At 34.3% G+C, this 57,671-nt stretch carries 52 protein-coding genes, 1 tRNA gene and 1 pseudogene (1 of these 54 running past the window's edge); 35 read left to right on the forward strand and 19 right to left on the reverse strand.

All coding sequences use genetic code 11. The annotated features are described in order from the left end of the window. Positions 1-370: 370 nt before the first annotated feature. Positions 371-1,444 (reverse strand): lytic murein transglycosylase B, encoded by a 1,074-nt coding sequence (mltB, locus tag J3U16_RS04230; RefSeq protein WP_267330153.1) that lies wholly within the window; start codon positions 1,442-1,444, stop codon positions 371-373. A 54-nt stretch (positions 1,445-1,498) separates the two neighbouring features. Then, a complete protein-coding gene (locus J3U16_RS04235; RefSeq protein WP_065562123.1) occupies positions 1,499-2,500 on the reverse strand; it encodes a 2-hydroxyacid dehydrogenase in 1,002 nt (333 codons plus the stop codon). Positions 2,501-2,736: 236 nt separating this feature from the next. Here J3U16_RS04235 and J3U16_RS04240 point away from each other — a divergent pair, with 236 nt between their 5' ends. The 14 genes from J3U16_RS04240 to J3U16_RS04305 all read left to right on the forward strand — a co-directional run bounded on the left by J3U16_RS04240 (position 2,737) and on the right by J3U16_RS04305 (position 16,762). Beyond that, on the forward strand, positions 2,737-4,002 hold the full coding sequence (locus tag J3U16_RS04240; RefSeq protein ID WP_220224995.1) for an AmpG family muropeptide MFS transporter: 1,266 nt from the start codon (positions 2,737-2,739) through the stop codon (positions 4,000-4,002). A gap of 8 nt (positions 4,003-4,010) precedes the next feature. Next, on the forward strand, positions 4,011-4,664 hold the full coding sequence (locus J3U16_RS04245; protein WP_267342537.1) for an NAD(P)H-dependent oxidoreductase: 654 nt from the start codon (positions 4,011-4,013) through the stop codon (positions 4,662-4,664). Positions 4,665-5,183: 519 nt separating this feature from the next. Next, positions 5,184-6,143, forward strand: coding sequence for a thioredoxin-disulfide reductase (trxB, locus tag J3U16_RS04250; protein WP_065734348.1), 960 nt, complete (start codon positions 5,184-5,186; stop codon positions 6,141-6,143). After that, positions 6,134-7,867 carry a heme ABC transporter permease/ATP-binding protein CydD gene (cydD, locus tag J3U16_RS04255; protein ID WP_267342538.1) on the forward strand — a complete coding sequence of 578 codons (1,734 nt, stop codon included), beginning with the start codon at positions 6,134-6,136 and terminating at the stop codon, positions 7,865-7,867. Before trxB ends, cydD begins: the two co-directional genes overlap by 10 nt. Continuing rightward, entirely contained in the window at positions 7,861-9,486 is a 1,626-nt protein-coding gene (gene cydC, locus J3U16_RS04260; RefSeq protein WP_267342540.1) for a heme ABC transporter ATP-binding protein/permease CydC, read from the forward strand. The genes cydD and cydC overlap by 7 nt, the downstream gene beginning before the upstream one ends. 157 nt (positions 9,487-9,643) lie before the next feature. After that, positions 9,644-9,961 (forward strand): ribosome silencing factor, encoded by a 318-nt coding sequence (gene rsfS / locus J3U16_RS04265; protein WP_065734345.1) that lies wholly within the window; start codon positions 9,644-9,646, stop codon positions 9,959-9,961. Between the two features lie 4 nt (positions 9,962-9,965). After that, positions 9,966-10,436, forward strand: coding sequence for a 23S rRNA (pseudouridine(1915)-N(3))-methyltransferase RlmH (gene rlmH / locus J3U16_RS04270; protein ID WP_220225000.1), 471 nt, complete (start codon positions 9,966-9,968; stop codon positions 10,434-10,436). 13 nt (positions 10,437-10,449) lie between these two features. Then, on the forward strand, positions 10,450-10,908 hold the full coding sequence (gene ybeY / locus J3U16_RS04275; protein WP_065562131.1) for an rRNA maturation RNase YbeY: 459 nt from the start codon (positions 10,450-10,452) through the stop codon (positions 10,906-10,908). Positions 10,909-10,985: 77 nt separating this feature from the next. Further along, positions 10,986-11,852 (forward strand): CNNM family magnesium/cobalt transport protein CorC, encoded by an 867-nt coding sequence (gene corC / locus J3U16_RS04280; RefSeq protein ID WP_065734343.1) that lies wholly within the window; start codon positions 10,986-10,988, stop codon positions 11,850-11,852. Between the two features lie 10 nt (positions 11,853-11,862). Further along, positions 11,863-13,386, forward strand: coding sequence for an apolipoprotein N-acyltransferase (lnt, locus tag J3U16_RS04285; RefSeq protein ID WP_267330149.1), 1,524 nt, complete (start codon positions 11,863-11,865; stop codon positions 13,384-13,386). A 226-nt stretch (positions 13,387-13,612) separates the two neighbouring features. Then, positions 13,613-14,521, forward strand: a complete 909-nt coding sequence (locus tag J3U16_RS04290; RefSeq protein ID WP_065562134.1) for a glutamate/aspartate ABC transporter substrate-binding protein — start codon at positions 13,613-13,615, stop codon at positions 14,519-14,521. Between the two features lie 81 nt (positions 14,522-14,602). Continuing rightward, a complete protein-coding gene (locus J3U16_RS04295) occupies positions 14,603-15,337 on the forward strand; it encodes an amino acid ABC transporter permease (RefSeq protein ID WP_065734340.1) in 735 nt (244 codons plus the stop codon). Between the two features lies 1 nt (position 15,338). Next, positions 15,339-16,040 (forward strand): ABC transporter permease subunit, encoded by a 702-nt coding sequence (locus J3U16_RS04300; protein ID WP_065562136.1) that lies wholly within the window; start codon positions 15,339-15,341, stop codon positions 16,038-16,040. Beyond that, complete coding sequence (locus J3U16_RS04305; protein ID WP_065562137.1) at positions 16,037-16,762, forward strand: amino acid ABC transporter ATP-binding protein; 726 nt, start codon at positions 16,037-16,039, stop codon at positions 16,760-16,762. Before J3U16_RS04300 ends, J3U16_RS04305 begins: the two co-directional genes overlap by 4 nt. Before the next feature lie 49 nt (positions 16,763-16,811). Here the strand turns inward: J3U16_RS04305 and recD are convergent, their stop codons facing one another. Continuing rightward, the gene (gene recD / locus J3U16_RS04310) at positions 16,812-18,662 is read right to left on the reverse strand and encodes an exodeoxyribonuclease V subunit alpha (protein ID WP_267330148.1); all 1,851 of its coding nucleotides are present in this window, start codon (positions 18,660-18,662) and stop codon (positions 16,812-16,814) included. A gap of 24 nt (positions 18,663-18,686) precedes the next feature. Continuing rightward, positions 18,687-20,264 carry a mucoidy inhibitor MuiA family protein gene (locus J3U16_RS04315; protein WP_267330147.1) on the reverse strand — a complete coding sequence of 526 codons (1,578 nt, stop codon included), beginning with the start codon at positions 20,262-20,264 and terminating at the stop codon, positions 18,687-18,689. A 228-nt stretch (positions 20,265-20,492) separates the two neighbouring features. Between J3U16_RS04315 and nadR the strand changes: the two genes are divergently transcribed. After that, the gene (nadR, locus tag J3U16_RS04320; RefSeq protein WP_065562140.1) at positions 20,493-21,737 is read left to right on the forward strand and encodes a multifunctional transcriptional regulator/nicotinamide-nucleotide adenylyltransferase/ribosylnicotinamide kinase NadR; all 1,245 of its coding nucleotides are present in this window, start codon (positions 20,493-20,495) and stop codon (positions 21,735-21,737) included. Continuing rightward, positions 21,730-22,434: a nicotinamide riboside transporter PnuC gene (gene pnuC, locus J3U16_RS04325; protein WP_065562141.1), complete on the forward strand. Its 705-nt coding sequence runs from the start codon at positions 21,730-21,732 to the stop codon at positions 22,432-22,434. Before nadR ends, pnuC begins: the two co-directional genes overlap by 8 nt. Positions 22,435-22,488: 54 nt before the next feature. On the opposite strand, the gene J3U16_RS04330 is transcribed toward pnuC, so the two are convergent. The 6 genes from J3U16_RS04330 to J3U16_RS04355 are packed head-to-tail and all read right to left on the reverse strand — an operon-like array spanning position 22,489 to position 25,975. Continuing rightward, positions 22,489-23,115 carry a protein-L-isoaspartate(D-aspartate) O-methyltransferase gene (locus tag J3U16_RS04330; RefSeq protein ID WP_267342542.1) on the reverse strand — a complete coding sequence of 209 codons (627 nt, stop codon included), beginning with the start codon at positions 23,113-23,115 and terminating at the stop codon, positions 22,489-22,491. Beyond that, on the reverse strand, positions 23,115-24,131 hold the full coding sequence (gene truD, locus J3U16_RS04335) for a tRNA pseudouridine(13) synthase TruD (RefSeq protein ID WP_267330146.1): 1,017 nt from the start codon (positions 24,129-24,131) through the stop codon (positions 23,115-23,117). Before truD ends, J3U16_RS04330 begins: the two co-directional genes overlap by 1 nt. A gap of 9 nt (positions 24,132-24,140) precedes the next feature. Beyond that, a complete protein-coding gene (gene ispF, locus J3U16_RS04340; RefSeq protein WP_324169875.1) occupies positions 24,141-24,632 on the reverse strand; it encodes a 2-C-methyl-D-erythritol 2,4-cyclodiphosphate synthase in 492 nt (163 codons plus the stop codon). Positions 24,633-24,644: 12 nt separating this feature from the next. Further along, positions 24,645-25,346 (reverse strand): 2-C-methyl-D-erythritol 4-phosphate cytidylyltransferase, encoded by a 702-nt coding sequence (gene ispD, locus J3U16_RS04345; RefSeq protein ID WP_416379927.1) that lies wholly within the window; start codon positions 25,344-25,346, stop codon positions 24,645-24,647. Continuing rightward, entirely contained in the window at positions 25,343-25,636 is a 294-nt protein-coding gene (gene ftsB, locus J3U16_RS04350) for a cell division protein FtsB (RefSeq protein ID WP_065562145.1), read from the reverse strand. Before ftsB ends, ispD begins: the two co-directional genes overlap by 4 nt. A 21-nt stretch (positions 25,637-25,657) precedes the next feature. Continuing rightward, entirely contained in the window at positions 25,658-25,975 is a 318-nt protein-coding gene (locus J3U16_RS04355) for a TusE/DsrC/DsvC family sulfur relay protein (protein ID WP_065562146.1), read from the reverse strand. A 193-nt stretch (positions 25,976-26,168) separates the two neighbouring features. On the opposite strand from J3U16_RS04355, the gene J3U16_RS04360 reads away from it, so the two are divergent. Together J3U16_RS04360 and J3U16_RS04365 are read left to right on the forward strand one after the other, a co-directional pair. Further along, positions 26,169-26,256, forward strand: a tRNA-Ser gene (locus J3U16_RS04360). A gap of 897 nt (positions 26,257-27,153) precedes the next feature. Continuing rightward, entirely contained in the window at positions 27,154-31,257 is a 4,104-nt protein-coding gene (locus tag J3U16_RS04365; RefSeq protein WP_267330144.1) for a hypothetical protein, read from the forward strand. A 677-nt stretch (positions 31,258-31,934) separates the two neighbouring features. Here the strand turns inward: J3U16_RS04365 and J3U16_RS04370 are convergent. The 4 genes and pseudogenes from J3U16_RS04370 to J3U16_RS04385 all read right to left on the reverse strand — a co-directional run bounded on the left by J3U16_RS04370 (position 31,935) and on the right by J3U16_RS04385 (position 36,515). After that, positions 31,935-33,083, reverse strand: a complete 1,149-nt coding sequence (locus J3U16_RS04370; RefSeq protein ID WP_267330143.1) for a hypothetical protein — start codon at positions 33,081-33,083, stop codon at positions 31,935-31,937. 1,031 nt (positions 33,084-34,114) lie between these two features. After that, a complete protein-coding gene (locus tag J3U16_RS04375) occupies positions 34,115-35,281 on the reverse strand; it encodes a serine hydrolase domain-containing protein (protein WP_267330142.1) in 1,167 nt (388 codons plus the stop codon). 196 nt (positions 35,282-35,477) lie between these two features. Further along, positions 35,478-35,883, reverse strand: a pseudogene (locus J3U16_RS12100) (bifunctional aspartate transaminase/aspartate 4-decarboxylase); the annotation flags it as partial. 74 nt (positions 35,884-35,957) lie between these two features. Beyond that, a complete protein-coding gene (locus J3U16_RS04385) occupies positions 35,958-36,515 on the reverse strand; it encodes a TetR/AcrR family transcriptional regulator (protein WP_267330139.1) in 558 nt (185 codons plus the stop codon). A 114-nt stretch (positions 36,516-36,629) separates the two neighbouring features. Between J3U16_RS04385 and J3U16_RS04390 the strand changes: the two genes are divergently transcribed. After that, entirely contained in the window at positions 36,630-37,169 is a 540-nt protein-coding gene (locus J3U16_RS04390) for an HPP family protein (RefSeq protein WP_267330138.1), read from the forward strand. Between the two features lie 270 nt (positions 37,170-37,439). Here the strand turns inward: J3U16_RS04390 and J3U16_RS04395 are convergent, their stop codons facing one another. The 4 genes from J3U16_RS04395 to J3U16_RS04410 all read right to left on the reverse strand — a co-directional run bounded on the left by J3U16_RS04395 (position 37,440) and on the right by J3U16_RS04410 (position 42,562). Further along, positions 37,440-39,041, reverse strand: coding sequence for a bifunctional aspartate transaminase/aspartate 4-decarboxylase (locus tag J3U16_RS04395; protein WP_065562154.1), 1,602 nt, complete (start codon positions 39,039-39,041; stop codon positions 37,440-37,442). Positions 39,042-39,070: 29 nt separating this feature from the next. After that, complete coding sequence (aspT, locus tag J3U16_RS04400) at positions 39,071-40,771, reverse strand: aspartate-alanine antiporter (protein WP_065562155.1); 1,701 nt, start codon at positions 40,769-40,771, stop codon at positions 39,071-39,073. A gap of 298 nt (positions 40,772-41,069) precedes the next feature. Then, positions 41,070-41,468: a hypothetical protein gene (locus J3U16_RS04405; RefSeq protein WP_065562156.1), complete on the reverse strand. Its 399-nt coding sequence runs from the start codon at positions 41,466-41,468 to the stop codon at positions 41,070-41,072. A gap of 26 nt (positions 41,469-41,494) precedes the next feature. Then, positions 41,495-42,562: a methyltransferase gene (locus J3U16_RS04410; protein WP_416379926.1), complete on the reverse strand. Its 1,068-nt coding sequence runs from the start codon at positions 42,560-42,562 to the stop codon at positions 41,495-41,497. A 136-nt stretch (positions 42,563-42,698) separates the two neighbouring features. Here J3U16_RS04410 and J3U16_RS04415 point away from each other — a divergent pair, with 136 nt between their 5' ends. From J3U16_RS04415 to J3U16_RS04490, 16 genes are read left to right on the forward strand one after another with little or no spacing between them, the layout of a single operon-like run. Beyond that, on the forward strand, positions 42,699-43,418 hold the full coding sequence (locus tag J3U16_RS04415; protein ID WP_220225017.1) for a beta-ketoacyl synthase chain length factor: 720 nt from the start codon (positions 42,699-42,701) through the stop codon (positions 43,416-43,418). Beyond that, positions 43,400-44,188, forward strand: coding sequence for a lysophospholipid acyltransferase family protein (locus J3U16_RS04420; protein WP_267330136.1), 789 nt, complete (start codon positions 43,400-43,402; stop codon positions 44,186-44,188). The genes J3U16_RS04415 and J3U16_RS04420 overlap by 19 nt, the downstream gene beginning before the upstream one ends. Positions 44,189-44,217: 29 nt before the next feature. Next, positions 44,218-44,472 (forward strand): phosphopantetheine-binding protein, encoded by a 255-nt coding sequence (locus tag J3U16_RS04425; protein WP_065562159.1) that lies wholly within the window; start codon positions 44,218-44,220, stop codon positions 44,470-44,472. Between the two features lie 15 nt (positions 44,473-44,487). Next, on the forward strand, positions 44,488-44,736 hold the full coding sequence (locus J3U16_RS04430) for an acyl carrier protein (RefSeq protein WP_065562160.1): 249 nt from the start codon (positions 44,488-44,490) through the stop codon (positions 44,734-44,736). 4 nt (positions 44,737-44,740) lie between these two features. Further along, positions 44,741-45,304: a hypothetical protein gene (locus J3U16_RS04435; RefSeq protein WP_267330135.1), complete on the forward strand. Its 564-nt coding sequence runs from the start codon at positions 44,741-44,743 to the stop codon at positions 45,302-45,304. Further along, positions 45,274-46,650: an AMP-binding protein gene (locus tag J3U16_RS04440; RefSeq protein WP_267330134.1), complete on the forward strand. Its 1,377-nt coding sequence runs from the start codon at positions 45,274-45,276 to the stop codon at positions 46,648-46,650. Before J3U16_RS04435 ends, J3U16_RS04440 begins: the two co-directional genes overlap by 31 nt. Beyond that, positions 46,647-46,997 (forward strand): hypothetical protein, encoded by a 351-nt coding sequence (locus tag J3U16_RS04445; protein WP_065562163.1) that lies wholly within the window; start codon positions 46,647-46,649, stop codon positions 46,995-46,997. The genes J3U16_RS04440 and J3U16_RS04445 overlap by 4 nt, the downstream gene beginning before the upstream one ends. Continuing rightward, the gene (locus J3U16_RS04450; protein ID WP_267342543.1) at positions 46,988-48,721 is read left to right on the forward strand and encodes a glycosyltransferase family 2 protein; all 1,734 of its coding nucleotides are present in this window, start codon (positions 46,988-46,990) and stop codon (positions 48,719-48,721) included. The genes J3U16_RS04445 and J3U16_RS04450 overlap by 10 nt, the downstream gene beginning before the upstream one ends. Beyond that, positions 48,714-49,136 carry an acyl-CoA thioesterase gene (locus J3U16_RS04455; protein WP_065562165.1) on the forward strand — a complete coding sequence of 141 codons (423 nt, stop codon included), beginning with the start codon at positions 48,714-48,716 and terminating at the stop codon, positions 49,134-49,136. Before J3U16_RS04450 ends, J3U16_RS04455 begins: the two co-directional genes overlap by 8 nt. Next, a complete protein-coding gene (locus J3U16_RS04460; protein ID WP_267342544.1) occupies positions 49,133-49,738 on the forward strand; it encodes an outer membrane lipoprotein carrier protein LolA in 606 nt (201 codons plus the stop codon). Before J3U16_RS04455 ends, J3U16_RS04460 begins: the two co-directional genes overlap by 4 nt. Continuing rightward, positions 49,716-52,043 (forward strand): MMPL family transporter, encoded by a 2,328-nt coding sequence (locus J3U16_RS04465; RefSeq protein WP_267330132.1) that lies wholly within the window; start codon positions 49,716-49,718, stop codon positions 52,041-52,043. Before J3U16_RS04460 ends, J3U16_RS04465 begins: the two co-directional genes overlap by 23 nt. Next, positions 52,040-52,606 carry a DUF3261 domain-containing protein gene (locus J3U16_RS04470; protein WP_220225025.1) on the forward strand — a complete coding sequence of 189 codons (567 nt, stop codon included), beginning with the start codon at positions 52,040-52,042 and terminating at the stop codon, positions 52,604-52,606. Before J3U16_RS04465 ends, J3U16_RS04470 begins: the two co-directional genes overlap by 4 nt. Further along, positions 52,607-53,788, forward strand: a complete 1,182-nt coding sequence (locus J3U16_RS04475; RefSeq protein WP_267330131.1) for a beta-ketoacyl-[acyl-carrier-protein] synthase family protein — start codon at positions 52,607-52,609, stop codon at positions 53,786-53,788. After that, positions 53,788-54,261 carry a 3-hydroxy-fatty acyl-ACP dehydratase gene (locus J3U16_RS04480; RefSeq protein WP_267330130.1) on the forward strand — a complete coding sequence of 158 codons (474 nt, stop codon included), beginning with the start codon at positions 53,788-53,790 and terminating at the stop codon, positions 54,259-54,261. Before J3U16_RS04475 ends, J3U16_RS04480 begins: the two co-directional genes overlap by 1 nt. A gap of 5 nt (positions 54,262-54,266) precedes the next feature. Further along, positions 54,267-54,998 carry a 3-ketoacyl-ACP reductase FabG2 gene (locus tag J3U16_RS04485; RefSeq protein ID WP_065562171.1) on the forward strand — a complete coding sequence of 244 codons (732 nt, stop codon included), beginning with the start codon at positions 54,267-54,269 and terminating at the stop codon, positions 54,996-54,998. Further along, positions 54,995-56,221, forward strand: coding sequence for a beta-ketoacyl-ACP synthase (locus tag J3U16_RS04490; protein WP_267342546.1), 1,227 nt, complete (start codon positions 54,995-54,997; stop codon positions 56,219-56,221). The genes J3U16_RS04485 and J3U16_RS04490 overlap by 4 nt, the downstream gene beginning before the upstream one ends. A 170-nt stretch (positions 56,222-56,391) precedes the next feature. Here J3U16_RS04490 and purD read toward each other — a convergent pair whose 3' ends face one another. Then, positions 56,392-57,671, reverse strand: partial view of a phosphoribosylamine--glycine ligase gene (purD, locus tag J3U16_RS04495; RefSeq protein ID WP_065562173.1) — the 3' portion only. Its footprint extends 10 nt past the window's final position; 1,280 of the gene's 1,290 nt are visible here — the last part of the coding sequence; its start codon lies off the right edge, out of view; it ends in the stop codon at positions 56,392-56,394.

Consider the following 57,671-nt stretch of genomic DNA (forward strand, 5'->3'; position numbering starts at 1 on the left):
TCAAATTTTAGCCTTGTAGCTAAAACCGTGTAAAAAGTATAGTGATTGGAAAAACACGATGCAACACTTTTTTTCGCTCATTTACGTTAACTTTTGTAAATAGAATCTAAAAAGGATCTAAATTGTAATTGATTAAATATTGTTTTAATTCAATATATCATCTCATCATTACAAATCTTTAAATAAATGATTAAAGATCATCGGAAATTTTATTTTAGGGCTTTGAACTAGAAATTTAGTAAGTTTGATCATTTAAAACTTTTTAAGTGAAATTTTGAATCCCAAAAACCCCACTCCTCAACTTTTTAGAGAGTTTATTAGGATTAATAAAAAAGGTCGCAACTGCGACCTTTTGCTTTTAAGGTTAATTTTATCTAGCTTGTTTAACGGCTAATCCCAATTGCCATACTGCCATTGCATAATGTGTGCTATGGTTGTAGCGAGTGATGACGTAGAAGTTAGGTAGTCCATACCAAAATTGGTAATTATCACCCATGTCTAAACGTAATAAGCTGACTTCTTTATGACCGTCGATTGAGCTTTTTGGTTTTAATCCTGCTTTAGCTAGATGTTCAATCGTATATTTGGTGCTAAAGCCTGTATCGAGTTCGATCGCTTGACCATCAGCAACCACTGCGACTTTTTTGTTTCGTTGCCAGCCGTGTGCTTTGAAATAGTTTGCTACACTGCCGATTGCATCAACTGGATCCCATAAGTCGGTATGACCGTCATGGTTAAAGTCGATAGCATGATTTCTAAAGGCTGATGGCATAAATTGTCCGTAGCCCATTGCGCCAGCAAATGATCCATTTAAATCAAACGGATCAACACCTTCATCACGACACATAATTAAGAAGTCTTCAAGTTCCTTAGCAAAGTATTGTGATCGTCTTGGGTAATAAAATGCTAGGGTTGATAATGCGTCGATAATTTTGGTTTTGCCCATTACTCTTCCCCACCCGGTTTCAACGCCTATAATTCCGACGATAATTTCAGGTGGTACACCGTACTCTTTGTAAGCACGTTGTAGATCTTTGTCATATTTATTCCAAAATTCGACACCTTTAGGTAAGTTACCTGGGGTGATGAATTTATTTTTATAACGAATCCATGCGCCATTAGGTACGTTTGACGTTCCTGATTTTGGCGCTTGTTTGTCCATTAAACCAATAACCCAATCAAGTTTGTTGGTTTGTTCTAAAACATTGCGAAGTTGTTGGCGGTTAAAGCCATGTTTATTTACCATCATTGTGATGAATTTTTCTTTATCGACCGATAAAGGGGCACTATTGGCTTTTGGTTCTTCGTGTTGTTTTTCTAGATAAACGCCACCCTTTACATTCGAATGTCCTCGATGCTGCTGCATTGGCGATTTCGATGATCCCCCACTCGAACAAGCAGTGAGCCATAAAACCATCATGACACAAATAACGATACGTTGCATAAATCATCCATATTCATTTAGTTAAAAAACGGCGACATATTAAATTATTTATTGTTATTTAACAATATTTTGACACTCTTTTCCTGCAGCTATTTGCGCTATATTATTTAAGGTTGTGTCAGAGATATTTAATAGTGCTTCTTGGGTTAAAAACGCTTGATGACCAGTAAAAATCACGTTATGGCAGGCTGATAATCGACGGAATACGTCATCTAATATGACATCATTAGATTTATCTTCGAAAAATAGGTCTCGTTCGTTTTCATAAACATCCATACCTAGTGCACCGATTTTGGTCTGTTTTAACGCTTCAATTGCAGCGGTTGCATCCAATAAACCACCTCGGCTTGTGTTGATAATCATCACACCATTTTTCATTTTGTTGAATGACTCTTTATTTAGTAGATGATAATTTTCAGGAGACATTGGGCAATGTAAGGTGATAACATCTGATTTGGCATAGAGTTCGTCTAATTGAACATATTGTGCACCTAATTCAACAGCGATATCATTTGGATAAGGATCATAAGCAAGGATATTCATGCCAAATCCTTTTAAGATGCGGATCACTGCTTGACCAATTTTACCCGTTCCAATCACACCTGCTGTACGATTATGCATGTTAAAACCGGTTAAGCCGTCTAACGAGAAGTTAGCGTCGCGAGTACGTTGATAAGCTTTGTGGGTTCTGCGGTTTAGTGTCATCATCAATGCAACCGCATGTTCAGCCACCGCTTCTGGGGAATAAGCTGGCACACGAACAACGGTGATCCCTAATTTTTTTGCTTCATCGAGATCAACATTATCAAAACCCGCACAGCGTAATGCTAAGATTTTAATACCATAATGGGCTAATTTTTGTAGAACTAATTTATCAACTTCGTCGTTAACAAATACACAAACAGCATCATAACCTTGCGCGGTGACAACCGTTTTATGGCTTAATTTATGCTCATAATATTCGATATCAAAACCAAAGTGTTTGTTGGCGATTTCGAGATGTTCTTTGTCGTAATGCTTACTGCTAAAAACAGCGACTTTGACTGTTTCTTTCATACTGCAATCCCCCTTATAGGCGTTTAATTAATGCATCTTTTAAGTTTTAGTGATGATTGAAACGCATTGTTTACTTGATATTTTTTTGGCGAATGTTGATTAAATGCTTACTTTTGAAAGTTGAGTTAAAAATTAACCTGTATAGTAAAACGCTTTATGTTAGCTTTAGCAATTATTTTTTTTATTAATATGCTATGATAGCACTTTGCTATATAACTGACCGATAATGTTAACTAATGAATAAAAAACAAGTTTCTCTTCTTAGGACTATCTTTTCCACTAAAATGCTTATTTGTATTTTTACTGGTTTGGCTTCCGGTCTTCCTTTTTATTTGTTAATTCAACTTTTACCTGCTTGGTTAACCAGTGAAGGGCTGAATATAAAAGCTATTGGTGCATTTTCATTAACTCAACTGCCCTATATTTTTAAATTTGTTTGGGCGCCATTTATGGACAATATTTCACTGTTTGGGATGGGGCGTCGACGGGGATGGATGTTTCTGTCGCAAATAATATTGCTCTTTTTTATTGCTATATTGGGGTGTTTTTCACCTACTCTGAATATTTGGATTATTGCTACACTCTGTTTCATTATTGCGCTGTTTTCAGCCACGCAAGATATCGCTTTAGATGCATTTCGCCAAGAAATTCTTTCTGATACTGAACTTGGATTAGGGAACAGTATTCATATTAACGTTTATCGTCTTGCCAGTTTGGTGCCCGGTTCATTATCGCTAATCTTATCTCATTTTTTACCTTGGAGTAGCGTTTTTATGGTCACGGCGCTATTTATGTTGCCCGTGATAATTATTACCTTGTTGATAAAAGAGCCAATTAATAAACCAATACCAAAATCCCATAATTTTGAAGATATTATTATCAATCCTTTTTTAGAATTTATTAAAAGAAAAGGCGTTAAATCCGCGATGATCATTTTGGCCTTTATATTTTTATATAAGTTAGGCGATAGCATGGCGACATCGTTAGCGACTACTTTTTATATGAAAATGGGATTCAGCCTACCAGACATTGGTTTGATCGCTAAAAATGCGCAATTATGGCCAGGGATATTAGGCGGGATTATGGGCGGCATTTTGATGATAAAAATAGGGATTAATCGGGCTTTATGGTACTTTGGTTTTGTTCAAGTCTTTTCTATTTTAGGTTTTGCCTGGTTATCAATTGAAGGCCCTTTTAATGATATTGGTGTCAGTGAAAAAATAATGTTAGCCATAGTGATCAGTGTTGAATCCTTGGGGGTTGGTCTTGGTTCGGCAGCTTTTGTTGCTTTTATAGCCAAAACCACGAATCCATTATATACTGCAACACAGTTTGCGTTATTTAGCAGCATCGCTTCTATTCCTCGAACATTGATTAATTCAACAACAGGAATTATGGTTGAATATTTAGGATGGACCAACTTTTTTGGTTTATGTACGCTATTAGCAATACCCGGCATGGTGTTACTATTGAAAGTGGCACCATGGAATAAGAAATCTTAGGAGACATTATGGACAAACTATCGTTAGCTTTGGAGTTTAGACATGCTTGTAAACGGTTTGATGAATCAAAAAAGATTAGTCATAGCGATGTTGAAATTATTTTAGACGCGGGTCGTTTATCGCCTTCTTCGTTTGGTTTTGAGCCTTGGCATTTTGTCGTTGTCGATAATGCAGATATCAAAGCTGAATTGCGTGCTGCTTGTTATGACCAAGAACAAGTTACTAGCTGTTCACATTTTGTGATTTTACTTTACCGTAAAGCGAATAATTTTACTTTGCAAAGTCCATATTTACGTCAAGCTATAGGAAGAACATTGCCAGATCAGAACGATCAAACGGCAATTGATAAAGCTAGCCAAGATTTTCTTAACTATATTGCTTATGGTTTACGAGAAGGTTTAAATGCTGATAGCTGGTCAGAAATGCAAGGTTATATTGCTGCTGCAAATATGATGACTACAGCGGCTTATCATGGCATAGATTCTTGTGCGCTTGGCGGATTCCAATATGATAAGGTGATTAATATTTTAGAAAAACATATTCCAACATTTAGTCGTGAGGTATTTGGTGTTGGGCTGTGTTTAGCGTTAGGTTATCGTATTGATGAGCAACCACCTCATATTCGTTGGTCACTTGAAGATGTCACCACTTTCTTATCTTAATTGCTATTAGTCTTATGTCGCCAACTGGCGGCATTAACTCTTTTTTTAACAATTATTCAGACGTGTTATTAAGCGTTTGCGCATCTGCTAATAGTGAATCTAAAATAAATTCAACACCCAATAATATATTTGCGATTTTTGGATCGTTAATATTCTGCTGAGTTGAGTTTAAAATTTCTTTTACCCACGTAGTTTTAGCTGATAGCATTTCCATTTTTTAATGGTGGCTTGTCGTATTTCGAGTGAAGGCGTTATCGCCTAATGATTAAAACAGTAATAATTAATTATTAAAACTTATAAAAACTTTAAATAAATAAAATCAATTTGTTAAAAACATAAATTAATTTAACAATTTGAAAATATAAGGAAAATTAACGTTACTCCGTGTTATTTATCACCTTCACCTATTGCTGTAATAAACATTTTTTTTACAAGAAAATAGTTGATAATGTTAGACTTATCATCTATAAATTGCGCTAATCATATTTTATTTAGCCAGAATAATAGGAAGGATACAAAATGAAAACCAAACATGCCCGTTTATTAATTTTAGGGTCAGGCCCTGCTGGCTATACCGCAGCGGTTTATGCCGCGCGAGCAAATCTCTCTCCAGTATTAATAACTGGCACTCAACAAGGTGGACAACTTACCACCACGACCGAGATCGAAAACTGGCCAGCGGCAAATCCAGAATTAACGGGTCCTGAACTTATGGTAAAAATGCAACAACATGCCGAACGATTTGATACCGAAATTATTATCGATCATATCGATAGCGTTGATTTTAGCCAAAAGCCATTCAAACTATTTGGTAGCGATACGGAATATAGTTGTGATGCGTTAATCATTGCAACTGGTGCCTCCGCACAATATCTCGGGTTGCCTTCTGAAGAAGCTTTTAAAAGTAAAGGTGTGTCAGCCTGTGCTACATGTGACGGTTTCTTTTATCGTAATCAGAAAGTGGCTGTTGTTGGTGGCGGTAATACTGCGATTGAAGAGACCCTTTACTTGGCTAATATTGCCAGTGAAGTCCATTTAATCCACCGTCGCGATAGTTTTAGGGCTGAAAAAATCTTAATGAATCGTTTAGCTGAAAAAGTGCAAGAAGGTAAAGTCATTTTGCATACTCATCAAATCGTCGATGAAATTCTTGGCGATAATATGGGCGTAACGGGTGTAAGATTACGAAGTACTATCGATTCTGATCTAACCGAAGAGTTATCAGTAATGGGGGTATTTATTGCTATTGGTCATAAACCCAATACCGCAATTTTTGAAGGCCAACTTGAACTTGATAATGGTTATATCAAGGTGAAATCAGGTACTGAAGGTAATGCAACACAAACTAGCGTAGAAGGAATTTTTGCTGCGGGCGATGTTATGGATCATATTTATCGACAAGCCATTACCTCGGCAGGAACAGGCTGTATGGCTGCGTTAGATGCTGAACATTATTTAGATAAATTAAAATGTCACTAGATAAAAAACGTCAAAATTATTTACTTAGCTGGTTAAAACAGCACACAAAAATGCATAAACCAGATTTGCGTGCTTCAGTTTTATTCGGTTTTTTGTTGAGTCTATTAATGATCGGCCAAGCTGCTTTATTGGCGATTATTTTGCAGAAGTTGATCATCGATCAGACTCCTTTTACCACCGTTTTCCCTTATTTTTTATCTTTAGTTGTCATCCTATTGGCGCGTGGCTTGCTTATTTACTTCCGTGAAAAGATTAACTTTGCTTTAGGCCAAAAAATCCGCCAACAAATTCGGCAAAAAATTATCGATCAGTTTGAATTGTTCGGCCCTGCATATTTAAGTCAAAGTACTACAGGAGCTTGGAGTACCTTAGTTATTGAGCAGGTTGATAATTTGCATGATTTTTTTGCTCGCTATTTACCGCAAATGCGCCTGGCAAGTATGGTGCCGATATTAATTTGTATTGCTATTTTCCCTTTTAACTGGGCCGCGGCCGTGATTTTGCTTTGTACTGCTCCGCTAATTCCTATTTTTATGATTTTAGTGGGAATGGGAGCCGCGGATATTAATCGTCGTCATTTTAAAGCACTCTCTTATTTAAGTGGGCACTTTTTAGATCGCCTTAAAGGGCTGAGTACTATTCGCTTATTTAATCAAGGCAAACAGCAAACCGAGCAAATTGCCAAGGCGTCTGAAGATTTTCGAATTAAAACGATGCAAGTATTAAAGATGGCGTTTTTGTCATCAGCGGTTTTGGAATTTTTTACGTCGATTTCGATTGCAATTGTGGCGGTCTATTTTGGTTTTTCGTATTTAGGGGAGTTTGATTTTGGTGCTTATAATGGCACTGTCACGTTATTTGCTGGTTTTTTTGCCTTGATTTTAGCACCTGAATATTTTCAACCGCTACGTGATTTGGGCGTCTATTATCATGCCAAAGCAGAAGCCATTGCCGCAGCTGATAATATTGAAACTTTTTTAAATAAAAAATTGCCACTTGATAGCGTTGAGAAAAAAAACGAGTCTAATCAATCATCATCAACCATTCCTTCTGAAATAAATGTTTTAAAAACAATTGAAGCGAAAGATCTTATCGTGTTATCTAACGAAGGTTTGCCTATTGTTGGCCCACTTAGCTTTTCATTACAAGCGCCATTTAAATTAGCGCTAATTGGTACTAGTGGTGAAGGTAAAAGTTCTATTATGCAAGTATTGCTTGGCTTTTTACCTTATCAGGGTTCGCTAAAAATTAATGGGATTGAATTTAATCAGCTTGATTTAGTAAGTTGGCAACATCAAATCAGTTGGATTGGGCAAAATCCTTATTTGATTAATGGTTCGATTCGTGAAAATATTCTACTGGGTAAACCCATGGCGAGCGCCAATGAAATTGACGAGGTTATTGCAAAAGCGCAATTATCTGATGTTATCGATCAATTACCAGAAGGCGTCGATACCCAAGTTGGTGAAGATGCGGTTAGATTATCAGTCGGACAAGCTCAGCGCATCGCCCTTGCTAGAGCAATGCTGAAACCTTGTCAATTACTGATACTTGATGAACCGACCGCAAGTTTAGATAAGCAGACAGTTCAGCAGTTGGCACCCTATGATATTGCGACAAATAGTATCACTATCACTCATCAACATGATGATATGCATGAATTTGACCAAGTATGGAAATTGTCGAAAGGACAACTTAACGCCATCAAGGAGAGCTTATGCTAGCGCTATTACGTCCCTATATTGCACTTTATAAGCACTACTTTTGGCAAATTGTTATTGGATTAGGTTTAGCTATTCTTACATTATTTGCCAGTGTTTTTTTACTTTCTTTATCTGGATGGTTTTTAGCTTCTACCGCGGTAGTCGGTGTGGCGGGTTTATATACGTTTAATTATATGTTACCTGCTGCGGGCGTAAGAGCGGCTGCCATTATGCGAACGGCATCCCGTTATGCTGAGCGCTTGGTTGATCACAATACCACCTTTAAAATATTAGCGTATTTAAGAACATTAGCATTTAAAAAAATCCTTCCTTTAAGCGCTAACCAATTATCCCAATATCAAAAAGCCGATCTTCTTAATCGTTTTATTGTGGATATTGATGCCCTTGATCATCTCTATCTAAAACTCTTTTCACCTATTGTAACGGCACTGGTAATTATTGTGCTCTTGTTTGTCGGATTAAGTTATATCAACTTTCCTATTGCATTAATTATCAGCATGGTACTAACTACTACTCTACTTGCTATACCGGTGATCTTTTATTATGCAGGTAAACAATTAGGCGAAATACTGGCTAAACAGCAAAGTGAGTATCGCGCATTGTTGGTTAATTATCTACAAGGCCAAGCTGAACTGACTTTATTTAATGCGCAAGATCGTTATCGCTCAAAACTCGACAAACTTGAATCAGATTGGCTTTATCATCAACAAAAGCAGTCTACTTTAATGGCGCTCTCGAGCGCTCTTGTGGTATTAATTGCTGGCTTTTTGACTTTGTTAGTGCTTTGGCTTATCACTCAATATACATTATCGCCTTTAGTTGCCCTATTTGTGTTTGTCTGCCTTGCTAGTAGTGAAATTTTAGCGCCAATCCCTACTGCATTTATCTTTTTAGGGCAAGTATTAGCGTCAGCCAAACGAACAACCGCTTTATTTGATCAAACACCAGATATCCAGTTTGTCGAGCAAGGCAGTTCGATAGATTTGACTACCGCAAAACTGCGGTTTGAAGATGTTTGCTTTAGCTACCCAAATCAACCTTTTGCAGTTTTAAGCCATTTTTCATTAACAGTTGAAGCCGGCAAACATATTGGCTTAATTGGTAAAACCGGTTGTGGCAAATCCACATTACTTAATTTAGTCACGCGCGCGTGGGAACCCACTTCAGGTAATATCTTTATCAACGATATACCGATTAATCAACTTGACGAGCCAACTTTACGTCAGGCGATTGCTGTGGTTCCTCAAGTGATAACTATTTTTAGTGACTCGCTTAGACAAAATTTGTTAATCGGTAATCCAAACGCTTCTGATCAACAGTTAATGGATATTTTACATCAAGTTGGGCTTTCCAAATTGATCTCAACCAATCAGGGTTTAGATTTGCCATTAGGGCAAGGAGGACGATCATTATCAGGTGGTGAAACTCGACGTATCGGTATTGCTCGGGCATTACTACATAATTCACCATTAATGTTGATGGATGAGCCTACCGAAAGTCTTGACCAACAAACTGAACTGCAGATAATTGAACTTATCAAAAACTACGATAAAACTCTGCTGATGGTTACACATAGATTAACGGATAATCCATTGTTTGATCAGGTGGTTGAGTTGTAAGATTTGGGGTGTCAAAAACCCCGTTCCTCAACTTTTTTTATTTTAAAAAGTGCGCTCCTCACATTTTTTGATTTGTACTGATTGAGATGTGCTATTTTCAAGGCGATTTTGAAAAAATATGCTATACTAGCGCTTTATGTATATTAGTAGAGAGTATATTTTGCAACAATCATTACAAGACTTTATTATTGATAAAATTGATGATTTAAAAGGCAAGGATATTGTTACCCTTGATGTGCGTGGTAAGTCAAGTATCACCGACTATATGATTATTTGTACTGGAACTTCAAATCGTCATGTTTCGTCAATTGCAGGGCATCTACTTGATGAAGCTAAAAAGCAAGGACATGTGGTATTAGGCAGTGAAGGCCAAAATGATGCGGATTGGGTAGTCGTTGATATGGATTCGGTGATCGTTCATATAATGCAAGAAGAGAGCCGACAATTATACGAACTCGAGAAGCTTTGGAGTTAGTTACGTGAAACTACAGCTTATTGCTGTTGGCAACAAGATGCCAAATTGGGTAACCACCGCTTTTGATGATTACCAATCTCGATTCCCCAAAGATATGCCTTTAGAACTCATTGAAATCCCCGCAGGAAAACGGACTAAAAATGCCGATATTGCGCGTATTTTAGATAAAGAAGGTGAGCAGATGCTGGCTTCTTGTAGTAAAGGTAATCGCATTGTGACGCTAGATATTCCCGGTAAACCTTATACCACTCATGATTTAGCTAAGCAACTTGAACGTTGGAAAGCAGATGGGCGTGATGTTAGTTTGTTAATTGGTGGACCTGAGGGGCTGTCTCCCGCTTGTAAAGCTGCTGCTGAGCAAAGTTGGTCGCTATCACCTTTAACGCTACCACATCCACTAGTTAGAGTGATTGTATCTGAAAGCCTTTACCGTGCTTGGAGTTTAACGGCTAATCATCCTTATCATCGTGAATAGGTTGGATATTTGAATGAATATTTTAGATTTGCAAATTGCCACCGAGCAGCAAGATAATCTGCCAAGTGAGCAACAAATTATGCAGTGGTTAGAGGTAATTTTACCGCAGTTTGTGGAGAATGCTGAAATCACTATTCGGATTGTCGATAAGGAAGAGAGTCAACACCTTAATCATACTTATCGCAATAAAGATAAGCCAACCAATGTTTTGTCGTTTCCGTTTGAATCGCCAGTTGAAATTGATGTTCCATTACTTGGCGATTTGGTGATTTGTAAGCAAGTGGTTGAAGCTGAAGCAATTGAGCAACATAAGTCGTTAACATCACATTGGGCGCATATGATTGTTCATGGCTGTTTGCATTTATTAGGATATGATCATATCCTTGACGAAGAAGCCGAAGAAATGGAAAATATCGAAATCGATATAATGGCACAGTTAGGATTTGATAATCCTTATTTATTAATTGATTAGATGACTAATTTTTAATAGTCTGTTTAATATAAAATTATAACTCAAAATACATTTGATATATGAAAGGAAGAGAGCAAATGAGTGATGATAATCACCGGAGACCCAAAAAAGGGTTTACATTATGGTTAAGTCAATTATTCAATTCAGAACCAAAAGATAAAGATGAACTTATTGAAGTGATTCGTGAAGCAGAAGAAAACGAACTTATTGATCCAGATACCCTTGATATGATCGAAGGTGTAATGGATATAGCTGATCAGCGCGTTCGCGATATCATGATCCCCCGCTCTCAAATTGTAACAATCAAAGATAATTTTTCCCTTGATGAATGTTTAGATATTATTTCTGAACACGGCCATTCACGCTACCCGGTTATTAGTGAAGATAGAGACCATATTGAGGGAGTACTTTTAGCTAAGGATTTACTTATTTATATTCGACAAGGTGTTAATGATTTTGACTTGAAGAAGATCCTTAGACCGACTGTTGTTGTTCCTGAAAGTAAACGCGTTGATCATATGTTAAAAGAGTTTCGTATGCAGCGCTACCATATGGCGATGGCCATTGATGAGTTTGGTGGCGTTTCAGGTTTAGTGACTATCGAGGATATTTTAGAACTTATTGTTGGCGATATTGAGGATGAATACGATGAGGTTGAAGATCGAGATATTCGTCGTTTATCACCAACTATGTACTCCGTTCGTGCCCTTACGCCAGTTGAAGATTTTAATGAGATCTTTGGCACCTCATTTAGTGATGAGGAGATGGATACTATCGGCGGTTTGGTGATGCAACATTTTGGGCGTTTACCAATTCGAGGCGAGACGATTACTATTGATGGCTATCAATTTAAGGTAACCATTGTTGACCGTAGACGAATTATTCAATTGCATGTCACAATTCCTGAAGATGCAGTTGTTCCTAATTTAGAGCAAAATGCTTAAGCATATTCTATTGAGTCTTTTTTTAGGCGCCATTGCCGTATTTAGTTACGCGCCCTTCCATTTTTGGCCAATTGCCTTTGTGTCTTTTGCTGGGCTTTTATGGTTAGTTGCTGATAAAACAAAAAAGCAAGCTGTACTAGTTGGCTTTAGTTGGGGTGTAGGCTACTTTTTAGCTGGTGTTCACTGGGTTTATATCAGTATTAAACAATATGGTGAAGTGCCAACGTCAGTTGCGATTATTATTTTGGGGCTGTTAGTTAGCTATTTAGCGCTCTATCCAATGCTATTTGCTTGGTTATTGAGAGCCTGTGACCGTTTTGCAACTAAGTGTTCAATGAAACAATTGGTTTTACTGGCACCAATTTTGTGGCAAGTTACCGAATTTTTACGAGGCTATATTTTAACAGGATTCGCTTGGTTAGAATTAGGTTATAGTCAACTTGATAGCCCTTTACGAAATTATTTCCCAATCGTTGGAATTAATGGGGTAACGTTACTCTTTACTATATGCTGTGGATTGGGTGTTTATTATTTGTACCATTTCAAGCAATCAGCCTTTATAAAGCACACATTTGGTGCAATTGTCGCACTATTTGCGATCATTTTTGCACCAGTTTCACTCAATTCAATTAATTGGACAACCATTGATCATTCCCGGACAGCTAATTTCAGCTTAATTCAAGGAAATATTTTACAATCACTACGTTGGAGCAGAGAGCAGTTAGATAACACTTTACAAACCTACGCTTCATTAACCGAAAAGAATTTTGGTAAAGATAAAATTATTATTTGGTCAGAAGCCAGTATTACTGATTACGAGATAAATCAGCAACCTTATTTACAGTTTTTAGATAATGAAGCCAGAGCAAATGGCAGTGAAATTGCAGTTGGTATTATTGATTATCGTATTGGTAATAATGGTTATCAAGCAAATCCAGATATTTATAATACTTTACTCGTTTTAGGTGAACATACCCCATATCAATACCCTACCGCAAATCGATATCAAAAACATCATTTGGTACCTTTTGGCGAGTTTACACCACTCCAATCGTTGTTAGATCCTATTGCAGATATCCTTGATATCCCTATGTCGTCAATGCAAGCGGGAGCAGAAAAGCAACCTCAGCTTACAATGAAGGGATTTAAGTTTACTACTGCAATTTGTTATGAGGTGATTTTATCGAATTTGATGTGGAAGAATTTTGCACCTGATACAGATTTTTTATTGACCGTTTCAAATGATGCTTGGTTTGGTGATAGTATTGGGCCAAAACAACATTTGCAAATGGCACAAGCTAGAGCGTTAGAGTTTGGTCGACCAATGATTCGTAGTACCAATACCGGTATTACAGCAATTATTGACCATCATGGTTATATTATTGAGCAATTACCGCAATTTCAAACCAATGTTTTAAATTATACGTTATCTCCAACTGTTGGTTTGACTCCTTATGCTAGATTTGGCGATCTAGCTTATTATCTTATTCTTTCTTTGCTATTTATTTTGGTTTTTGTAAAAAAACGTCGATAATCAATTTTTTGGCATAAATATTGCTTGTATATTATTGAAATTCAAAAAATTGTCTGAGTTAAATTTTTGTGAAAATCTAGATAAACCTAGGTTGTAGCTTGTCCTTTTAATCGATAAATATACAGTAAAAAGTACTTTTATGATGAAAAATAAGTTATAATATACGCCCTTTGTAAAAATATTAAATTTATTTAATATGATACAAATTAAACAGTAGGAGATGAGTATGAACAAAAAGACAAAATTAACCAAATTAGTGTTATCATTAGCAATGCTTGGACTAATGAGTGGTGCCGCTGTTGCTGAAGAATTAAGTGGTACATTAGCCAAAATTAAAGATAGTGGTGTGATTGTTGTTGGTCATCGTGAATCTTCTATTCCATTTTCCTACTATGGTGAAAAACAAGAAGTTATTGGCTATTCACAAGATTATTCTAATTTAATTGTCGATGCAGTTAAAAAAGAGTTGAATATGCCAGATCTTAAAGTTAAATATTTACCGGTTACTTCTAAAACGCGTATTCAATTACTTAATAACTATACTTATGATTTTGAATGCGGTTCTACTACTAACAATCTTGAGCGCCAAAAGACAGTAAGCTTTTCTGATAGCATTTTTATTGTTGGTACTCGATTCTTAGTGAAAGCAGACAGCAATATTAATAGTATCGAAGATTTAAAAGGTAAAAATGTGGTAACTACTGCGGGTACTACCTCTGAAGTCCGATTAAATCAAATTAATAATAAAGATAATTTAGGTATTCGTATTATTACGCCTAAAGATCATGGTGATGCATTTAATGCCCTTGAAACAGGTCGTGCTGCTGCATTTTTAATGGATGATGCACTTTTAGCTGGTGAACGTTCACGCGCTATCAATCCAGCTGAATGGAAAATTGTTGGCGAGCCATTATCTTACGAATCCTATGGTTGTATGTTAAGAAAAGGCGATACCCAATTTAAACAATTGATGGATAAAGCTATTGCTGATGCACAAAAATCTGGTAAAGCATTAGAGTCTTATAACAAATGGTTTACTCAACCAGTTCCACCTAAAGGTGCGAATATGGCTCTTGAAATTTCACCTAAAATGGTTGAGCTTTTTGCAAATCCAAATGATAAAGCATTAGATTAATACTTTTCATATCTTTCTAATCCAATGTACTAAGTGTTTTTGCATTTAGTACATAATCTAATTTAGTGAAATAAATATATTATGAGTTTCAATTGGACACTATTTTTTGAATCCACCCCTTATGGTGATGGAATTTACTTAAACTGGCTTTTTGACGGTATTATCGTTACCGTTTCATTAGCAGTAACAGCTTGGATTATTGCATTCATACTAGGATCACTAGTAGGGATTTGCAGAACTTTAGAAAATAAATTTCTAAATAGCTTTGCTGCCGGTTATATCCAGCTTTTCCGTAATATCCCATTACTTGTTCAGATGTTTTTATGGTATATGCTTTTTCCAGAAATTTTATCTGGTAGCTTAAAAACATGGTTTATTTCTGGCATTTCTCCTAATGTCAGCGCATTTATTACTGCGGCAATCGCTTTAGGTTTGTTTACCTCTGCACGTATTGCAGAACAAGTTAGAACAGGTATTCAAACTCTACCTAAAGGCCAACGTTATGCGGCAATTGCGCTTGGTTTAACCAATCGACAAGCTTATATGTATGTTTTATTACCTAATGCTTATCGTCGTATTATTCCACCATTAACATCTGAAATGACCAACATCATTAAAAACTCATCAGTGGCTTCGACCATTGGGCTTATTGATTTGATCGGTCAAATCGATCGTATTAATGATGCAACTAATAGTATTATTGAAATATTATGTGGCGTTACCATTGCGTTTATGTTGATAAACTATGCTGTGTTAACGATTATGCGTTTTGTTGAAAAACATACACGCTTACCTAATATGAGTCATGGAGGTTAATATGCAAATTTTAAGTTGGATTGCAGATATACCTTCATTGGTTTTAAACAATTATCATTTATTGTTATCTGGATTATGGCTAACAACTAAGATCACCTTTACCGCTGTTGTATTCGGTATTATTTGGGGAACTGTGCTAGCTTTAATGCGTTTATCAAACAATAAAATTTTAAATATTTTTGCTAAATGTTATGTCAATTTATTCCGTTCCATTCCATTACTATTAGTGTTGTTATGGTTCTATTTAGCATTACCACAAGTTATTAAGCATGTGTTTAATTTGCCACCATATGCTGATGTTAGGGTTGTTTCAGCAATGATTGCGTTTGCTTTATTTGAAGCAGCCTATTATTCAGAAATCATTCGTGCTGGTATTAATGCCGTTGCTAAAGGTCAGTATCATGCCGCTTATGCGTTGGGTATGACTAAAGGCCAGGCAATGCGTTTGATAATATTACCGCAAGCATTTAGATCAATGGTACCATTGTTATTAACCCAAGGTATTATCTTGTTCCAAGATACATCTTTAGTTTATGTGATGAGTTTAATTGATTTATTTGGTGCAAGTGTGACACAAATTGGTGTCGTTCAAGGTGGCACAGTTAAGTATTCAATGATTATTTTTGCAGCAATAAGTTACTTTATAATTTGTTATACTGCTTCTCGTTTAGTTAATTATTTCAAGAAAGGGATAAGTAGATGATCTCCTTAGAAAATGTATCAAAATGGTACGGAAAATTTCAAGTATTAAAAAACTGTACTACTAAAGTAGGTAAAGGCGAAGTTGTTGTTGTCTGTGGACCATCAGGTTCTGGTAAATCAACATTAATTAAAACCGTTAATGGTTTAGAGCCTATTCAGAAAGGTAAAATTACGATTGATGGTACTGAGATTACTGATCCATCGACTAATTTAGCAAAACTACGTTCTAAAGTGGGTATGGTGTTTCAGCATTTTGAGCTTTTCCCACATCTGACAATTTTGAAGAATCTGACACTAGCTCAAGTTAAAGTGCTTGGCCGATCAAATGAAGAAGCACGTGAAAAAGCCCTTTCTCTTTTAGATCGTGTGGGTTTGTTAGCACATGCCGATAAATTCCCTGCTCAACTTTCTGGTGGGCAACAACAACGTGTTGCGATTGCTCGTGCACTTTGTATGGATCCAATTGTTATGTTATTTGATGAACCAACTTCAGCACTTGATCCAGAAATGGTTAACGAAGTGTTAGACGTTATGGTTGAATTAGCCTATGAAGGGATGACAATGATGGTTGTGACCCATGAAATGGGCTTTGCTCGCAAAGTTGCCCATCGCGTTATTTTTATGGATGCCGGTGAGATCATTGAAGATACATCTAAAGAACAGTTCTTTACTAATCCACAATCTGATCGTGCTAAAGACTTTTTAGCGAAGATCATCCATTAATATATAAAAAGCACCAGCTATTATTAGTTGGTGCTTGCTTATCTTTTCTTTAATTCTTTTGCGAATAATTTGCTATTTGCTCAACTAATCCACTTTCCCGATGTATTTGACTTTTAACCACGCGCTCTAATATTTTGGCATCAGCGTAAATGGATGCGGACTTTTTCGCCCTAGTGATTGCCGTATAGAGTAGAGAGCGATTAAGTAACGGAGAGAATTCAGTGGGTAGTATTATATTTACATGATCAAATTCAGAACCTTGTGATTTGTGTATTGTCATTGCATAGGCTGTTTCATGTTCAGGTAGTCGATAAGGTGAAAAACCTTTAATGACTCCATCCGAAAATGGAAAATAGACTCGCAATTTTGAACTATCATGTTCAGCTGTTAGTGTAATTCCTATATCACCGTTGTATAAACCTAACGATGTGCTGTTACGTAAAATCATAACTGGTCGACCGATATACCATTGTTCACGTTGATTTAATTTGATCAATTTATGCTTGGCTAGTAGCAGTTCAATTTGTTTATTTAATCCTTCTACGCCAAATTTTCCTTCACGCACAGCACATAATAAACGGCATTGAGCGAATTTAGCTAAAACTGTAGCGATATCATTATTGGCGTGATGTCTAATGGCATTTAAGTAATCTTTATAGTGTTCAACACAGTCTTCTAAAAGCGCTTGGTATGTTTGATTTGATGAAAGTTCATAATAACTGACATCTTGTAATGTATTATCAGCAAGTAGCTTTTTAACATTATGATACTGCCCTTCTTTTACTGCATTTGCTAACAATCCAATACCGGATGATTCGTTAAATCGATAACTTTTTTTCAGTAAACAGATGCTATCAGCGATTGTTGTTACTGGTTGGTTCATGATTGGGATGGTATAGCCGGTTAACTTGCTTAGCTCATCAGCTCTTGATTGGCTATAACCATTTGAAATAAAGTGACATAAGTCTCCAAAGACCGCTCCGGCCTCAACCGATGAAAGTTGGTCTTTGTCACCTAATAAAATTAATCGGGCAGAAGTCGGTAAGGCTTCAATAATTCTCGCCATCATATTGAGATCAACCATTGAGGCTTCATCAATTACAAGAACATCGATATGTAATTGGTTGTTTTTGTTATAACTAAACGAGCGATTATCCGTCTTTGCGCCCAATAGTCGATGAAGTGTTACCGCTTCGGTTTTAATATTTAATGATTCAAAAGATAGCTGTTCAATTGCTCGCCCTAATGATTCAGTTAATCGTGATGCAGCTTTGCCGGTTGGTGCAGCTGCTACGATTCGTGTTGCTGGGTTGTTTAATACGATTCCAGCTAGAATTTTAGCTACGGTAGTTGTTTTACCTGTTCCCGGTCCACCAGAGATGATGGCAACTTTTCGTGTTAATGCAACAGCAACAGCAATTTTTTGCCAGTCAATACTTGCGCTGTTGTGAGTAAAGAGTTGGTCGAGTATTTTTTTTAAGTCGATACTCGACGTAATATCCAATTGAGTTTGATTGAAATATTGCGCAACAAAACGTTCATCTAACCACATGCGTTGAAAATAGAGTTTGTTTTCAATAAAAACTAAAGGTGCGAGTTGTTCACCAAAACTGACAACATGTTTATTAGATGCTAACTTAAGTACATTAACCCAATCGTCATTCGTCGGTGAATTAAGTTCTGACCAGATTGGTGGCTCAATATTTTCTAATCGAGTAAGATCAAGGCACACGTGCCCTGCTCTTACTTCCATACTTAAGGATAAAACTAAAAAAGCAAAACGTTTAGCAATGACTTCATCTTCACAATCAATTTTATTAACCAAAAATTGAGCCAAATGAAGATCTAATAAACTGATCTGACTATTTTGCTTAAATTGTTCTAACCACGTAATTAACATACTTTATTCTTTGTTTTATTAGGTTTATAAACCATATATATCTCGTTCTTTACCATCTGGATAAGTGATTTTAAAACTTAGATTAAGGTTTTTAGTTTCACTTGGGTTTAAGTTGAATTGCCACGTTAATAATCCGGTTTGTTTGTCATATACTGCGCCATCATATTTGGCATCATCAAGTGTTACCGCTTTATTTAAGATAACAGGTAGTTGATCCTTCACAACAATATTTATTGGCAACGCTTTGGTATTTTTGACATCAATAGTATAAGCATATTTTTCTGAAACATCATTACCAAATAGTGTAGGAGTCGAGGTCTCTTTTATATTACGATTTCGAGAAACTAAGATATTTTTATCACGCCCTAATGAAAAATCCAATGAGCCTTTAGTATTTTTGGTTGAAATGATAGTTTCCCCCATAAAATCACCACTGAAAAAGATATTGGCTTTTCCTGATAATAAATTCAACTTATCCCAATCATTTATTTGCGCTAGTAAGTATACGCTACTATCAAATTTAGGCATTGAAACATATTGGTAGTTTGCTTTAACATCTTTGGTTTGTAATGTGATTATATTATTTTTACTATCGTTTTTGATTGTATAAGGTAACTTGATATCAAAATGGGTATTGATACCTAATGTATTAACATTGCCAATTTGACTAGGATTAACCAATTGCGATTTGGCATCGCGTTCATAATAATCTTCTTTATCAGATTTGGAAAAAAATAAACCGCTTTTTTCATTATAAACGTCAATATACCAGGGATTAAAATCTGGTGGAGTAATATCTATGCTCGGATTAGATGTCGATAAACTAAAATCAACATTTTGCCAATCTAAACCCGTGTTTTGGTGGATTTCTGCTTTATATGTTAATTGGAGTGGCGAATTGATATCCGCTACTCGCACATCATAAGCTGGTTCCCAACCTGCTTTAGTTGTGATATATGAAAGCGTGATAGGTAGCGTTATATCTTTGTCAGAAGCAACTTTGACTATAACGGCATTGTGTAATTTTCCATTGTTAGTCTGATTTTCATCTAGTTGTTTTTCATATTCGCTTATCTGCCTGTCTAACTCATCGACTTCTTTTTGTAATCGATTTTGTTCATTTAACGCAGTGGTCAAATTGGTTTTCACAAAATCTAATACATTTTTCATTGCTGTTAAGTCATCAGGTCCTTTTTTAGCTAAAGTATCTAAACGGTTACCTTGTAAAAGCATAATTTGTTCATTAACAGCTTTGAGTTCGATTTCTAATGTATCGCGATCTTCTTGTAACTTATTCATTTTTTTAACAGTTAATAGAGTATCTTCGCCGTTACGAATATTAGCCAGATAGTTATCACTAAATGATGTAGATAATACTCGGACGTCACTATTATTACCAAAACCTACATTGATTGTATTTGGTTTAACATCATTAGCAATACCAGTTAATACTATTTCACTTTCACCTTTAGTTAATGAAACAGTTGACTGACCTTGTAATTCTGCTCCCTGAATAAATAATGTCACTTTATTTAATTTAACGTTATTATCTGCCAAAGCACTACCTGAAATTAATGCAATTGCTAATGCAATTTTTTTCATTGAATTATTTCCTTATATCATTCTGATTTTAATTATTAAATTATAGATGTTACTTAAAATGAAGATTGCCTATTTTTAAGATTATAAAAGTATCTCCTATTTTATAGTTAATTACTATTAGATTTAAATTGATTAGGTAAAATTATTTTCCTTGTTTAATATATTGAACATTTATTAAAAATGATGTAAATTTAGTTCCAGATAAAAAACAAAAGGTAAGGAGGCGATATGAATGGTTTTAGTTATTTAAAAACTGCCATAAAACGCAAAAATTTATCGTTACAGACAGTTGCTGATGCCTGCCAAATGACCAAAGGTTATTTGAGCCAATTAATTAATGATAAAATCAAAAATCCTAGTGCTCAAAAATTACAATCACTACACCGTTATTTGCAAATTGATCCCAACAGTAAACATAAAAAGGTAGGTGTCATTTTTGGTAAGTTTTATCCATTACATACCGGACATATTTATCTTATTCAAAGAGCGATTAGCCAAGTTGACGAACTTTATGTGATTCTTTGTTCCGATACGATGCGAGATATGGCGCTATTTAAAGAAAGCGCAATGTCACGCCAACCAACAATTAACGATAGGATTCGTTGGTTATTACAAACGTTTAAATATCAGAAAAATATCCATATTGAGCTTTTAGAAGAAGATGGTATTCCTTCATATCCTAATGGTTGGAATGAGTGGAGCGATCGCGTTAAAAAGTTATTCAAGGAAAAAGGCATCAATCCTAGTTGCGTTTATTCGAGTGAACCACAAGATGTAGCGATGTATAAAGATTTATTCGATTTAGATACTGTGCTTATTGATCCTACCCGCCGATTTATGCAAGTTAGTGGTACACAAATTCGTCAAGCGCCTTTAAAAAATTGGCAATATATTCCAACTGAAGTTAGACCGTTTTTTGTACGAACTGTTGCTATTCTTGGTGGTGAATCGAGTGGTAAATCAACATTAGTTAATAAGTTAGCCAATATGTTTAATACCACTAGCGCTTGGGAATATGGTCGTGATTATGTGTTTTCTCAACTTGGTGGCGATGAACGAGCATTGCAATATGCTGATTACGATAAAATTGCATTAGGACATGCACAATATATCGATTTTGCTATCAAACATGCGAATAAAGTGTCGTTCATTGATACTGATTTTATTACCACGCAAGCATTTTGCAAAAAGTACGAAGGCAAAGAGCATCCTTTTTTACAAGCCATGATCAATAACTATCGCTTTGATTTGGTTATTTTGTTAGGTAATAACACGCCTTGGGTTGCTGATGGCTTACGTAGTTTGGGAAGTCCAAAACAACGGAAAGATTTTCAACAACTACTAATCTCATTATTGAAAAAGAACCATATCAGCTATGTTCAAATCGACTCATCTGACTATGATGAACGTTATTTACGCTGTATTGAACTAGTCAATCAACTTATTAATGATAAGAGTATTAATTATGAATAATTTAAGAGATGTTATCATCGCTATTGGACGAAACAAGTTTTATCCACTATTTTGTATTATCTGTGTCACCCTTGCATTTTTGTATACTGATCCATTTAATAATTTCAATCTACGCTATGCCGTATCGTACGCTGGTGCATTTTTGGGATTATTGTGTGTAATTTTATTAGCTAAACGAAAAAACTTAGGAAATGTGCTGGGAATGCTTGCTGTAGTAGCTGAGTGTTGTGCCAATTTTCTTGGTGGCAATATCGGTGCAGGCTTACCTACTTTTTACTATTTTGGTTCACATATCTATGGATTATTTACTTGGCAGAAAAATCTCGATCAGAATAAAAATGTTAAAGTTCGTTCCTTAAATGAAAGTGCATTTTTATATGCGTTGATATTTTTAATTGTTGCAGCATTTTTTAATATCTATTTAACTAACGAAATCGGTGCGAGCAATACTTCATATCAACTCATTACAAATTGCTTTATATTCGGCTTAGGTGTAGTTGCGCAACTATTATTAATGATGAGATACGCCTTCAATTGGTATTTGTGGGTATTGTTAAATGTATTAGTGATCGGTTTGAATATTTATACTGACAATATTGTTATTGCAACTCAATATTTAATTTACCTATTTAATGCATTATACGGTATTAGTGAATGGAAGCTTTCAGAAGAAAAAGCAAAAGAAAATAAATTATAGAGAACATTCAATCAAAAAATAGAAAATAATTGATTATTTTCTATTTTTTGCGATTTATTCAACATCCCCATCAACAAGCGGTACAAATTTTACTTCCCCAATATTTGTAGTTATAAAATTGTCTCCATCACGTTCAATTAATTGTAACGTTTGTTTGTTTTTACCAACAGGTAAAACTAAGCGCCCTTTGTCAGCAAGCTGTTCTAGAAGGGTTTGAGGAACTTCTGATGCTGCGGCAGTAACGATTATGCCGTCAAATGGACCTCGTTCAGGCCAACCTTGCCAACCATTACCATGACGAGTTGAGATGTTATGAATATCAAGTTGCTTTAATCGCCGTTTTGTATTCCATTGTAAACTTTTTATTCTTTCTACTGAGCAGACATGATCAACCAGCTTGGCTAGTACTGCGGTTTGATATCCTGAACCTGTACCAATTTCAAGCACTTTGGCTGTCGGAGTTAACCTTAGTAATTCAGTCATTTTGGCAACGATATATGGCTGAGAAATGGTTTGACCGCTACCTATTGGTAATGATCGGTCATCATAAGCTTGATGAGAAAGCGCTTCATCAACAAAATTTTCACGCGGTATTGAAGCTATAGCATCTAAAACACGATCATCTTTTATTCCCTGCTGGCGCAATAAATTAATCATAGCCTGCATTTTTGAATTTTGCATTACTCATTTCCAATTATCAATTCGCGTAAAACACTTGTAGCATAGCAACCAGAAGGTAAGTAGAAATTGATTTCAATATCATTTTCGCCTATCCATTGCCATTCAAGTTGCTCGGGGCGCAATAATATTGAGCGCCTGATTGTTTCCATTCGTTCTTTCTTGAATAATTCCTCAAAGCAAGACCAATGTTTTAAACAATTTGTTTCAAATTCTAATGCAACTGATGTTGTGCCCAGTGGCGAATCACCAACCATTGGTGCAGTAATATTAATTTCGCCATTTTGCAAACGTTGTTGTAAAAGTGATAATTCATCAGTTTTAGACAAAAACCAACTATTACTTTTAGATAGTTGTAATATATCACCATCGAGCACCGTTTGCTGAATATTTTGTTTAATTCTTTGACTGACAATATCATTGAAAATAGCACTACGAGCAGCAGAAAGATAAAAACCTCTTTTTTTACGATCTTTAACTGAAATTTCGCCAGTTGCCCATTTTATTGCTTGGGTTATGTTATTTTGATCTCGTCCAAATCTTTGCTCACCAAAATAATTAGGGACACCATATTGTTTAATTGTGTTTAATTTAGGCTCAATATTATCGGTTAAGTTTCTTAAAATAATTTTAAAGCGATTACCTTTTAAAGCCCCTATTTTTAATTTTTTATTATGACGAGTAATCTGCAATATTCGACAGCCCGTTAAATCAAATTTTGAAAAATCAGGTGTTTCTTTACCTGGCATATGTAAGCTAAACCATTGCTGGGTAACTGCTTGACGGTCTTTAAGGCCAGCATAACTGACATTTCTAGCTGAAATACCGACATATTTAGCTAATTGTTCGGCGACAAAGACCGTATTGCAATCTTTCTTTTCAAGATAAACTAAAACATGTTCACCTTCACCAGTAAACTCAAAACCAAGCTCTTCAATAACGATGAAATCTTCAAATTGCTGTTTATATAAACCATGAGTTGTCGGTTTACCATAAAAATAATTAAGTTCTGCTAACACTTATTTTGCCTATCGTTTATTTTGTATTTGTTTTTTTGCTAATAGTACTACTGCTTCACAAGCTATCCCTTCTTTACGGCCTGTAAAACCTAGTTGTTCGGTGGTGGTTGCTTTAACATTAATTTGATCAAAATGTACATTCAAATCTTCAGCAATATTAACGCGCATTTGATCTACATGAGGTCTCATTTTAGGTTCTTGGGCAATAATAGTTGTATCTAAATTAACTAATTCATAACCTTTAGATTGAATAATTTGGTAAACTTCTTGTAATAACAATCGGCTGTTTATATTTTTGTATTTGGGATCATTATCAGGAAATAGTTTACCAATATCGCCCAAAGCTAATGCGCCAATTAAAGCGTCAGTGATAGCATGTAAAACGACATCACCATCAGAATGAGCAATAAGTCCATATTGATAAGGAATTGTTACTCCACCTAGGATAATTGGTCCTTCCCCTCCAAACTTGTGTACATCAAATCCATGACCTATTCGCATAATCTACCTATATTAAATTTGATTAGTTAAATAAAACGTAGCCAAGCTTAAATCTTCTGGGCGAGTAATTTTTATATTATCTCGACGACACTCAATTAATAATGGATGACCACCACAATACTCTATTGCTGATGCTTCATCAGTGATGGCGACATGATTATTTAAAGCCTTACTCAAACATGCTTTAAGTTCACCAGCATTAAACAACTGAGGTGTAGCAGCACCCCATAAATATGTACGATCCACAGAGTGGCTAATGATATTGGCATCATCTGTATAAGCTTGCTTGATCGTATCACTGAGTGGGGTTGCTAATATTCCGCCTTTGTTTTCATGTAAGACTCGATTTATTAATTTAGTGATATCTTCATGGCTAACACAAGGCCTTGCGGCATCATGGACTAATGCCCATTGATTTTCAGCAACTAAGTTTAAGCCTGCTAAAACAGAGTCAGCACGAGTTTCACCACCATAAGTCACTTTAACTTTTGATGCAACATCAAGTGTTTTAAAAAGCTTATCTTCTTGGTTTATCACCACTACTACTTGACTGATTTTAGGGTGGGTTAATAATTTTTGTAGGGTGTGTTCTAAAATGGTCATTTGACCAATTTTTAAATATTGTTTAGGTAATTGACTATCCATGCGACAACCAATTCCTGCGGCAGGAACGATTGCGATAATATCACTATTATTTGCCACGTAATACCTTATTGTTGTGAGTTGGAATCAATAATTATTCGATAAAAATACTCATTAGGTTTAACCATACCCAAATGACTTCGAGCTCGTTCTTCTATTGCTTCATAACCTTTTTGTAAATCTTCAACTTCAGCAAACATCTGTTCGTTGCGAGCTTTTAACTTATCATTCTCTTGATGTAGGTTTTCAAGCATTTGCACATTTTCTTGGTAATCATAAAAATTATTTTTACCATACCATAATGAGTACTGCAAATACCCTAATACAAGAAGTAATATAAATGGGAGTTTCCATCTAATCATGAGTATAATTGTTCTCTTAACTTAAATACATTTCACAGGTTTAGGTAAGCCTGCAAGTTTAGTTGCTTGTTTAGCTGGTCCGTCAGGAAATAATTTATATAAATAGCGACTATTACCTTTTTCTGGACCAAATTTTTTCTCCATTGCTTTAACTAACGCACGGATTGCTGGTGATGTTTTATATTCTAAATAAAAATCACGAACGAATAAAATGACTTCCCAGTGAGCATCAGTTAATTCAATAGACTCTTTAATAGCTAATTCAGGCACCAAATCAACAGACCAATCCTGCCAATTCTTTAAATAGCCTTTTTCATCGGTTTCTATTTGATTTAACATTTTTCAAAACATGGATTGATATTTGCGGTGTATTATACTCAAATAATAAGATTCCAACACTAATTTTGGTAAGTAAACCATATCAATTTACCTAAATTGACCCGAATTTGGCGAAAATTAGAGCAGTTGATGAAAAATATTAAATTAGCTATTTACAAATAAGTCCGTCTCCTTTAATATTCACAGCCATTGCGGAAGTGTGGCTGAGCGGTTGAAAGCACCGGTCTTGAAAACCGGCGAGGGGCGACCCTCCCAGAGTTCGAATCTCTGCGCTTCCGCCATCTTTCCATTTAATACGCTGAAAAACATAATGTTTTTAGCAGAAGTCAGTTTCTGCCCATCTCTTCACTTATGTTGAAATTATTAATGATTATAAAATAGTTATAGTAATTGTCTAATCTGTATATAGTAGATTTTTTTGGATCAACATCGAACTTATCTCATTTTCTTCTTTTAACTGGACTTAAGGCTTGTATCATTTCCTCACATTGGCTTATACTCTCAAGGAGTTACATTCCATGAAATTATTTTATATCGATACTATCAACAAATTCATTCTTGTCTAGAGTAAATCAAATTGAGATAAAACTAGGTAAAAATATCAATCGTATTGGCATATCAACTACCTTTGCAAAATTGCGCCCAATCATCCATAGTTTTGAACGATTCTCAAGTAAATCACCGCGTTGATAAGCCACCTCATTAAGTACTATCTATGCATATTTCCTTTTAAATTCACTATTTAATTGTTTTATCATTGTTAAATATCCTTGGTTGATGGTTTATCATATCGCTAAATATTTCTCAAACAAAAGCATACCGTTACACAATTGACTGGCTAGTCACAATTAAAGAGAATTTATGAAAAACTAGACATAGGTAAAGCTCCTTGCTTATTAAGTTATGGATTAATCATTTATCCCGATCAAGAAGGAAATGAATTTTTTGATATTGATAACTTAAAAACAACATCCATAGATGGTTATGTCAATTTTTATAAAATAGGTATAAAGCTACCTGAAGTTTAAATAATGAAGAAAGATATTTTTTGTTATAGACATAAAAACTTGATTCATTTCGGTTGTAACAATATATTAGAGTTGATATTTAACTGCTGTTATTAGATTTAAGTAAGTCAGTCCAACTAGAAAAATATTATAAATAGTGAGGTAGTTATTTTGGCTACAATAGATTTCTCTCAAATTCGATCTACCCCTAAAAGTAAAAATGATAGCTTTGAATCCCTTGCAATTCAACTTTTTAAAGCTCATTGTAAGCCGTCTAAAGACTCTTCTTTCTTCAGTCTACGCGGTGATGGCGGTGACGGTGGCGTTGAGGCATATTTCAAATCCCCAACAGGCAATATTTTAGGAGTCCAGGCTAAATATTTTTTTAAGCTTGGTAGTAGTGAGTTTGGCCAAATCAAACAATCATTATCTACTGCATTAAAAAATCATCCAACATTATCTGAATACTGGATTTATATACCCTTTGATCTGACGGGCAGAGTTGCAGAGGGTAAAAGAGGAAAAAGTGAAGTTGAAAAATTTGAAGAATGGTGTAATGAGGTTGCTACTCAACAACCAAACCTCAAAATAAAATTGGTTACAGCAGAAATAATAAGACAGCAGATTTTATCAATAGACAGATCAGACGGTTTTGTCATCTATTGGTTTAATGAAAACATATTAACTAATCAAAAAATACAAAGTTGTATTGACTCTGCAACAGCTTTCGCAGGGCCAAGATATTGTAATGATTTAGATATAATTACAGAGGCCCATGATGCCTTAGATGCTTTTGGTGAAATTTATGATTTTAAACAATGGGTTATTGATACTTGGAAGCCACTAAAAAATGATCTTAGGACAAAGGCTAGCTACTTAAAAGATGCATTTTCTCAAGCATCTGATAGTGAAAAAGTAAATGCTATGCAGCTTTTTGAAACGCTTTTAGGTAAAGTTTCTAGTAAGTACAATATTCTGGAAAAAACTACTCTTTGTTCTATTTTAGATATCATAAATTCACTCAAACCATACTGTGAAAATGCGATAAATTCACAAGAAAAGCATTTTTTCACAAAGCATGGTGCAGAAAATGATACTCCCTCATTTAGGCAGTTTCAAGCAGAATATATGTGTTCTTTTCCCGCTGGAGACTTAGATGCATCTAGGGACTTGCTTGCTTTGATATTAAACATTGAGAAAATGCTTTATAGCCCCCTTATCCAATCTTATCATGCTCACTCTTTGTTGTTAACTGGGCCAGCAGGCGCGGGTAAAACACATTCTATTGTCAGTTTTGCTAAGAGAAGACTGGAAAAAGGAGCTTATACCTTAGTGCTTTTTGGTGAAGATTTCGATAATGCAGAGCCTTGGGACGTTGTTAGGAATAAATTAGGTTTTGGTTCTGATATAGGCCGAGATAAGTTGTTATCTTGCCTCCAAGCAAGTGCTCAAGCGAATGGATATTCTTTTATTATTGCCATCGATGCGTTAAATGAAGGAACAAATGCAGGAAAGTGGAAAAATAAACTACCTGAAATAATTCAACAATTAGAAGAATATCACTACATAAAAATTGTAGTGTCTGCTCGAGACACATACACTAATTTAGTTGTTGATGAACGATTTCCAGGGTATGCATATAATCACATTGGATTTACCAGAAGTTTTCATGAAGTACTTTTATCTTTCTCTCAACATTACAATATTGAAAGTGAGATAACGCCTATTTTTTCAGATGAATTACGAAATCCGCTGCTTTTACACTTATTTTTTAAAACCTATAAATCAGAGGGTTCTGATTTCCTTGATATTTCAACTAATGGTTTTTCAGATATTTTTTCTAAATATCTAAAACAAGTTGATAATTCATTAAGAGAGCGATTAGGTTACGTTAGCCCTAAAAATATTGTTAGGGGGGCAATGCTAAAACTATCTGATGCGCTAGCACATTCTAGCGCTCAGACTATAAGTTATGAGGTTGCCATAGAAACAATAAAGCCAACTTTAGGAAGTGAGTTATCACCAGAAAAATTTATTGATGAGTTAGTTAAAGAGCAACTTTTAATTTTATCAATAGCTGATGAGGAAGATATTTTGATTAAGCTTGGATATCAACGGTTTGGAGATATGTTGCAAGCCTATTCTATAATTCAATCCTTTCAAGATATTAAAAGTAAAGATATATCAGCTATTGCTAAAAAGCTGGCACTTTTAACTGATGAGGAGAGTGGTGTTTTAGAAGCTCTTGCAAGTATTCTCCCTGAGCAAGTTAAGGTTGAAATTACTGATGAAAATTTAGGTTTAGACAGAAATTTAGCTTATAAGTTTTTTGTTAAATCACTTACATGGCGTTCTAAGCAAAGTATTACTCCAGATATTGAGGAGTATATGTATGGAGCATTATACATAGGAGGGTTGTGGCAAAATGTTTATGAAAGCCTATTCCAGTTATCTGTAGTTCCTTACCATTACCTTAATATTGATGGATGGTTTAGAACAGTTTTGTGGCGACAAGCCCCCCCCTCAAGAGATGCATATTTATCAGTTGCTTTATCAGAGTCTTATGATAAAAAAGGTGCAATTTGGTTTTTAATTGAAGCGTTAGAACAAATAGATGATACTAGGTGGCCCGAAGAAAGCTACAAATTAGCTTCTTCAATTTTACTATGGTGTTGTTCTGCCACTGATAGGCGAGTCAGAGACCGTGCAACAAGGTGTCTTGTCTTACTTTTTAAAAAATATCCTACGATATGTGCTTATGCCGTTCAAAAATTTTCTTTGTCAAATGATGAATACATACTAGAAAGTCTTATCCTAGCTATGTATACAGCCTGTTTACTATTACCAGAGTCAGCGGAAGAGTTTGTACAGCCATTAAATAAGTTTATTGATGACTGCAACGGATCAAAAAATATTTTGATTCGAGAGCATTCCCAACTATTAAAACAGGAGCTTGTAAGCAGAGGTATTGAAGAAGATCGAATTTTAGATCAATTTGAATCTCATCCTACTCTACCCAGCACGTGGCCAGTTCTTAATGATGTGCAGACTTTGCTTTCATTAGATAATTTACCATCCAACATGTGTTTATGGGGAGATAAATTACTCCCTGATTTTTGGCGCTACCAAATAGAGTCAAAATTAAGAGTCTTTGATCTAAAATCTAAAGGAATAACACATGAAAATATCGCCTGTTGGATAATGAAAGAAGCAGAGTCTATTGGGTATCCTGGTTATGCAAATACAGCTCTCAATCATGACTTAGTAACTCTTAGTATACATGGGAGAGGACGGGCCAAGCCAAAATATGTTGAAACTACTGGTAAAAAATGCTACTGGATAGCTTTGCATCGTTTGATAGGGTTATTAGCTAAAAATGTACCAGTGAGTCAACCTAATTGGGAGCCACAATTGTCTTCTGATAGGTTTTGGTCATTAAAACTTAGAAAAGTTGATGTTTCTGATATAAGAAATTTATTACCTCTACCTAAATACCCATTTAATGATCTAATAAAAAAAGATATTGAAATTCCAAAGAGTGGAATTGATAACTGGCTACAAACAGATGATTATTTCCTAGCTGACAATGTAGTCATTTTAAAAGATGAAAATGAGATTATGTGGATTAATTTAAATTTTCATTCAGAAATTTTTTTATCTCAGGATGAGGATGAAGCTTCATACGATTCAGAAAGATTTCTTTGTCTATCAAGTTATGATGGCTATTTTGTTGATACAGACGATACTAATACATTCGAGCTTTATAACAATAGTAATCACTGTTACAGAGTTTATTTAGCTGAATATCCTAGAAGCCCCGCTTTTAAACAATGTATTGATGAACAAGATACAAGCATCTCGGATGATAAGAGAATATTCTCTAATGTTTGGCTTTTAAGAGGTGGAGAGTGGGAGTACGATTACTCAAGCAGTATTGAACAAAGTGATATAAATATGCCTTGTCCAGACTTAGTTGAGCAAATGAATCTTTGTTGGGATCAAAGCAGTGGATGGATTGATGAAAACGGAAACTTGGCAGTATTTAGCTACTCGATGGATAGAAATTCTTACTTATACATCAGAAAGAATGTTTTAGATGAATATTTATCAAAATCAGGTAAATCGTTAGTTTTTTCACGCTTTGGTAGAAAACAATTAAGCAAAGGATTTGGAGATAATGCAAAACTAATGGAGTTGAGCGAACGATATCTTTACAAGCAATGCAACAGTTCTGTTGATTTAATTAGTACAGATACTAAATTAATTGGTTTTTGATCTAATAAAAAATAGCAAATTATATGTGAAAATGGATTTATAGTACTAATGCCATCAGGTGAGCATTAGTACAGTTTTAAAATTAATTACTTGAAAAGATCTTATAATAGTGTACACAAATTTCTATGACTTTCTATCCCTATTTCAACAGAAGATATTTTTGTTGTCCGTTACTCAGACGAGTTATAAAAGGTCTTGACGATAGGCTAGATTGCTACACTAATAGCCTAACTAGTATTCAAACATTATTTGATGAAAAACCGATCTGGTAGGAAAAGAATTTAAATCATATGGAGACTACTATAAATATATTTATCTCCAAAAAATTGAAAACGTTAATCTTTTACTTAGTAAGGGATTTTATAAATGGTTATTGAACAGTGTTATCTTTTCGATTTGACTTCATTTTCGTTATTTGTATTTGATTGCTTTGCTCATCCAGCATATTATTCTAGTCCTTAGCAGTCCAAAACAATCCACTTTCAAAAGCTAGACACAAAAGTAGAACCGAGATTTATAGATAAGGCGAAGCAAGAATAATTTGTATAAAATCATTGGTTGTGTTTTATTGGGAATTTCCCTTTTTCTACTGCGCATCCGCCATCTTTCCTAAATACCTATCAAAACCCAACAAGATAAAATAAAAATACTATTCAATATACCATCTAGCAATTAAACTAATTAGCTTTACGCAGGTTACCATTCGTTTTCAGTCCAGTTTGTATTTCTGTAAACTTCTTTTCTGACACTTCCACAATACATTGAGCCACTTTAGTCCCCTCTTTTACATGGACGATAGATGCTCTTAAGTAATTGCCGAAATCGGTTTTTAATAAACTCTCATAATAAATACCAACGCACTTATTATAAGGCCATTGGTTATCATTTTGACATTGTTCAGCAATTCTCTCTTTTAGAGCTGATGCATCAAAATCAGGCGCTTCTTCCAATTGTACCTGACCTGTTTTTGAACAAGCACAAATTAAACAGTCTTGCTGATCATGATTATCACTCAATACTTCTAATGGAATCATTAAAGATGGAACAGGGACTGATTGATAAAGTTTTTCATAATTGACGGAAAAAGATTTTTGATTACATTTCATTATCAAATTATCATCGCCAAATAAGCTAACATCATCTACTGATTGGCATTGATTTGAACCAAGTAAATAGTAAGCTAATTTAATCACTTTATCATTAGGGAATTGATGAGTATGTTGTTTTTGAAATTCAATAATACGATCACTAATATGGGATTTTAGTTCATTTTCATTCTTATCTAACATTGGTAGAACATATAGTTGGTCATAATATTTGCCATATCTAGTTCCATCAACAGGATCTTTATAGATAATAGTATAATCATTATTATCGAGTAAATTGATATAAGGATATTCTGAAACTAAATATTCTTCATAGTGATCTAGTCTTCCACCATTCCAAGGATTAACAAATGAGGAATTACCTTTTTGAGTAGCTAGCGCATAACTTAATATGCTGTTATCCGGATTTTGACAACTTAAAATAATGTACATTTGGTCATCGGTAACAAAAGAGTGTTTAAATTTATGACAAATTGGTTTGTCATAATTAGCACTACCATAATAAAATTTACCACCGTTTGTTGCATAACCTTTAGCGAAATTCTCTCTTAGATTTTGAATCCGTCTTTCATCTAATGTTCCTTTATCTTCATAAAAAGGTTTTAAAGTATCGCCAAGTAATTCCTCTTCAAGTGCTTTTTTTTGCTGCCTATAATTTTGCTTTTTATTTTCTATGATTAAGTTATTTATCGGGATAAAAAAGATAATTGTAAATAACATTGTAATTGTTATGTAGTCACTTGTCTTTTTATTTGATTTGATTAGTAAGTAACATAACCCGATAATTGCATTAAAAATAAATAAAATGATAATTAAACCTGTAGTTACATTTTGATCGCTAAGTATAAGGTTTCTATTTTGACCAAGTCGAAAAAAAATTAAAAGGTATTCAATTGAGAGCAAAATTGTAATAAAAATTCGCATATTTTATATATTTTCAGCTATTTTATATTTTCATATTATTATCATGACAATAATAGTGAATAGCAAATTATTTATATGTTTATAATCAAGTTTTGAATTGATCGATACTATCAAGTTAACTCATCTTGTCGTTATCAACAACGAGAAAATACTAATGCTAAATTAATAAATTAATTACACTACCTTATTTGTCTGATAATTGGGTATCGATTTTCATTGATTTTTGTATAAATAATTCTCAACAAGGGAAAATCAATTCACCTGTATCTCTTTCAATAGTTAATGTAATTTATCCAATCAGTATTAATCAGTTGGTACCAATTGTAAAAATATAACTAAATTGTTTAGGCAAGTCGTAGCATTGCTTGTTTTAAATCAATGGCTACTGAAAGTCGAAGTGTTTAGGAATATTGGTCGTGTAACGCCATATGACATTAATGCTGTGGTGACTGTTAGGTTTAATATTTATACCATTAACCAAACTTAAAAATTATTAAGCAGATCGTCGGATGGGCAAAATCACTTTCACTTTGTACATTTGAAACAGGTGAAGGAAATAGTTTCAGTAACATCATGCTCTGTTACATTCTAAAATTGATATGAGACATCGATTTTAGTGTCGATGATAATCAGAGCTTCTGTTTCCAAAAAATATAACTCACCATTAACAAAGTACCAGTGCTGTTGTTAGCTAATGTTAGAAACGATACTATAGCTAATCTCAATAAGAACAATTTATTAATCAATTCATTACGATAGAACAGAACTTTTAATATTATATTAACTTAGAATAATAAATGTAGTTATCGATTTTGTTAGCTATTACTTTAAATACAACGATATATCGCCTCTTTGATTTTTTTGGGGTATAGGCCTGACATTCCTTCTATCGCTGTATTAGTAAAAATAACAACTGCTAAATCATGTTGAGGGTCATAAAACCAATCATGACCGTACACACCAACCCACTCTATTGTGCCTTCACCTTGAGGTGTTTGAGCTATAGCTGGATTATCAAGTACCGCACCGCCATAACCAAATCCCCAACCTGGACCTTGAGTAGCAAAGTCACTACTAATATAACATTTAGCCATTTTATCCATTAATTTTTGTTCGCTTATTGGGTTATTTTTTTCGGTTAATGCTAACAAAAATTGTATAAACTCACACGCATTGCCAACCATACCTGCGCCACCAGATTGGTAAGCATTATTATTGTATATCCGTTTAGGATCATAAGATAAAATTCCATTATTCCATTCCGCACCTAAATGCATAAAATATGGACTTGGCATTGGTAAGGGCTCTGGAGCGGCATCATAATAATGAGTTACCAATTGACTGCTTTCAGATATAGTAAAACCAGTGTGTGGCATGTTTAAAGGTTCGGTTATTAGAGTTTTGATGACACTTGCTAATGATTGCTTTGTGGCCGCTTCTATTACTGCTCCTAATACATCTAGTGCTAATGAATAACACCAACTCGTCCCTGGTTGGTAAATAAGTGTAGTTTGAGATAAGCGCTTAAGATTCTCTTCCAAGCTGATAGCAATTTGATCAAAACCATCAGAAATCTGCAAAGAATTATAATTACCTTTACCATTAGGTTCATCAAATCGATACTTCAACCCAGCACTATGAGTCAGTAAATGATGTAAAGTTATAATCGGTTGCTCACCACTGTCAAGCTTAGGAGTGAAGCTAGGAAGATAATCGGTAACCGGCGATTGTAAATTAAGTAATCTTTTTTCTACTAAACATAATGCAGCAGCTGTCACTATTGGCTTCGTAACAGATGACAATAAAAATATCGAGTCAGTATGCATAGGTATTTTTTGTTCACGATTAGCATAACCACAAGCTTGCTGATAGATAATTTCTCCATTTTTAGCCACTATAACAACAGAACCAACGATTCTTTTGTTTTCTATAGCTTCTTGATTGACGTGATTGATACTTTTAGACATTGCTGCTGATAGATGGTTAGTATTCATAATACATCCTTATACATTATTTATAACTTAATAATGGGTGTTACTTTTTTATATATAATTTTTGAATAATAATCTAATTTAATTAACCAATACACTATTCTTAAATTATTAAATAAAACCACAATAAAAAACCCTAGATATTCTAGGGTTTAAGTTGATGCAGTAAAACAATAAATCGTCCTTACTTTAATCCGGTTTATTTTTGCTTTGTTTTATACTCATCATAGTATTCTTGAGCTAATTTACGCATAGATAAACCAATCGCTGCATATTGATATTCATTTAAGTTAGCTAATGAAGCCCGAGCAGATGGATGTTGCAATACAAACCCTTTACCTGGTAATAAAACTACACCAGCTTCATCAGCAATTCTAAATAACATTTCAGACGGATTTTTATTTTTTAAGATCCATTTAGCAAACATATCATCCTAAAGTTCACGACAAATATGTTCTAGATCAATTAAGGTATAATAATCGACACCTTTTCATCAGTGTGTGCTCAAGTCCCAAATGTTGATACAATGATGCCGCTCGACGACGAATTAACGATTTTAATGCGGCTTTATAACTTTGATCAGTATCCATCATTTCACACAATGCACTTATTGAATTCGAAAATTATTATTTTTCTGATTTGACAGTTACTTTCAATTAAACATTTTTAATTTGTATTCTTAATTCCTATTCATCATCTCTGATACTAAATTAATGGTATCTTGTTCAATCTGATCATTAAGATCCCTATGGTTTTTATACACTACACTAATATTAATTAATCCTTCAAGAATCACCATCAGTTTATTTGTCAAAGACTCTTTATCTAAATAATCTTCAAGTTTTGAATAAATTAGACGCCTAACAAATTCTTTATGCTCCATAAGTATATCTGATACGCAAGGCAAGGTTTCACGCATTTCCTCCACTGCTCGCATGAATAAACAGCCATTATAATCCACTTCAGAAAACCATTTTTTATGCCATTTAAATATTCCCAAAATAGCATTTTTTCCATTGAGTCCTTTGATAGAATCCTCAAGTTTTGAACGAAATATTGAGTCTCTATGTTTCAACACTTCTACGATAAGTTTATCTTTGCTTCCAAAGTGATTGTATAAAGTAGTTTTAGAACATCCTGATATATCCCTAATATCATCTACTCCTACACTAGAAAAACCAGTTCGATAAAACAGTTTTTCTGCCGTCTTAATAATTAATTCATCTGTTTTTTTCAAAATAAATCACCTAAATAAATTGCAAAGTGAACAGATCTGTACTACTATCAATTTTGTGTACAGATCTGTTCATATTTTCTATTCATATATTATAACTTATAAGGAAAACAATTAATGAAATTCTTTCTTTGGGGTAGTGAAAAACTACCTAATAGACCTAAATTACTTGATTTATTCCAAGGACTGTTAGGCGGAACTTTGGCAATTTTAACTCTGGAATATCTGACTATCTATTCTGATAGCTATTTTATTATGGCTCCGTTTGGAGCTTCATGTGTTATCTTATTTGCTGTTTCTCAGTCTCCTCTTGCACAACCAAGGAATGTAATTTTTGGGCATCTTATATCAGCATTTATTGGTCTTATATTTTTGAAATTATTTGGTGATTCAATTTTTATTACTGCTTTAGCGGTGGGTTGTGCTATTGCAGCAATGCAATTCTTAAGATGTGTACATCCACCTGCAGGTGCTAATCCGTTGGTTATATTATTAACAGCAAGTCAGGTTAATTACGATTTCAGCTTTTTATTGTTTCCCGTGCTTTCTGGCTCCATCTCTCTGGTAATAATAGCCTATGCTGTTAACAATCTACTATCTAAAAACCAGTGGCCAATTTATTGGTTAGCATTTTTTAATGATAAAAAGGAGAAGTGATTAAATTAGATGCAAAGTAATAATTTTATGAGAACATTCAAAATGTGTTGCTATATGAAATAGTGTTGAACATTGCGTTATGATTTACAGTCACATCCATAAAAAAAGCCACTAAACAACGATATAAAAAATCAATATTATTGAATTAACTTGTTTCTTATTAGAATTGAATAACTAATATTTATAATGAAATTTGAGAGATATGAGAGAAAAAACCCTAGATAAACTAGGGTTTGATAGTAGAGTTGATAAGTTAATCAGTATGATTATCTATTTTTTATTAGCTTTACCTTGATACTCTGCATAATACTCTTGTGCAAGTTTACGCATAGATAAACCAATTGCCGCATATTGATATTCATTTAAGTTAGCTAATGAAGCCCGAGCAGATGGATGTTGCACTGCAAACCCTTTACCTGGTAATAAAACTACACCAGCTTCATCAGCAATTCTAAATAACATTTCAGATGGATTTTTATTTTTTAAGATCCATTTAGCAAACTTATCATCATAAAGTTCACGACAAATATGTTCTAGATCAATTAAGGTATAATAATCGACACTATTTTCATCAGTATGATGTTCAAGTCCTAAATGTTGATACAATGATGCTGCTCGACGACGAATTAATGATTTCAATGCGGCTTTATAACTTTGATCGGTATCCATCATCTCACATAATGCAAATAACACCATTTGAACCTGTTGTGGCGTAGAAAGACCAGCAGTGTGATTTAACGCAACCGCACGGCTATCTGCTACTAAACGATCGATAAATTTAAGATTTTCAGGATCGGTCACAATTGAGCTGTAACGTTTATCTAAAATCTGTCTAGCCTTGCTTGGTAATGCTTTAATTTTGTTATCTAAAATATTATCGTGTGCTATTGCAATCACACCTAAACGCCAACCTGTTGCACCAAAATACTTAGAGAATGAATAAACTAAAATCGTATTTTTAGGACAAATAGCAAATAAGGATTGGAAATCATCAGCAAATGTACCGTAAACATCATCAGTTAAAATAATTAAATCTGGACGTTTTTTCACAATATCAGCAATGATTTTCAAACTTTTATCATCAATTTTTACTGATGGCGGATTAGATGGGTTAACTAAATAAAATGCTTTGATGGAAGGATCTTCTAATTTGCGCAATTCGGCTTCTGGATATTGCCAATTTTTATCAGGATCAGAATTAACTAACACTTCAACCAATTGATAATCATTAAGCTCTGGAATTTCCAAATACGGCGTAAAAATAGGTGCACCAATTGCAATTTTATCACCTTTTTGGATTAAGTTATTTTCTTTCATTGAATTGAAAATATAAGCCATTGCAGCAGTACCACCTTCAACAGCGAATAGATCAAGATCATCTCGTCTTAAATATTGCGCACCCATTTGAGAAAGAACATAGGCTTTAACCACCTCTTCACTAAAATGCAGCATTCTATCAGGTACTGGATAGTTACAACCCAAAATACCTTCCACCATCTCTTGTAAGAAGGCATTTTCATCTAGACCAAGTTGATCGCGAATATATGAAAACGCTTTACCTAAAAATGACACGCCAGGAGTTTGATAATTTTGACGGACAAAATGTTCAAAACGACCTGTTAAACCAGCCTTAATTGGCATTCCTCCTATACCTTCATTCATATATGAAAAAGACATTTCAGACTCTTGCAAAGCAAAAACACCAAGTTGGAAAAAAGCTTGTCGTGGCCATGTTGCCAAGAAATTAGGATTACCACGCCCCGCATTTAACATTACACGGTCAGTATGGCTTTGTGCTAGTTTAATTAAATTATCTTTCAATTCAAAAGGACTTAAATTCGCATATTTTGCATATTCATTATTACTTTTCATAACCATGTATCCTTAATTTGAGATGTCAATTAAACAAAAGCAACAACTAATGGCCCTAATAAAGTTAGGAAAACATTAGCTAAAGCATAGGTAATAGCAAAAGAGTTAGTAGGTGTTGAGTTACCCGCTTTATTTAGTACTTCACCAAAAGCTGGATTTGCACTACGAGAACCCGCCAAAGCACCAGCGAATACTGCAGAATTTTTATAACCCAGCACATACTTACCAAAGTAAATACCAAGCAACATAGGCAGTAAAGTAACTACAACGCCAATTAGAAATAAAGAAATACCTTGATCTTTAATGGTATCAATAGCTTGCAATCCAGAGCTTAGACCAACTACGGCTACGAAGCCAGCTAGACCAAAATCTTTAAGTAATTGCACCGCACCCGTTGGGATGTTTCCTACAGTTTGATGTAAAGATCGATACCATCCAAATAATAAGCCTGATAACAAAGCACCACCACCAGCACCTAAGGTAATTGGAATACCACTAACACGAATTACAATAAGACCAATAATAAGGCCAACGACAAGACCTAAACCATGGAATATCCAGTCAGTTTTTTCGCTCTTTGTTATCGGCGCACCAATTTTATCAACTACTCGCCTTAAGTCACCATCAGTACCATAAACAGTAATAATGTCACCTAATTTGAACACCATATCATTATTTAATGGCAATGGTTGCCCATCGCGATGGACAGCAATTAAATAAATACCATGTTTTAGTTTCATTACTTCATCAGATGAAAGCACTTGCGTTAAGTTTTGACCAACATAACGTGTATTGCGCATTTCGACATCTTGAGTATTCATAACCACATCCATACCCTGTGCCGAATTCACCTCTTCACCTAATAAATCAGTGGCTTTAATCATGGCATCACGATGGCCGACAACTAAAATAATATCTTTGGCCTTTAATAAAGTTTCTGGTCCAGCTTCAATAATACGATTACCACGTTTGATTCGTTCAATGCTTATACCGTTAATCACCTTTTCTAAACTTTCAACGGTCTGATTAACTTTATTGGTAATACGATATAAACGACCAGTTACATCTGATAAGGCAAAGTTCTGACCACTACCTAATAAAAGTGAACCATGTAATTGTTCTGCTTCTGCCTGAATTGCATCATCGTTAATTTCGCGACCCATAATTTTAGGTAAAATATTAACACAGACAATTATGGCTCCGAGTGAACCAAAGATATAAGTTACAGCATATCCAATAGTCACATTACCTTGTAATCGGCTTAACTCTTCAGGGCTTAAACCTAACTGAGTAAGCGCATCTGATGCCGTCCCCATTATTGCTGATTGGGTTAATCCTCCTGCAGCTAAACCAGCAGCAAGACCTTTATCTAAATGGAATAATTTGGCTAAAACGAGCACCGTAACAAAGCCAGCAACGGCAATAAATAGTGCTAAAAAGATTTCACGAAGGGTTTTAACCCCCAATGAACGAAAGAATTGAGGTCCACTTTCGAACCCTACTGCATAAATAAATAAAGCAAAAAGTACAGCTTTGACACCAGCATCAACCGTAACACCAAACACGCTTAATGCGACAGCAACTAGTAGGGAACCAGCCACTCCACCTAATTGAAATTTACCAATTCGAATACCACCAATCAAATACCCTAAGCTCAGTGAGAGAAATAAAAGTATTTCTGGTGAATGTTTAAGTCCATCTAAAATCCAATTTGAAAGCCATTGAAACATAATAATTGTCCTCAAGTGCTAAAATTTATGAAATAGAAAAAGATAGAAAAGAAAAGATTGGAACTTGAACTTTAATATTCATCACATTTTATGAATACTGTTATATATTAAACTTCAATGCAAAGAATAGATAGTTAATTTTAACGATTAATACTATTGTTAGGAGATAACAGATTATTAAAAAAGTAACATATTGTCATATTACAATATCTATAAATTGTTCTTAAAAAGAAGCCCAAACAATTTTTGGGCTTAAAGGTGGTTTAATTAAAAAATAAATTTCATTAAGTTCAAAGCGTTATTTTGCTCTGAAAATATTTTCTCTAATTTTAGCATCAAGATTGTTTATCCAACGATTGTAGTTGCGATGAACTTTTCCATTACTACCTTGTAAGTTTGAACTAACTGAAACATACTTAATTGAATACCCTGTTGCAGAGTAAGGGATATCAACAACAACTTCAAATTTACGATTGAATAATTGACCTCGGATAGTATCATTATTTAATGCTTGCATTTTCCAAGTACCAAATGCTGCTCTACCTTTAGTACCACTATCTAAAATAGCTTGTTTAACTTGTGCTTTAGTCAAACCATTAACTGGGGTACTAATACTATTTGGCGCTTGATATTTACTTGCACAACCGAATAATATTGAAACTAAAAAGAATGCTGCAATATATTTAAAAAATCTCATTGTTTACTCCTTAAGGATAATTTTAATTAACGTTTTTTACATATTAATAAAGTGTGTCCAAATCCAATCCCATCAATATCTTCCTCAACGTGAAACCCTGCTTCATTTAGACATTGATAAAATACTTTTGAATGGTAAAAACGGCTATTACCATTTGCTAAACAAGTAAAATAGAGAGAAGAAGCATTTAAACTTAATGCTCCTGCCTCAAAGTTTTGGCGATCCCAAAAAAGATCCATAATACAAACAGAAGCATCATCATTCATACTACGGTGTATTGTTTTCAAAATATGGACAATTTGATCTGAACTAAAACAATCTAAAAACTGGCTCATCCACCAGATATCAGCTTGGTTAGGGAAAATATCAGTTTCCAGTACATTTACACCAATACCATCGATACGATCTTCAAAGCCCGATTTTTTAATATTTTCTTTTGCAACTGAGATTTGTTCAGGTAAATCTAAGATTGTCACTTGAGTTTCAGGCAAATGTTTAGCTGAAAAAATTGCCCATTTACCTGTATTACCACCTATATCATAAACATGTTTAGGGTTCAATTTCATGATGTGAGGTAAAACAGCAGGAAAAGCGTGATCTGAATAAAAATGGTCGAAATCAAACCAACTTTTTTTTGCTTGTTCAGGCAGAGACTGCAACATGGGGTAAATCGTTTTACCATCACCAAAAACTTTGAGGCCACTCGGTTCGCCTTTTTCAAGTGCTTCTTGAAGAAAAAACATACTTTGGTAGCAGATATCTTGGGAAAAATTAAGGTTAACTTCTGTCATTTTATCATGCAATAAAAAATGACCAATTTTACCTAAAATATAGTTGGAGTCTTGCTGATAAATAACACGCATACTAAGTGCAACATCCAGCAGAAGTTCAAGTGCATAAGGTGATAAAGAAACTTTTTTAGTTAAATCCTCTAAATTAATACCAATTTTACCAGATTGATCAATAGAAGATAAAATTCCTTTGTTTTTCATGCACATTATGGCTTGGAATAATATAGGAGCAAAGGCAATTTTTTGAGCTTCAGTAATTGCTTCTAATGCTGTATAAATTTCCTTATTGAATCCATACTTGATGTTTTCTTGTCCAGTCAATGTATTGCCTTTTTATTGTTTTACTGTATTGTATAAATAAATCAGATTTTTTCAGTATTATCGAATTAATAATATTACAAAAAGTTGCTAAGTAAAGAATTAATTAAAAAATATTAATATGAGACTTTCTTTTTCAATCGAAAATTGGTTTGCTTTATCTGCTGGTTTATCCTCCAAATCTGACTGGCAATTATGGTCAAAACAGATTAATCACAATTGGGATTTACACATACCCAAACTCAATAAACTGCCTATGATGCAAGCAAGAAGAATGAGCATTTCTTCACGCCTTGCTGTTGAAGTTGCTTTAGAGCTCATAGAAAATAATAATGTGGATTTAGCGATTTTTTCAAGCCAACATGGTGAACTTGAAAAAACATATAAAATACTAGTTTCACTTAATCAAGCTAATGACATTTCACCAACCGATTTTGCATTATCGGTCCATAATACTGCTTCAGGTTTATTCACAATTATTGCCAAGCAAGCTATCCCTATCACATCGCTTAGTGCAAATAATGATGGTTTTCAACAAAGTTTGATTGAGGCTCTACCAACACTACAACAAAAAGATAAAAAAGTACTATTGATTGATTTTGATGGAATGGTTCCTGAATCTTACCAAACAGAAATTCATCAAATAATTCCATATTATGCGGTAGGTTATATCTTAACAAATGGCAATCAGTTAACATGCCAAAGTATTAATAAAACATCACAGAAAAATCCAATCAATTATCCTCAATCATTGGCTTTTTTACATGCTTATCTAAATAAAAAACAAAATTTCATCATACAAGGATTATCTCAAGACTGGCAATGGACGATAAATACATAAATAAACAAAAATTCTATACTATAAACCAGTGGTGGCGATTATTTGCGACCGCACTGGGTTTTATTATATTTGGTCTTTTTGGATTATTCGTTTTATCGTTGATATGGTTTAGTTTATTGAGATTATTTGTTTGGAAGAAACAAAAAAGAATTATTATTGCTCAATACAGCATAAGTATTAGCTTTAAAGTGTTTTTATGGATAGTAAAATCATTATGTATTTTCAACTATCAATTTAATGAAGTTGAAAAATTAAAGCAAGATGACGGATGTTTAATTGTTGCTAACCACCCATCTTTGCTAGATGTTGTTCTTCTCGTTTCAGTTATGCGTCGATGTGATTGCTTAGTTAAGGGTGCGTTACTCAATAACCTTTTTATTAGCCGCATTATAAAAACAGCAGGTTATATACTAAACGGTGAATCAGGCCAAATACTACCACAATGTAATGAAATCTTATCAAACAAAGGAAGAATTTTGATATTTCCCGAAGGAACTAGAAGCATACCTAATCATCCTATAACATTACAAAGAGGAGCTGCTAACATAGCATTAAGGTGTCATGCTGATATCCGAATAATACATATTCAATGTAATCCACCATGGTTGATAAAAAAACAAAAATGGTATGACATCCCTGAAAAAAAGGCATTGTTTAATATTACAGTAGGTGAAAAAATCAAAATAGATGACTTTCTAGAAGAAAATACAACTGTTGCAGCGAGAAAACTTACCAGACATCTCACAACATTATTAACGCTGGAACCATAAAAAAGAATAATAGATAAAAGGGAAATTAAATGGAAAAATTACATCATGATATAAAATCATTAATAATCGAAGTGCTTAATTTAGAAGATATCACATCTGAAGATATCGATACCCAAGCTCCATTATTTGGTGATGGTTTAGGTTTAGACTCAATAGATGCATTAGAACTAGGTCTTGCTATCAAAAATCAATATGGTATTGTTTTATCGTCAGAAAGTGAAGAAACCAAAAAAGCATTTTACTCAGTTAAAACGCTAGCTGATTTTATTAATTCTCAACAGTAATAAGGAAGATTTTTAATGGATAAGCAACAAATTTTTCAACAAGTACAATCAGCACTAGTTCAGCTTTTTGAATTATCTGCCGATGAGATTAAGCCAGAATCTAAACTTTTTGAAGAATTAGACTTAGATAGTATTGATGCAGTAGATTTAGTTGTACATTTACAAAAAAAGATAGGCAAAAAAGTTGATCCTGAAACGTTTAAAGCAGTAAGAACTGTTCAAGACGTGGTTGATGCAGTGTACAATTTGCTAAATGCTAAATAGCATAATGAATAAATTTAAGTTAATAATAAAAGCAATGACAGGAATAATCCTGTTTTGCTATCCGATAGTTATTTACTTATCTTTAAAATATCAAATTATTAATATCGCTGTTTTATGCATTGCTGCATTATTAGTGTTAAGGCTAATCGCCTTACCTAATTTATTTTCAAATATTGGTTGGTTAGCAAAAGTAACAACTTGCTTTGGTTTGCTTTTAGCATTAACCAGCTGGATATTTAACAAATTTCAATTTTTGCTCTATTACCCCGTAGCAACAAATCTTCTATTCTTAATATTTTTTGGATATTCATTGTATCAGCCACAAAATATTATCGAAAGATTCGCCAGATTAAAACATGATAATTTACCAGCAAGTGCAATTAACTATACAAGAAAAGTAACTATATGTTGGTGTCTATTTTTCATACTAAATGGTTTAATCGCATTAATAACTTGTCTTATTAATGATATTTATTGGTGGACAATGTATAACGGATTAATAAGTTATATTCTTATTGGATTATTAATGGGGGGAGAATGGATTGTTCGTCAAAAAGCAAAACATTAGTTTTATTATCCGAGCAATTATTACGACCAGATAATGAAATAATTGCATTCAGAAAGCAACTAGCTTTAACTGTTGGAGATCTAAAACAACAAATTAGCATAATTGTTAATGAATTAGACAATCATACTGAAGAAAATTGGGTTTTATTCATGGATGATAGTTTTAATTTTGTTGCAGGATTTCTCGCTCTCTTATATTCAGGAAAGCATCCACTTTTACTAAATCCTAGGCATGTCGAATTATTACACTATTATCAAGCTGTATTAACCGATACACATCTTACAAATATTAATTTGTCAACTAATTTGCCAATTATCAACATCAGCAATATTAATCAACATCAATCAGTTAAATCAGTAAAAAATAATCCGGATTTTAAACAAACATCATTTACATTATTCACCTCTGGCTCAACAGGTTTGCCAAAACCAATTAAAAAATCTATTTCTCAACTTGAGCGAGAAATTAATATATTAATAGATAATTTAAAAGTTTCACCTTGTGACTTACTTATTGCTTCTGTGTCACATGAGCACATGTATGGATTAACCTTTAAAATAATGCTTTCTTTAAGCTCCAAAATACCTTTTGTTTGTGAAACAATACTCTATCAAGAACAATTAGCAACTTATCAATCTAAAAACATTACTTACATCACAACGCCATCAATTATCAAAAATTTAGATCATAGTTTATCTACTATTAACTGTACCTGTGTATTTTCATCTGGTGGAGAGCTTAGTTTTGAAAATGCCCAATTTTGTTTACAGAATTTCAATGTTTTACCTTATGAAATTTACGGTTCAAGCGAGACTGGTATTATAGCCAAAAGACAACAAAAATCGCTTAATACACCTTGGGAACTCTTTTACCCATTACAATTAAAATATACCCCCAATCAACAACCATTATTAATATCACCTTTATTACCACAAGCTGAATTACTAAATGATAAATTACAAAAAATAGATGACATTAAATTTTATTTAAAAGGCCGGATGGATAAAATAGTCAAAATTGCAGAACAACGCCTATCTTTAACCTATATAGAGAACCAGATCAATAAAATTACAGCCGTTGAAAAAGCAATTGTTATTCCCTTAGAAAAAAACAATAGAACAATATTGGCCGCCATCATTAAAATAAAACCATCTCATAGTAAGGAAATAGATAACTTTAATTATTTCAAACTTACACAATATTTTCGACATTTACTTAAAGATACATTATCATTAGTTGAAATACCTAAGAAATGGCGTTTTATTGAAAGTTTTCCGGAAAATTTGCAAGGAAAATGCACATATACTGACTTAAAAGCATTATTCGATACTCCAAATAAGATATGAAAAAAGAGTTTCCCAACGAAATAAGCATTAGTAAAACTGAAACAGAAGCTAATATTGAAATCACAATACCGCCAGATCTTTTTTGGTTTAAAGGACATTTTCCTACACAACCAGTGTTACCAGGTGTGACTCAGGTTAATTGGGTAATTGGTTATGCCCAAAAATTAATTAATCCAAACTTATCAATATCGTCCATCGAGGTGGTAAAATTTCAATCGCCAATATTACCTAATGATCGCCTAAAACTAACGCTACTCTGGAATGAAAATAAGCTAAAATTCACTTATAGTTTTATTACACAGCATGGCAACATAGCAAGTACAGGAAAGCTTACACTATGTCAGTAATTGAGCCTTCGCTATCAAAAAACTATTGCTTTATTATACCTTGTTACAATCATAGTGATGCTTTACCGCGTGTTTTACAAAATATTGAACATTATCAATTGACTTGTTTTCTAATTGATGATGGTAGCTCGTATGAACATGCACAAAAACTGACAGAAATAGCAAAACAATATGCATGGGTCAATTTAGTGCGTTTAACTAAAAATGAAGGTAAAGGTGCGGCAGTAATGTGTGGTTTTAGTCACGCATTAGATCATGGTTTTGCTTATGCCATTCAGATAGATGCTGATGGCCAACATGATAGCCAAATTGTCAAACAGCTTATTGAACAATCACAATTAAATCCCAACACTTTAATATCTGGTTGTCCTATCTATGATGATTCAGTTCCTAAACACCGACTTATTGCGCGATATATTACCCATTTTTGGGTATGGATTGAAACCTTAAGTTTTAATATTAAGGACAGCATGTGTGGGCTTCGTGTCTATCCATTAAAACAGACTTGTCACCTCATCAGTCAACAACAAATTGGTAAAAAAATGGATTTTGACACCGACATAATGGTTCGATTATATTGGCAAGGTACTGATTCTATTTTTGTACCAACACATGTCACTTATCCCGCTGATGGTGTTTCTCACTTTAACGCATTCAAAGATAACCTATTAATTACTTGGATGCATACTCGACTATTTTTTGGCATGTTTCCACGAATTCCAGCATTAATAAAACAAAACCGACTTAAGAAAAATAAAGATAGTCACTGGTCTCAAACTGACGAACGCAAAGGTTTAATGGGGATCAAGTTAATTTTAATGCTTTATCGCCTTCTAGGAAGACGTGTTGCTCAAATGTTCATGTTCCCAGTTATCAGTTATTTCTGGTTAACAGGGAAAAAACAACGACAAGCATCCAAAGCATATTTAGAAAAAATCCTTAAACAATATCCTAATGTGCCATTGATTGAAAAGAAAAAATTAACCTCTTTCCGACACTTTCAACAATTTGGTGAGTCACTGTTAGATAAACTAGCCAGTTGGCAAGGCGATATTAAGCTTGATGATATCTATTCACCAAACAAAGGCGAATATTTAAGACTAATTTCTGAAAAAAAGGGGATTATCTTAATTTGTTCACATTTAGGTGATATTGAAATGTGTCGAGCACTAGCAGAATTATCCCATAATGTGACAATAAATGCTTTAGTGCATAAAGGTAATGCTGTACGATTTAACAAAGTATTAAAACAGGTTAATCAAAATTCAATAATCAATCTAATAGAAGTTGCTACATTAGGAGCGGATACTGCCATAATACTGCAACAAAAGCTTGAAGCTGGTGAATGGGTAGCTATCATTGCTGACAGAACATCAATTAATCCTTACCAAAGAGTGCCAGAAAATGCTATTGTTTGGGCCAATTTCCTTGGTAAACCTGCACCTTTTCCTAAAGGGCCATTTATACTATCTTCTGCATTAAAGTTCCCCGTTTACTTTTGTTGGGGATTAAAACCCAATGGTCGATTCCAAATATATCTAGAACATTTTACTGATGAGCTAAAGTTATCTAGAAAAAATAGACCAGCGGAACTAGAACAAACAATTGAGTATTATGCCAATCGATTAGAATATTATTGTTTACAATCACCACTTGATTGGTTCAATTTTTTCGATTTTTGGCAATTTAATCCACCTGAAATAACGAATAATAAAAATGAATAATTTTAATCACTGTCATATCACCATCGACTATAAACCATCTTTCCATGACACAGACGCCATGGGCGTGGTTTGGCATGGTAATTATCTTAAATTTTTTGAAAAAGCTCGCGAAGCATTATTTCGAAAATTTAATTATGGTTATAAAGAAATGGTTGATTCGGGTTATATTTGGCCTATTGTCGATGCAAGAATAAAATATACAGCACCCGCCCTTGCAGAACAAACTTTAGAAATCTTTGCCAAACTAGAAGAATATGAGCATCGCATAAAAATTAGCTACCTAATAAAAGATAAAAAAACTGGTAAAAAAACAACTTCTGGCTACACAACTCAAGTTGCGGTCTCTACAGATACCAAGGAAATGTGTTTTGTTACACCTGATATATTTTTGAATTGCTTTGGATTAATTAAATGAACAAATGCCTAGTTGCTTTCGCAACAACACTATTATTAACTTTCTCAACAATAACGAGTGCAATCACGCTAAGTGATATACAACTGCTATTTAGCAAAAACCAAGTTGTTCGAGCTGATTTTACCCAAGATCGCTATATTAATGGTTTAACCTCACCCATCCATTCAACGGGAAAGATGATAATATCTAAGGAATTAGGTCTATGGTGGCAACAAAATACACCATTTGCTATGACATTGAAAATGAATCAACAGCGAATGGAACAACGCATAGAAGACCAAACTCAAGAAATAATAACTGCAGAAAAACAACCTCAGCTATTTCAGTTCAATCATTTATTAACGGCAATTTTCACTGCAGATAAAGAGATGCTTGAAAATAATTTTGATATAACAGTCACCGAACAAAATAATATTTGGACATTAACGCTAAAACCTAAATTAGCACCGCTAAATAAAATTTTTAAACAAATTATTCTTAGTGGAAAATCCTATTTAGAAAAAGTCACTATTAATGATATGCAAAATGACAAAACAGAGCTTACATTCAAAAATCATAAAACGACAAAATTAAATCAAGATGAACAATTGCTATTCAGATAACCAATTAACATTAAAAAGAAGAGCAATCTTATGGTTGATGATGGTCGCTTGTCTGATTCTTGCTGCTTATTACCTTTTAGCTAATAGTAAAATCAACAGTAGTGTTTTATCTCTATTACCTAAAGAGCAAACCAACAATGTTCCTACTGAACTTATTGATGGTTTTCAAAATCGATTAGATAGGCAACTTGTCTGGTTGATTAAGCCCACTAATGGCGAATTAGAACCAGTTAATTGGTGGTATCAAACCCTAAAAAAACAATCTTTTATTAGCCAAGTAAACGGTTATTTTGATGAAACATTTCAAAAAAATTGGGGAAAATTTGCTTTTCAATATCGTTATCAGCTACTGGACTCAAAAACTAGTGAAAGATTAAAAAATGGCACTCAGCTGAATTGGATAAAAAGCCAGCTATATTCTCCTTTTAGCGGAATAAGTGCAACTGAATTGGAAAATGATCCATTATTATTAACTCGTTCATCTCAATTAAATCAACTGGCTAACTCAGGTGGGTTAACCATTCAAAATAATTGGTTATCAGGACAAGATGACCAAGGCAATCAATGGTACATGATTTTTGCTGAGTTAAATAATTCATCATTTAACATGAGCCAATCTCACCAAATTACCACACAATTAAATGAACTTACCAAACAATTACATGAAAAGTGGCCAAATGTTGAAATTTTAAAACGAGGCGTGCTTTTTTATAGTGATTACGCAAGCAGTGAAGCTATAGATGATATAACAACCATCGGTAGCTTATCAATTATAGGAATTATCATATTGATAATTAGTGTATTTCGATCGATAAGACCAATTATTTTATCGATACTATCAATTTTTGTTGGAATTATTTGTGGTTTAGTGGCTGTTTTAAGCCTATTTGGTGAAATTCACATAATGACAATTGTTATGAGTACTAGTGTAATAGGAATAACTGTCGACTATTCACTGCACTACTTAACTGAACGACTGCTACATGGTAATCAAGAATCACCTTATGCAAGTTTAAAAAAACTCATTTCAACTTTGACGTTAGCGTTATGCACAAGTTTTATTGCTTATCTAATCTTATTAATTGCGCCGTTCCCGGGCTTAAAGCAATTATCAATATTTGCAGTTTTTGGTCTACTCGGTGCTTTTTTAACTGTAATATGCTGGTATCCTCTGCTCGTTAACAAATTACCAGTACGTGAAGATGTTGGTTATAAGTTACTAAGTAGCTGGCTAAATTTATGGAAAAATAAACAGATGCAATTGATAATGGTATCAATCGCTCTATTATTTATCGGTTATGGGTTTATTAATTTAAAAGTTGATGACGATATTGCCAAACTACAAGCATTGCCAGAACAATTACAACTACAAGAACAAAAAATTATCAGTATTACCCGTCAAACAACAGATCAAAAATGGTTTGTTGTTTTTGGTGATACAGCTGAACAAACCTTACAACGACTTGAACAATTTTTACCTAAACTTGAACTTGCAAAATCAGAAGGTTATTTTGAACAATATCAGAGCATAAACTTACCTTCATTCCAAAAACAGCAAGAAAATATCGAATTTGTTAAACAATATAGTCCTGAAATTATATCCTCTTTAACACAAATGGGAATTAAGGCTAACTTACCTACTTTTGAACAACCAATTATTACACCAGAACTATGGCAACAAAGTGAACTTAGCCAAGGTCGAAAACTACTTTGGTTAACCTTACCAACGGGAAAAAGCGCGACTTTAATTCCAATAAATGGAATTAAAAATATCATTGAAATAAAAAAATTATCGGAAGTAGATAAAGGAATCTATTGGCTTGATCGCCGTGAAGAATTTAACACTATGTTTGCCCATTACCGAATACAATTATCCCAGCTGATTGCTGGTGCTGTGATTCTTATTTGCTCTTGCTTTATCTTCTATCATCGCAAATATGGTTTAAAAGCTGCATTAAAAAGCACATTACCTACATTATTATCAACAGGTATAGCATTAGCTATTAATGGCATAACCAATCAAACTCTTAATTTATTCTCAATGTTAGCACTAATTCTTGTTATTGGTATTGGTATCGACTATAGTCTATTTTTGAGCAACAATAAAAGCCAAAACCAAAGTGCATTATTAGCAGTAAGCATGGCGGCATTGACTACTATATTATCTTTTGGGTTATTAATAATAAGCCATACCGTTGCCATAAAAGGATTTGGATTAGTATTAACTGGCGGTATTTTTACAGCATTTTTATTTGCACCACTAGTCATCAATAATAGACAAGAAATATCAGGGACAAAAGGATGAAGAAATATTTATATTTAACTTTTTTATTATTAAGTATGTTGATTTCAGCCTGCTCGTCCCAACCTAAATCAGAAGCTTGGTTAACCAAAGAAACCAAAGTTAACTTGCCTAAGATAAATCTAACTCAAGACTATCACGATCAACAACTATTAACCTTTAAATATAACAATCAAGAAAACTCGGTAATAGTAATCGTTGATATCAAAGATAACCAATTGAAAGTAATTGGGTTATCCACTATAGGTATTCGTTTGTTTGAAATTGAATACGACGGTAGTAAAGTTAAAGCAAAACAACATATATTTGTTAAGCAACTTCCCCCTCCTGAGCAAGTATTATCAGACATAATGCTAAGCATATTACCAACAATTTCATGGCAAAACGTATTACCGGCGAATTGGCAACTCATTGATAACGACTTATTTAGGACCCTTGTCAATGATAAAAAACAAACAATCATTAAGATAACTTATAACCAAAAATCTTCAACAGACATTAGAAAACCAATTAAAATTCAACATGCTATATTTGGTTATCAAATTACAATTAAGAGTATGGAATAGATGATTTATGTTGCTGCGCTTGGCGCGATAAACACATTAGGACACGACAAACAACAGATAATCGATAATTTATCCCAAAATTATTGTGCAAAGCACTACTTGACTCAAGAAAAGGGTTGGTTATTAAATGGCCAAAATACTTGGTTAGGTAAAGTAACGGGGGAGCTTCCCTCCATTCCCCACAATTTGACGCAATATGCGACAAGAAATAATCAATTACTTTATGCTGCATATTTACAAATTAAACAGCAGATACAACAAGTTATCGAAAAATATGGACCAAAAAGAATTGCGGTTATAATGGGTACTAGTACTTCTGGAATACACGAAGGCGACGTTAACATTGAGCACTATTTAAAGACACATCATTGTCAACCCCATTTCTATTATCACCAACAAGAACTTGGTAATCCATCGTGTTTTTTAACAGAATTACTCAATTTACAAGGTCCTAGCTATACCATTTCCACTGCTTGTACATCTAGTGCAAAAGCCGTAATAAGTGGCCAACGACTGATTGAATCAGGATTGGTTGATGCTGCCATTGTCGGTGGTGCTGACAGTTTAAGCAGAATGCCAATAAATGGTTTTAATGCGCTTGAAGCACTATCGAATAATCCCTGTATGCCATTTGCACAAGACCGTAACGGCATAAACATTGGTGAAGCCAGTGGATTGATGTTAATAACTAAAGAAGAATCAAGTGATATTGCATTATTAGGTGTAGGTGAATCATCCGATGCTTATCATATCTCCTCCCCTCATCCAGAAGGAATAGGAGCACAAGTTGCGATGGAAATGGCATTAGAAAATGCAAACTTAAAACCAAATCAGATTGGCTATCTTAATTTACATGGCACGGCAACGGTGCTTAACGACCAAGCTGAAAGTAGAGCTGTTTATCGATTATTTGAGCAAAACTTACCTTATTGTAGTTCAACAAAACATTTAACAGGACATACATTAGGTAGCGCAGCTATTACTGAATTGGCAATTAGTTACTTATTACTTAAACAAAATATTAATTTACCACAGCAAGATTTTTCAGTATCACCTTATGATAAAAATCTAGATAAAATTAATATTGTTACAGAAAAAATGATGCTACAAACACCAATCATTATGTCAAACTCTTTTGCTTTTGGTGGCAATAATGCATCTCTTATTATTGGAAAAGTATAATGCAATATCAATCAGCAAGTTACTATTTGCCACACAGAACTCCCATGATCATGATTGAGAAAGTTCATTTAGTCGATGAAAAACAATGCATTTGCAGTGTTCAAGTTACCAAAGATGGCATACTTTCTCCATTTTTAACTGATAATTATCAGCTACCCAATTTTTATGCTATCGAATTAATGGCACAAACTATTGGTGTTTGGAATGGATATCATGATTCCAAAAAAAATCACTCACCACAATTAGGCATGTTACTTGGAGGGCGAGCAATAAAAACCAATTTACCTTCATTTGAGCTTAATAGTGAATTAATTATAACCGCCAATTTAGTTCTTTTTGATTCTAAACTAGCTAACTTTGATTGTGATATCAGTATAAATCAACAATGTGTTGCATCAGGTAAATTAAATGTTTATGAACCTGATCCTAGTGAATTAGACCAACTTTTTGGTTCCCAGCGATTAAAAGGATAACAATTATGAGTCGAACAGTACTTGTAACTGGAGCAAGCAAAGGAATTGGCAAAGCAATTGCCTGTAAACTAGCGTCCGATGGTTTTGATATCGTCATACACTATCATAGTGACAAAAAAGGGGCGATTGAAACTCAAAAAATTATCGAACAAACCGCCCAAAAAGCTAGACTAATTCAATTTGATGTAAGCAACACTGAGCAATGTCAGCAAATGATAGAAGCAGATACTGAACAATATGGAGCTTATTACGGTGTTGTTAATAATGCAGGTATTATCCGTGATGGTGCTTTCCCTGCTTTAACACAAGATGATTGGAAAGCTGTAATTCATACCGATCTTGATAGTTTTTACAATGTATTACATCCTTGTATTATGCCCATGATTGGACTTCGTAATGGTGGAAGAATTATAGTTATATCATCAGTTTCTGGCATCGTTGGAAATCGTGGTCAAGTCAATTACAGCGCGGCCAAAGCAGGCGTAATTGGTGCAACCAAAGCGTTGGCACTTGAATTAGCTAAACGAAAAATTACCGTCAATTGCATTGCCCCGGGTCTAATAGACACGGGTATTTTAGATATGGAACCAATCGCTTTAAAAGAAGCAATGAACATGATCCCTCTTAAACGAATGGGGCACGTTGACGAAGTCGCAGGACTTGCAAGTTATTTAATGTCAGATAATGCGGGATATATAACAAGACAAGTCATTTCTATTAATGGAGGAATGGTATGACAAAAAGAGTAGTCATAACTGGCGCAGGTGGCGTCACCGCATTTGGTAATGAATGGGATGATGTTGAGCTCAAACTAAAACAACTTCAAAATGCTGTTCGATATATGCCAGAATGGGAAATTTACGATGGATTGCATACCAAACTTGGTGCCCCAATTGATGATTTTGTTTTACCAGACCACTATACACGGAAAAAAATTCGTTCAATGGGCAGAGTATCATTACTCTCAACCAAAGCAACTGAAATCGCATTAGAAAAGGCAGGATTACTAGATGAACCTGAACTAACTAATGGAGATACAGGTATTGCATTTGGGTCATCAACAGGTAGTACTCAACCCGTTGCATCATTTGCAACCATGTTAAATGAAAAGCATACTAACAACATCACCGCAACGACCTATATTCAAATGATGCCACATACAACTGCAGTTAATACAGGTTTATTTTTTGGTTTAAAAGGTCGATTAATTACCACATCAAGTGCTTGTACATCTGGAAGTCAAGCTATAGGTTATGCATATGAAGCTATAAAATACAGTATGCAAAAAATCATGGTAGCAGGTGGAGCCGAAGAGTTATGCCCTTCGGAAGCAGCTGTTTTCGATACCTTATTTGCTACAAGCCAACTTAATGACACACCAAAGTTATCACCAAGACCATACGATCGGGATCGCGATGGGTTAGTTATTGGTGAAGGAGCCGGTGCATTAATTTTAGAGGAATATGAACACGCCATGGCTCGAGGAGCAAAAATTTATGGTGAGATTATAGGCTTTAAAACTAACTGTGATGCGAGTCATATTACCCAACCAAGGCAAGAAACAATCCAATATTGCATTGAACAATCACTCAAAGATGCAGGTTTAGATCCAAGCCAAATTGGTTACATCAGTGCTCACGGTACCGCAACTGCTCGTGGAGATATTGCTGAAAGTAATGCTGTTGCCAATATCTACGGTAATAAAACCCCAATATCATCTTTAAAAAGCTATTTTGGTCATACTCTTGGTGCATGTGGCGCGATAGAGGCATGGTTAACATTAGAAATGATGCATACTGGCTGGTTTAATCCAACTATCAACTTAAATAATGTCGATCCTCAATGTGGTGATTTGGATTATATCGTTGGTTCAGGACGAAATTTAGATATTGAATATTTTCAAACTAATAACTTTGCTTTTGGCGGAATTAACACCTCAATTGTGATTAAAAGAATATAATTTGTAATTTCTTGTCATTAAAACAAGGCAAAAAAAGTTGAGGAGAGGGGTTTTTGAGGTTATTTTCAAACCACAAAAAACTTTTAGGGTTTAAAAACCCCGTTCCTCAACTTTTTTTGGCTTAATGGTAGATAAAAAAATAGCGCTATATAGCGCTATTTATTTGAAATTTATTTATTTTTTTCGCGTTCAATAGCTCGATAGCCAATATCATGACGATAGTAACAACCATGCCAATAGATACTTTTAATTTGTTCATACGCACGTTTTTGAGCGTCTGAAACACTATCGCCTAAAGCTGTAACACATAGAACTCTCCCACCATTGGTATAGACTTGACCGTTTTCTAAACAGGTGCCGGCATGGAAGATTTTGCAATTAGTATCTGTTTCAGTAGGTAGACCTAATATAACATCTTTGGTGTTGTAATCGCCTGGATATCCGCCAGCAGCAAGAACTACACCTAAAGCAGGCCTTATATCCCATTTTGATTTTACAGTATTTAGTTCGCCCTTTGTGGCAGCCAAGCAGAGCTCAACTAGGTCAGATTGCATTCGCATCATGATTGGTTGAGTTTCAGGATCGCCAAATCGACAATTGAATTCGATTACTTTAGGATTTCCTTGTTTATCAATCATTAATCCGGCATAAAGAAAACCAACATATACATTGCCTTCTTTTGCCATGCCATTGACGGTTGGGTAAATGATTTCTTCCATAACTTTATTGAAGACGTCATCGGTTACTACTGGCGCTGGAGAGTAAGCGCCCATTCCACCAGTATTCAAACCAGTATCACCATCACCAACACGTTTATGATCTTGGCTGGTTGCCATTGGTTCGACATGTTTACCATCGACCATTACGATAAAACTGGCTTCTTCGCCATCAAGGAACTCTTCAATTACGACTCGATGACCGGCATCACCAAAGGCATTTCCCGCTAACATATCGTGTACTGCCTCTTCGGCTTCCTTTTGTGTCATGGCAACAATCACGCCCTTTCCTGCCGCTAAACCATCAGCTTTTATCACAATTGGTGCGCCTTTTTGACGAATATAAGCAATGGCAGGCTCAATTTCTGTGAAGTTTTGGTATTCAGCAGTTGGGATGTTATGTCGAGCTAAAAAATCTTTAGTGAAAGCTTTTGATCCTTCTAGCTGAGCAGCCGCTTTTGATGGGCCAAAGATAGTTAATCCAGCTTTTTGAAAACTATCGACAATACCAATCACTAATGGCGCTTCTGGTCCAACAATAGTTAAGTCTATTTGTTGCTCTTGAGCAAAGTTGAGTAGACCAGCAATATCTGTTGCTTTGATGTTGATATTTTCTAAATTTGGCTCAAGTGCGGTACCTGCATTACCTGGTGCAACAAACACTTTAGAAACTAATGGCGATTGTGCTGCTTTCCAAGCTAAAGCATGTTCGCGCCCACCATTACCAATTACTA

Origin of the sequence: Gilliamella sp. B3023, from assembly GCF_026536845.1 — a bacterium.
Classification (GTDB): Bacteria; Pseudomonadota; Gammaproteobacteria; order Enterobacterales; family Orbaceae; genus Gilliamella; species Gilliamella apicola_E.

Coding starts and splice junctions, on each gene's coding strand:
- J3U16_RS04420 (WP_267330136.1), top strand. CDS start 43,400: ATGGACGATAAATACATAAATAAACAAAAATTCTATACTATAAACCAG.
- J3U16_RS04355 (WP_065562146.1), bottom strand. CDS start 25,975: ATGTTAAATCAAATAGAAACCGATGAAAAAGGCTATTTAAAGAATTGG.
- J3U16_RS04300 (WP_065562136.1), top strand. CDS start 15,339: ATGCAAATTTTAAGTTGGATTGCAGATATACCTTCATTGGTTTTAAAC.
- J3U16_RS04430 (WP_065562160.1), top strand. CDS start 44,488: ATGGATAAGCAACAAATTTTTCAACAAGTACAATCAGCACTAGTTCAG.
- J3U16_RS04460 (WP_267342544.1), top strand. CDS start 49,133: ATGAACAAATGCCTAGTTGCTTTCGCAACAACACTATTATTAACTTTC.
- recD (WP_267330148.1), bottom strand. CDS start 18,662: ATGTTAATTACGTGGTTAGAACAATTTAAGCAAAATAGTCAGATCAGT.
- J3U16_RS04290 (WP_065562134.1), top strand. CDS start 13,613: ATGAACAAAAAGACAAAATTAACCAAATTAGTGTTATCATTAGCAATG.
- J3U16_RS04295 (WP_065734340.1), top strand. CDS start 14,603: ATGAGTTTCAATTGGACACTATTTTTTGAATCCACCCCTTATGGTGAT.
- J3U16_RS04455 (WP_065562165.1), top strand. CDS start 48,714: ATGAATAATTTTAATCACTGTCATATCACCATCGACTATAAACCATCT.
- J3U16_RS04245 (WP_267342537.1), top strand. CDS start 4,011: ATGGACAAACTATCGTTAGCTTTGGAGTTTAGACATGCTTGTAAACGG.
- J3U16_RS04435 (WP_267330135.1), top strand. CDS start 44,741: ATGAATAAATTTAAGTTAATAATAAAAGCAATGACAGGAATAATCCTG.
- J3U16_RS04470 (WP_220225025.1), top strand. CDS start 52,040: ATGAAGAAATATTTATATTTAACTTTTTTATTATTAAGTATGTTGATT.
- J3U16_RS04450 (WP_267342543.1), top strand. CDS start 46,988: ATGTCAGTAATTGAGCCTTCGCTATCAAAAAACTATTGCTTTATTATA.
- J3U16_RS04305 (WP_065562137.1), top strand. CDS start 16,037: ATGATCTCCTTAGAAAATGTATCAAAATGGTACGGAAAATTTCAAGTA.
- pnuC (WP_065562141.1), top strand. CDS start 21,730: ATGAATAATTTAAGAGATGTTATCATCGCTATTGGACGAAACAAGTTT.
- ybeY (WP_065562131.1), top strand. CDS start 10,450: ATGAATATTTTAGATTTGCAAATTGCCACCGAGCAGCAAGATAATCTG.
- J3U16_RS04485 (WP_065562171.1), top strand. CDS start 54,267: ATGAGTCGAACAGTACTTGTAACTGGAGCAAGCAAAGGAATTGGCAAA.
- trxB (WP_065734348.1), top strand. CDS start 5,184: ATGAAAACCAAACATGCCCGTTTATTAATTTTAGGGTCAGGCCCTGCT.
- J3U16_RS04475 (WP_267330131.1), top strand. CDS start 52,607: ATGATTTATGTTGCTGCGCTTGGCGCGATAAACACATTAGGACACGAC.
- nadR (WP_065562140.1), top strand. CDS start 20,493: ATGAATGGTTTTAGTTATTTAAAAACTGCCATAAAACGCAAAAATTTA.
- J3U16_RS04370 (WP_267330143.1), bottom strand. CDS start 33,083: ATGTTATTTACAATTATCTTTTTTATCCCGATAAATAACTTAATCATA.
- corC (WP_065734343.1), top strand. CDS start 10,986: ATGAGTGATGATAATCACCGGAGACCCAAAAAAGGGTTTACATTATGG.
- J3U16_RS04415 (WP_220225017.1), top strand. CDS start 42,699: ATGAGACTTTCTTTTTCAATCGAAAATTGGTTTGCTTTATCTGCTGGT.
- J3U16_RS04405 (WP_065562156.1), bottom strand. CDS start 41,468: ATGAGATTTTTTAAATATATTGCAGCATTCTTTTTAGTTTCAATATTA.
- J3U16_RS04395 (WP_065562154.1), bottom strand. CDS start 39,041: ATGAAAAGTAATAATGAATATGCAAAATATGCGAATTTAAGTCCTTTT.
- J3U16_RS04235 (WP_065562123.1), bottom strand. CDS start 2,500: ATGAAAGAAACAGTCAAAGTCGCTGTTTTTAGCAGTAAGCATTACGAC.
- J3U16_RS04330 (WP_267342542.1), bottom strand. CDS start 23,115: ATGCAAAATTCAAAAATGCAGGCTATGATTAATTTATTGCGCCAGCAG.
- J3U16_RS04425 (WP_065562159.1), top strand. CDS start 44,218: ATGGAAAAATTACATCATGATATAAAATCATTAATAATCGAAGTGCTT.
- mltB (WP_267330153.1), bottom strand. CDS start 1,444: ATGCAACGTATCGTTATTTGTGTCATGATGGTTTTATGGCTCACTGCT.
- aspT (WP_065562155.1), bottom strand. CDS start 40,771: ATGTTTCAATGGCTTTCAAATTGGATTTTAGATGGACTTAAACATTCA.
- J3U16_RS04445 (WP_065562163.1), top strand. CDS start 46,647: ATGAAAAAAGAGTTTCCCAACGAAATAAGCATTAGTAAAACTGAAACA.
- J3U16_RS04490 (WP_267342546.1), top strand. CDS start 54,995: ATGACAAAAAGAGTAGTCATAACTGGCGCAGGTGGCGTCACCGCATTT.
- J3U16_RS04480 (WP_267330130.1), top strand. CDS start 53,788: ATGCAATATCAATCAGCAAGTTACTATTTGCCACACAGAACTCCCATG.
- J3U16_RS04440 (WP_267330134.1), top strand. CDS start 45,274: ATGGATTGTTCGTCAAAAAGCAAAACATTAGTTTTATTATCCGAGCAA.
- J3U16_RS04375 (WP_267330142.1), bottom strand. CDS start 35,281: ATGAATACTAACCATCTATCAGCAGCAATGTCTAAAAGTATCAATCAC.
- J3U16_RS04390 (WP_267330138.1), top strand. CDS start 36,630: ATGAAATTCTTTCTTTGGGGTAGTGAAAAACTACCTAATAGACCTAAA.
- J3U16_RS04240 (WP_220224995.1), top strand. CDS start 2,737: ATGAATAAAAAACAAGTTTCTCTTCTTAGGACTATCTTTTCCACTAAA.
- ispF (WP_324169875.1), bottom strand. CDS start 24,632: ATGCGAATAGGTCATGGATTTGATGTACACAAGTTTGGAGGGGAAGGA.
- J3U16_RS04315 (WP_267330147.1), bottom strand. CDS start 20,264: ATGAAAAAAATTGCATTAGCAATTGCATTAATTTCAGGTAGTGCTTTG.
- ftsB (WP_065562145.1), bottom strand. CDS start 25,636: ATGATTAGATGGAAACTCCCATTTATATTACTTCTTGTATTAGGGTAT.
- J3U16_RS04465 (WP_267330132.1), top strand. CDS start 49,716: ATGAACAATTGCTATTCAGATAACCAATTAACATTAAAAAGAAGAGCA.
- cydD (WP_267342538.1), top strand. CDS start 6,134: ATGTCACTAGATAAAAAACGTCAAAATTATTTACTTAGCTGGTTAAAA.
- cydC (WP_267342540.1), top strand. CDS start 7,861: ATGCTAGCGCTATTACGTCCCTATATTGCACTTTATAAGCACTACTTT.